The organism is Streptomyces sp. WG7 (genome assembly GCF_049975785.1).
GTDB lineage: Bacteria > Actinomycetota > Actinomycetes > Streptomycetales > Streptomycetaceae > Streptomyces.
Window position 1 is genome coordinate 172,012 of the sequence record NZ_JBNGGE010000007.1, and the last position, 56,282, is coordinate 228,293.

Sequence of the window (56,282 nt, forward strand, 5' to 3'; positions counted from 1 at the left end):
GATGACGATGAGGGTGTCGACCTCTTCGCGGAGTTCGGCGATGCCGTCCTCGGCCTGGTTGGCGCGGCGCCGCCCCTCGAAGGTGAACGGGCGGGTGACCACGCCGATGGTGAGGGCGCCCAGCGAGCGGGCGATGTTGGCCACGACGGGCGCGCCGCCGGTGCCGGTGCCGCCGCCTTCACCGGCCGTCACGAAGACCATGTCGGCCCCCTTGAGGACCTCCTCGATCTCCTCGCGGTGGTCCTCGGCGGCCTTGCGGCCGACGGCCGGGTTGGCTCCGGCGCCGAGTCCGCGGGTGAGTTCGCGGCCGACGTCGAGCTTGACGTCGGCGTCGCTCATCAACAGAGCTTGCGCGTCGGTGTTGATGGCGATGAACTCGACGCCCTTGAGACCGACCTCGATCATCCGGTTGATGGCATTGACACCACCGCCGCCGACACCGATGACTTTGATGACTGCGAGGTAGTTCTGCGGTGCTGCCACGTCGAAGGCCTCTCGCCTCGAGTTACGTGTCGTCGATGCGCCGGAGCACTGCTGCCCCCGCGACCCGACGACTGATGCCGAATGGGACGGTCCGTAGCGCCGACCCGAACCCTAACGCTGAAGTTTAGGGTTACCAGTGTGTCCGTTCCTTGGAGTCTTCTGAACAGGACACTAAGTCGACAAGTGGCGCACGTTCAACGAACACGCCGAACCTCCCGTTTTTCTTTTCACCCTATGTGATCAGCCGTAGCGCTGCCCAACCAGGGTGCTGGCCTGCGTGTATACCCGTCAACTCCCTGATGACGCCGGGGCGGTGGGCGCGCTCACGTCGAAGTGCCGCGCGTCGGGCGTCGCTTTCATCAGCGCGGTGAGCACACGCGCCTTCCGCACACCCTGCTCACCGCTCCCCCACGCCACCGTCCGGCCGCCGCTCAACTCCAGCGAGATGTCGTCGTAGGAACGGACCTTGACGACCCGTGCGTCCTTCGCGACCGCGTCCGGAAGGCGGCCGGCCACCCGCACCGCTTCACGCACCAGACGGTCCTCGTCGAAGCGGCGCAGACTCGCCGCCGCCGTTCCGGAACGGGCGGGCTCCAATTTCAGCGTGGGAACGCCTTTCGGCGCCCGGGAAACCGTGGCGAAACGGACGCCTTCGTCGTCCACTTCCACGAACTTTCGGCCCTTTTGGACAATCAGGACCGGGGTACGCTCCGTCACTTCGAGCTCGATTCCGTGCGGCCAGGAACGCTCCACGCCGACCTCGTCGATACGGGGCAATTCCCGTCGCAGCCGTGCCTCGAGCTCGCCGGTGTCGACGGAGATCAGCGGGTCGCCGACGGGCACGTCGGCGGCCTCACGCACCTGCGCGGGTGTCAGGACACGGGTCCCCGAGACCGACACGCTGTCCACGCGCGTCCAGTTCGAGCCGTAGAGCAGCCAGACGGTCCCGCCCGCGACGAACACGAGGGCGACCGCCAAGATGATGATCGTACGAAGACGGGGTGGGCCGAACCGCCGCGCACGGGGCGGGCCGGACGGTTTCCGCTGGCGTACACCGCGCTCGGCGGCGGTCGGTCCGGCCACGCTCCCTGCCCTCCGTCATTCCTGACTAGCGGTGCGCACGGGCGGCGATCGCCTCGTACACCATGCCGACGAGCAGGTCGTCGGCGTCCCGGCGGCCGAACTCGGCGGCGGCACGGGACATCTCGTACAGCCGGTGCGGGTCGGAAAGCACGGGCAGGACGTTGTGCTGCAGCCACTCGGGCGTCAGTTCCGCGTCGTCCACCAGCAGTCCACCGCCCGCCTTGACCACCGGCTGGGCGTTGAGCCGCTGTTCGCCGTTGCCGATGGGCAGCGGAACGTAGGCGGCCGGGAGCCCGACGGCGGAGAGTTCGGCGACGGTCATCGCGCCCGCACGGCACAGCATCATGTCGGCCGCGGCGTACGCGAGGTCCATCCGGTCCAGGTAACTTACCGGGATGTACGGGGGCATCCCCGGCATCTGGTGTACCTGCGGCAGTTCGTTCTTCGGGCCGACCGCGTGCAGGATCTGGATGCCCGCCTGCTGGAGCCAGGGGGCGACCTGCTGGATCACCTCGTTGAGCCGCCGGGCCCCCTGCGAGCCGCCGGTGACCAGCAGCGTCGGCAGATTGGGGTCGAGCCCGAACGCCGCCCGGGCCTCGGGGCGCACGGCGGCCCGGTCGAGGGTGGCGATGGAGCGGCGCAGCGGGATGCCGATGTAGCGGGAGTTGCGCAGCTTGCTGTCGGGGGTGGAGACGGCGACCTGCGCGGCGTACCGCGAACCGATCTTGTTGGCCAGACCCGGGCGGGCGTTGGCCTCGTGGATGACGATCGGCACACCGAGCCGCTTGGCCGCGAGGTAGCCGGGCAGGGCGACGTAGCCGCCGAAGCCGACCACGGCGTCCGCCTTGGTGCGCTCCAGGATCTGCTCGGCCGCCTTGATGGTGCCGCGCAGCCGGCCCGGGACGGTGATCAGTTCGGGGGTGGGCTTGCGCGGCAGCGGGACGGCCGGGATCAGCGCCAGCTCGTACCCGCGCTCGGGTACGAGGCGGGTCTCGAGGCCGCGTTCCGTGCCCAGGGCCGTGATCCCCACGGTCGGATCCTGCCTGCGCAGGGCGTCCGCGAGGGCGAGCGCGGGCTCGATGTGGCCCGCGGTTCCTCCGCCGGCGAGTACGACATGCACCGAAATTCACCGCTCTCCGGACGAGCGCGCCGCTGAGGCACGCCGTCGCATCGTGTTCCAACTCCGGGGGCTCCGCTTGGAGCCGGTACCCCCGGCCCCCCGCTTTCTACCAAAGCGAGGTTGCCGCAGCGCAAGCGCCGCCCGCGCACCGGGCTCGTCGCGCGCGAAGGCGATCAGCAGTCCGATGGCGAACATGGTCGGCAGCAGGGCGGAACCCCCGTAGGAGAACAGCGGGAGGGGGACACCGGCGATCGGCAGCAGCCCGAGGACCGCACCGATGTTGATCACGGCCTGGGCCGTGATCCAGGTGGTCACGCCTCCCGCGGCATACCTCACGAAGGGGTCCTCCGTGCGTCCGGCCACGCGGATACCCGCATAGCCTAGAGCCGCGAAGAGGGCGAGCACCGACAGCGTCCCCGCCAGGCCCAGTTCCTCACCGGTGACGGCGAAGATGAAGTCGGTGTGGGCCTCGGGGAGTTGGCCCCATTTCTCCACACTGGCGCCGAGCCCGGAACCGAACAGTCCGCCCGAGGCGAGGGCGTAGATGCCGTGCACGGCCTGCCAGCAGGAGTCGTTCGGACCGGGGTCGGCGGCGAACAGGCAGCCGAGCCGGGCCATGCGGTTGGGGCTGGTCTTGATGAGGATGAAGCCGAGCAGCACGGCGATCGAGAGCACACCGGCGAACAGCCGCGTGGGCGCGCCCGCGAGCCAGAGCAGGCCGAACAGGATCGCCGTCAGGATGATCGCCGTACCCATGTCGCCGCCGAGCATGATCAGCCCGAGCAGCATGAACGCGGCCGGCACGAGCGGCACCAGCATGTGCTTCCACTGCGTCAGCAGCCTCTTGTCCTGCTTGCGGGCCAGCAGGTCCGCGCCCCACAGCACCAGGGCCAGCTTGCCGAACTCGCTGGGCTGGATCTGGAAGGAGCCGCCCAGCGAGATCCAGTTCTGGTTGCCGTTGACCGCCATCCCTATCCCCGGCACCTGCACGAGGATCATCAGGAAGACGGCACCGGCGAGGATCGGGTACGCCAGCGCCCGGTGCAGTTTCACCGGCATCTTCATGGCGGCCACCAGCAGCCCGGCGCCGATCAGCGCGGCCAGGGCCTGCTTGCGGAAGAAGTACGACCCCGGCAGCGACAGCTGGAGCGCGGTGATCTGGGAGGCCGAGTAGACCATCACCAGGCCGAGCACGGTGATCAGCGCACTGCCGCCGGAGATCAGGTAGTACGCGGTCAGCGGCCGGTCCCAGGCGCGGCGGACGCGTTGGTAGAGGCGGAGCGCGGGGTTCTCGTGCCGCGGGCCCGGCGCGGCGGGTCGCTTGACGGTCCGCTGTACGGGCGGACGTCCGGTACGGCTCTGGGGACTACCCGGCATGCGGGCCTCCGCTGTACGTCGGCATGGACCGGCCCACACGTCCTCCCGAAGTCGCCCGGCGCAGGAGGTGCCGGGTCAGGCGCCGAGTTCGCGAACGGCCTCCGCGAACGCGTCGCCGCGCTTGTTGTAGTTGGTGAACATGTCCATGGAGGCGCAGGCCGGGGCCAGCAGGACCGTGTCGCCGGGCCGGGCGAGCCGCTGGGCCTCCTGAACGGCCTGGAGCATCGCCCCAGTGTCGGTCCGGTCGAGGTCGACCACGGGTACCTCGGGGGCGTGTCGCGCGAGGGCTTCGCGGATCAGGGCGCGGTCGGCACCGATCAGCACCGCCCCGCGCAGCCGCTCGGCCGCCCCGGTGACCAGCTCGTCGAAGGTCGCGCCCTTGGCGAGCCCGCCGGCGATCCAGACGATCGAGTCGTACGCCGCCAAGGAGGCCTCGGTGGCGTGGGTGTTGGTGGCCTTGGAGTCGTCCACGTACGCCACGCCGTCGACGTCGGCCACGTGCGCGATGCGGTGGGCGTCGGGCGTGAAGGCCCGCAGTCCGTCCCGTACGGCGGCGGCGGGCACGCCGTAGGCACGGGCGAGGGCCGCCGCGGCGAGGGCGTTGGCGATGTTGTGCGGGGCCGGCGGGTCGATGTCGGAGACCTCGGCGAGTTCCTGGGCGTTCTTCTGCCGGTTCTCGACGAAGGCGCGGTCGACCAGGATGCCCTCCACGACGCCGAGTTGGGAGGGGCCGGGGGTGCCCAGCGTGAAGCCGATGGCCCGGCAGCCCTCCTCGACGTCGGCCTCGCGGACCAGGTCCTCGGTGGACGGCTTGCCGGTGGCGTCCGCGTTGTAGACGCAGGCGACCTGATTGCCCTCGTAGACACGGCCCTTGTCGGCGGCGTAGGCCTCCATGGAGCCGTGCCAGTCGAGGTGGTCGGGGGCGAGGTTGAGCACGGCGGCCGAGTGGGCGCGCAGGGAGGGCGCCCAGTGGAGCTGGTAGCTGGACAGCTCCACGGCCAGGACGTCGTGGTCCTCTTCGCCGGTGACCGCGTCCAGCAGCGAGACGCCGATGTTGCCGACGGCCGCGGTGCGCAGGCCCGCGGCCTTCAGGATCGACGCCAGCATCTGGACGGTGGTGGTCTTGCCGTTGGTGCCGGTGACGGCCAGCCACGGCGCGGCGTCGGGGCCGCGCAGGCGCCAGGCCAGTTCGACGTCGCCCCAGACGGGGACGCCGGCTTCGCGCGCCGCCGTGAACAGCGGCTTGTCCGGCTTCCAGCCGGGCGCGGTGACGATCAGCTCGGTGCCCTCGGGCAGGGTCGCACCGTCACCGAGGCGCACGGTGACGCCGAGCGCCTCCAGCTCGGCCGCCTGCGCCCGCGCGCGCTCGTCGTCGCCGTCGTTGACGACGGTGACGCGCGCGCCCAGGCCGTGCAGGACCCTGGCCGCCGGGACTCCGGAGACGCCGAGTCCGGCGACGGTGACGTGCTTGCCCTGGAAGTCGAAAGACACCGAGGAGGAGGTCACTTGTCCGCTGCCCATCCCGCGTAGAAGAGGCCCAGTCCGACGATCACGCAGATGCCCTGGATGATCCAGAAGCGGACCACGACAAGGACCTCGGACCAGCCTTTGAGTTCGAAGTGGTGCTGGAGTGGCGCCATTCTGAAGACGCGCTTGCCGGTGAGGCGGAAGGAGCCGACCTGGATGACCACCGACATGGTGATCAGCACGAACAGGCCGCCCAGGATGGCCATCAGCAGTTCGGTGCGCGAGCAGATCGCCAGACCCGCGAGCACACCGCCGAGCGCGAGCGAACCGGTGTCGCCCATGAAGATCTTGGCCGGTGAGGTGTTCCACCACAGGAAGCCGAGGCAGGAACCCATCAGCGCGGAGGCGACCACGGCCAGGTCGAGGGGGTCTCTCACCTCGTAGCAGGCGCCCGGGTTGGTCAGGGTCAGCGCGTTGGCGCAGGACTCCTGGAACTGCCAGACGCCGATGAAGGTGTAGGCGCCGAAGACCAGGACGGAGGCGCCGGTGGCCAGGCCGTCCAGGCCGTCGGTCAGGTTCACGCCGTTCGACATCGCGAGGATCATGAACAGCGCCCAGACGACGAACAGCACCGGGCCGATCGACCAGCCGAAGTCGGTGATGAACGACAGCTTCGTGGACGCCGGGGTGTTGCCGCGGTTGTCCGCGAACTGCAGCGAGAGCACGGCGAAGGCGATGCCGACGATCAGCTGGCCGGCCATCTTCGCCTTGGCCCGCAGGCCCAGCGAACGCCGCTTGACGATCTTGATGTAGTCGTCGAGGAAGCCGACCAGGCCCATGCCCACCATCAGGCCGAGCACCAGCAGGCCCGAGAAGGTCGGCGCGGTGTCGACGCCGGGCTCTTCCAGGTAGCCGGTGATCACCTTGGCGAGGAAGTACGCGGCGACCGTCGCGAAGATGAAGGCGATACCACCCATGGTCGGCGTACCGCGCTTGCTTGCATGCTCGCGCGGGCCGTCGTCGCGGATGTACTGGCCGTAGCCCTTGCGGGCCAGGAGCTTGATCAGCAGCGGCGTGCCGACCAGCGTCAGGAACAGGCCAATGACTCCTGCGAACAGGATCTGCTTCATCATCGGGCGGCAACCTCACCCTCGGCGCCGGTCTCCAGCAGCGCCGCGGCGACGCTCTCCAGACCCACCGAACGGGACGCCTTCACGAGCACGACGTCCCCTGGGCGCAACTCGCTGCGCAACAGGTCGACCGCCGCCTGTGCGTCGGACACGTGCACCGACTCCTCACCCCACGAACCCTCGTTATATGCGCCCAGTTGCAGCCATCGGGCTTCCCTGCCCCCGACCGCGACGAGCTTGCTGACGTTGAGCCGGACGGCGAGCCGCCCGACCGCGTCGTGCTCGGCGAGCGCCTCGTCCCCGAGCTCGGCCATCCGACCGAGCACCGCCCACGTACGGCGTCCCTTGCCCATCGCCGCGAGCGCGCGCAGGGCGGCTCGCATGGACTCGGGGTTCGCGTTGTAGGCGTCGTTGACGACCGTCACGCCGTCCGGGCGCTCGGTGACCTCCATCCGCCAGCGGGAGAGGGAGCCCGCCTCGGAGAGCGCGGTGGCGATCTCGTCTGCGGACATGCCCAACTCGTGGGCGACGGCGGCCGCGGCGAGCGCGTTCGACACGTGGTGCTCACCGTACAGGCGCATGGTCACATCGCTTGCACCGGAGGGTGTGTGAAGCCTGAAGGCGGGCTGTCCGCTGTCCGTGAGTCGCACATTCTCGGCGCGTACGTCCGCTTCGTCGGACTCTCCGAAAAGGATCACCTTCGCCTTCGTTCGGGAGGCCATGGCCCGTACGAGGGGATCGTCCGCGTTGAGGATCGCGGTGCCGCCCTCCTCGGCCGGCGGCAACGCCTCGACGAGCTCGCCCTTGGCCTGGGCGATCTGCTCCCGGCCGCCGAACTCGCCGATGTGCGCGGAGCCGACGTTGAGGACGAGTCCGACCTTCGGCGGGGTCAGTTCGGCGAGGTAGCGGATGTGGCCGATGCCGCGGGCGCCCATCTCCAGGACGAGGAACCTCGTCTCCTCGGTGGCGGTGAGCGCGGTGAGCGGCAGCCCGACCTCGTTGTTCATGGAGCCCGGCGTGAACACCGTCGGTGCCTTGCGGCGCAGCACCTGGGCGATGAGGTCCTTGGTGCTGGTCTTGCCGGCGGACCCGGTGAGGGCGACGAGGGTGGCTCCGAGGCGCCGCACGACGTGCCGGGCGAGGGCGCCGAGGGCGGTCTGGACGTCGTCCACGACGATCGCGGGCACGCCGACGGGGCGGGAGCCGAGGACGGCCACCGCGCCCGCCCCGACGACCGCGGAAGCGAAGTCGTGGCCGTCCACCCGCTCGCCGACGAAGGCGACGAAGAGGCAGCCGGGCCCCGCTTCCCGGGAGTCCCGGACGACCGGACCGGTGACCTGCGCGGACGCGTCCGGTATGTCATGCATCTGCCCGCCGACGACTTCTGCGATCTCGGCGAGAGAGAGGGCGATCACAAGTTCATCCCCTGGATCATCTGGATCATTCGGGATCTCATCCCTGGGTCTTCTGAATGGCTTCGCGAAGCACCTGGCGGTCGTCGAAGGGACGGACCACCCCGGCGATGTCCTGGCCCTGCTCGTGCCCCTTGCCCGCCACCAGCACGGTGTCGCCGGGCTCGGCCCGGGCGACGGCGGCGGCGATCGCGGCGGCCCGGTCCTCGAAGACCTGCACCTCGCCGCGCTCGTACGCGGGTACGGACGCCGCGCCCTGGAGCATGGTGGCCAGGATCGCGAGGGGGTCCTCGGAGCGGGGGTTGTCGGAGGTCAGTACGGCGGTGTCGGCGAACCGGGCCACGGCGGCGCCCATCGGCTCCCGCTTGGTGGTGTCCCGGTCGCCGCCGCAGCCGAGCACGGCGTGCAGCTTGCCCTCGGTGACCTTGCGCAGCGCCTTCAGGACGGATTCGACGGCGTCCGTCTTGTGTGCGTAGTCGACCACCGCGAAGTAGGGCTGTCCCTCGTCCACGCGCTCCAGGCGGCCGGGCACGCCCGGCACCGCGGCGATGCCGTCGGCGGCGGCCTGCGGGTCGAGGCCGGCGGCGGCGAGGGCGACGATCGCGGCGAGGGTGTTCGCCACGTTGAACGGACCGGCCAGCGGCGACTTGGCGGCGATCCGCTCGCCCTTCGGGCCGAGCACGGTGAACGTCGAGTCCAGCGGGCCGACCTCGACCCGGTCGGCGCGCCAGTCGGCGTCCGGGTGGCCCTCGGCGGAGTAGGTGACGACCGGGACGGCGGCCTCGTTCGCGAGGCGGCGCCCGTACTCGTCGTCGACGTTGACCACGCCGAGCCTGCTGCGTTCCGGCGTGAAGAGCTGCGCCTTGGCCTGGAAGTAGTCCTCCATGCCCGAGTGGAACTCCATGTGCTCCGGGCTGAGGTTGGTGAAGACCGCGATGTCGAAGACGCAGGCGTCGACCCGGCCGAGCACCAGGGCGTGGCTGGAGACCTCCATGGCGACCGCCTCGGTGCCGCGCTCGCGCATCACCGCGAACAGGGCCTGGAGGTCGGTGGCCTCGGGCGTGGTGCGCTCGGACTTGATGCGCTCGTCGCCGATGCGCATCTCGACCGTGCCGATGAGCCCGGTGGACTTCGCCGTGCGCAGGCCGCCCTCGACGAGGTAGGCGGTGGTGGTCTTGCCGGAGGTACCGGTGATGCCGATCTGGAGGAGGTCGCGGCCGGGGTGGCCGTAGATCGTGGCCGCCAGCTCGCCCATCCGCGCGCGCGGGTCGTCGACGACGAGCGCCGGCAGGCCGGCGGCGGCGACGCGCTCCGCGCCGGCCGGGTCGGTCAGCACGGCGACGGCGCCGAGGCCGGCGGCCTGGGTGACGAAGTCGGCGCCGTGGGCGCGGGCTCCGGGAAGGGCGGCGTACAGGTCACCGGGGCGGACGGCGCGCGAGTCGTGGGTGACACCCGTGACCCGGGCGGTGCTGTCCGGCGCGGTGACACCCAGCTGACCGGCGAGTTCCGCGAGGGGTGTGGCGGAGATCCGCGCCGGCCGGGGCGGTCCCGGGTAGGTCACGGGGTGGCCCTTCTGGGTGGTTCGGGACTGATCAGCGTGTGGCACGGCGGTGAGCGTACCGGGCGTACCCGCTTCCGGGCGAAGTGAGGGGCGGGGGCTGCTCTGGTTCCCGGGATCGGGGGTGATCGTTGTCACGGGTGGTTCCTGGTGGCTCGGTACTGAATCGGCGCTGGCTCGGTACTGGCTCGGTGCTGGTCGGGGTTCGTCGTGCGGGTCAGGGCTTGAAGGTGACCGGGAGGTTCGCGGGGGCGGCCCCGGTCGGCGGGACCTGCAGGGTCTTCAAGGTGAACTCCATGACCTGCTTGTAGATGGGGCCGCAGATCTGGCCGCCGAAGTAGCTGCCCTCGGTGGCGTTCTGGATGGCGCAGTAGACGGTGACGCGGGGCTTGTCGGCGGGGGCGAACCCGGCGAACGACGAGGTGTAGCCGTGGTACTTGCCGGTGGCCGGATCCACCCGGTTGGCCGTGCCCGTCTTGCCCGCGACGCGGTAGCCGGGGATGCGGGCCTTGGTGCCCGTGCCCTCCTCGTCGTCGACGACGGACTCCAGCATCTGCGAGAGGGTCTTCGCCGTCTTCTCACTGATCACACGGGTCTTCTTGGGCTCGGGGGACGGGGTGAAGCGTCCGTCGTCCCCCTTGGTACCGCGTACCAGGGTGGGCTCGACGCGGACGCCGCCGTTGGCGATGGTCGAGTACACGGAGGCCGCCTGCAGCGCGTTCACGGAGACGCCCTGGCCGAAAGGAATCGTGTACTGCTGCGACGTCGACCACTGGTCGGGCGGCGCCAGAATGCCCTTGGTCTCGCCGGGGAAGCCGAGCCCGCTGTAGCCGCCGATGCCGAACTTGCGCAGGTAGGAGTAGAGCACCTTGTTGGCCTCCTCCTGCGTCCTGCCCAGCTCGCCGGTGGCCATGATGGTGCCGATGTTGCTGGACTTGGCGAGCACGCCGTTGAGTGTGAGGTACCAGGTGGGGTGGTCGACGTCGTCCTTGAACAGCCGGTCGCCGCGCTTGAGCCGGTTCGGGATGGTGAGGTGGGTCATCGGCGTGGCGGCGTTCTCCTCCAGTACGGCGGCCATCGACATCACCTTGGCGGTGGAGCCGGGCTCGAAGGCGTCCTGGAGGGCGGCGTTGCCCAGCGCGTCCGGGTCGGCGTGGGCGAGGTCGCCCGGGTCGAAGCCGGGCGAGTTGGCCATGGCGAGGATCTCGCCGGTGGCCGTGTCCTGGACGATGACGTAGCCGCCGTCCGCCTGGGACTTCTTCACCTGCTCGCTGATGGCGTGCTGAGCGGCCCACTGGATGTCGCGGTCGATGGTGAGCTCGACGTCGCTGCCGGGCACGGCCGGCGTCTCGGTGGAGCCGACGGTGGGCACCTGGCGTCCGCCGGACTGCGCGTAGCGGATCTCGCCGTCCTTGCCGGCCAGCGTGTCGTTCAGCTTCCGTTCCAGGCCGCCGCCGCCCTTGCCGTCCGCGCCGACCCAGCCGATGATGCCGGCGGCGAGGTCGCCGCCGGGGTACACGCGCTTGCTGCTGGGGTCGGCGAAGACGCCCGCGAGGACGTTGACCACGGACTCGTCCGTCTCCGTCTTCTTCGTCAGCGCGGTCTTCAGGTCCTTGATCTGGTTCCACACCTGCGGGGTCTGCCGGCGGGCGAGACGGACGTAGCGCAGTCCCTCGTTCTCGGGGCGGAGCCGGTCGACCAGTTCCTCCTGGTCCTCACCGAGGATCGGCGCGAGGAGCGCCGCCGCCTGCTCGGGACCGTCGCCGATCTCCAGCTGCTCCCGGGTGAACATCGTGGGGTCGGCGGTGATGTCGTAGGCGTCCACGGTGGTCGCGAGGGCCACGCCGTTGCGGTCGGTGATCCCGCCGCGCTCGGCGGGCAGGGTGTGGACGACGTAGCGGTTCTGCTCGGCCTTGGCGGCGTACGTGCCGGCGTCGACGGCCTGCACCTGGAGCAGCCGTACGACGAAGGCGCAGAGCACCAGGGTCAGCACGAGGCCGATCAGGCGCAGGCGCGGGCGCGGGCTGCCCAGCCGGAGGGCGCGGGGCGGGGCCGCCGGGGGCGCGGACGGCCTGCGGGTGGGCCGGGCGCCGGGGCCGGGCTGCCGTCCGCCCGGGCGGACGGGCCGCGCGGGTCCGGGCACTCGACGGCGCGGCGGTTCCCTGTCGGACACTTCCGTCACCTGCCGGGAGTCGGGTTCGGGGCGGGGGTGGCCGCGGTGGTGGGGGGCGCGGTGGTACGCGGTGCCGTGAGCGCCTCGGGGGCGATGACCAGCGGGGTGGCCGCGGCGGACGCGGGGCTCGGCGAACCCTTGACCGTGCCGTCGGGAGCGAGGAAGGCGGGATCGCCGCCGGGCACCATGCCCAGCTCACGGGCGCGGCGCTGGAGGGCGCGGGGGGCGGAGTAGGCGTCGATGTCCCGCTGCAACGACTGCTCCTCGTCGGTGAGCTCCTTCGTCTCCTGCTTCAGGTCCTCCAGCTGGAACGAGCCCTCGCTCATCGCGGAGTTCAGCACCAGGAGCCCGATCAGTCCGCCGCCGAGGAGGACGACCACCAGGAGGACGAACGGGGCCCGGGCCGCCTGGCCGCGTCCGCCGACGGGCGGGAGGAGCCGGGCCAGCCGGGCCGCCCTCCCCCTCAGTTCGGGTTTCCTGCTCACACGCCCTCCCCCGGCCGGGGCGGGCCGTCCGTCCCCGCGCCTGCCCTGCCTCACTCGCTCACTCGCTTCACTCGATGGACTCCCTGATGCGCTGGGCTCCGCGCAGCCGTGCCGGTGCCGCCCGCCGGTTCTCGGCGATCTCCTCCTCGGTGGGAAGTTCGGCACCGCGCGTGAGCAGCTTGAGCCGGGGCGCGTAGCGTTCGGGGACGACCGGCAGTCCGGGCGGCGCGGTGTTGGCCGCGCCCGCGGCGAACACCTGCTTGACCAGCCGGTCCTCCAGGGAGTGGTACGACAGCACCGCGATCCGGCCGCCCACGGCGAGCGCCTCGACGGCCGCCGGGATCGCCCGTTCCAGGACGGACAGTTCGCCGTTGACCTCGATGCGCAGGGCCTGGAAGGTGCGCTTGGCCGGATTGCCGCCGGTGCGCTTGGCGGCCTGCGGCAGCGCCGCGCGGATCAGCTCCACGAGCCGTGCGCTGTTGCTGAACGGCTCCTTCTCGCGTTCGCGGACGATCGCGGACACGATCCGTTTGGCCTGCTTCTCCTCGCCGTACGCCCGCAGGATGCGGACGAGTTCGCCCGGCGGGTAGGTGTTGAGGACCTCGGCGGCGCTCATGCCGGTCGTCTGGTCCATCCGCATGTCGAGCGGGGCGTCCTGGGCGTAGGCGAAGCCGCGGTCCGCCTCGTCGAGCTGCATGGAGGAGACACCGAGGTCGAACAGCACACCCTGGACGCGCGGGACGCCGAGCCGGTCCAGTACGTCGGGCAGCTCGTCGTACACGGCGTGCACGAGGGTGGCGCGCTCGCCGTAGGGCGCGAGCCGCTCGCCGGACAGGCGCAGGGCCTCCTTGTCCCGGTCGAGGGCGACGAGCCGGGCCTCGGGGAAGCGCTCGAGGAGGGCCTCGCTGTGCCCGCCGAGTCCCAGCGTGCAGTCGACGACCACGGCCCCCGGTTCCGTCAGGGCGGGTGCCAGCAGGTCCAGACACCGCTGGAGCATCACCGGGACGTGTCGACTCTGGCTCAAGTGGGGCGGCCTCTCAGGTCCGGCGCGGCGTCACGCACCGCCGGGTCCCCTCCCGCTCGTGAAGGGGAGGCCTGCCGGCGCCGGAAGCGTCGGCCGGCCGGGAGCGGGAGGAGGCCGAGCCGTACGTACGCGCCGCGCACGTGGGGAGATCTGGCGGGACGTCGCCCAGGTCTCCGGGGAATTCAGTCCAGCGGTGAGAGCCTCGCCTCCCGCTTCGCGTCACTTTAGTCCACCCTGTCGCCCGGTCAATCAACCGGCCTGCGCGTCGCGGCCGCCGGCGTCCGCAAACCGGTCCGGCGCGGCTTTTCACTCGTACGGACGCGTTCGCACCACCCTGTGGGTTGGCTCACACCCAGCCTCGATGACGTTCTTTGTCCCGCTTCGCAGCGGGCCGCGGTGGAAGTCGGCCAGTAACGTCATGGATATGACGACTTCTGCATCGGTACCCACCGGCTCCGAATCCGCGAAGGCCGGCGCCCGCACCGTCACCGACCGGCTCGTCGAGGCGAACGAGCGCTACGCCGCCGCGTTCACCGACCCCGGGATGGACGCCCGTCCCGTCCAGCGCGTCGCCGTCGTGGCCTGCATGGACGCGCGCCTCGACCTGCACGCCGCGCTCGGCCTGAAGCTCGGTGACTGCCACACCATCCGCAACGCGGGCGGTGTCGTCACCGACGACGTGATCCGCTCGCTCACCATCAGCCAGCGGGCGCTCGGCACCCGCAGCGTGGTCCTCATCCACCACACCGGGTGCGGCATGGAGTCCCTCACCGAGGAGTTCCGGCACGACCTGGAGCTGGAGGTCGGCCAGCGCCCGGCGTGGGCGGTGGAGGCCTTCCGGGACGCCGACCAGGACGTGCGGCAGTCGATCGAGCGGGTGCGCACCTCGCCGTTCCTGCTGCACACCGAGGACGTGCGCGGCTTCGTCTTCGACGTGAAGACGGGTCTGCTGCGGGAGATCACTCCCGCCTGATCCGGTCGCCCGCCCCGATGACTCCCACCGCGCAAGCGCCGCAAAGGCCGCAAGGCCCGACATACCGCGGCCAGTTGTCCACAGGCGAGTGACACGAATCGGTAACGGCAGCAAGAATGCGTGAAGTGGTGTCGCGCGGAACTTTTTCCGCGCGCTGTCCGTGATTCGGGGTGGGCCGGTCCGCGATCCGGGGGCCGGTCCGGCAAGTTGGGGTACTCCGGCTTCTCAGGAAGCGCGGGGAAAGGCCGAGGAGGGCCGGTGACGACCTATGACGATCGAGCGAGCCTCACTGATCTGACCGCTGTGGTGGAGCGGGTGCGCGGTTCGGTGGAGGGCGTGATCGAGGGCAAGCCCGAGGTCGTACGGCTCTCGCTGACCGTGCTGCTCGCCGAGGGCCACCTGTTGATCGAGGACGTCCCGGGCGTCGGCAAGACCATGCTGGCCAAGGCGCTGGCTCGGTCCGTCGACTGTTCCGTGCGCCGGATCCAGTTCACGCCGGACCTGCTGCCCTCGGACATCACCGGGGTGTCCATCTGGGACCAGCAGCGCCGTGACTTCGAGTTCAAACCGGGCGCGATCTTCGCGCAGGTGGTGATCGGCGACGAGATCAACCGCGCCTCGCCGAAGACGCAGTCGGCGCTGCTGGAGTCGATGGAGGAGCGCCAGGTCACCATCGACGGCCAGACCTACGAGCTGCCCAGCCCCTTCATGGTGGTGGCGACGCAGAACCCGGTCGAGATGGAGGGCACCTACCCGCTGCCGGAGGCGCAGCGCGACCGCTTCATGGCGCGGGTCTCCATCGGCTATCCCAGCCCGGACGCCGAGCTGCAGATGCTCGACGTGCACGGCGGGGTGAACCCGCTGGACGACCTGCAGCCGGTGGCGCACGCGCACGACATCCTGAAGCTGATCGAGGCGGTCCGGGGCGTCCACGTCGCCGACCCGGTGCGGCGGTACGCCGTCGACCTGGTCGCCGCCACGCGTACCCACCCGGACCTCAGACTCGGCGCCTCGCCGCGCGCCACGCTGCATCTGCTGCGCGCGGCGAAGGCGTCCGCCGCCCTGAGCGGCCGGGAGTACGCGCTGCCGGACGACGTGCAGGCCCTCGCGGTCGCCGTCCTGGCCCACCGCCTGCTGCCCACCGCCCAGGCCCAGCTCAACCGCCGCACCGCCGAGCAGGTCGTCCAGGAGATCCTGCAGCGCACCCCGGTGCCCGCGGCGGCGCAGCAGCCGGCGGGCTTCGGCGTGGGCCACGGCTCGTCGGCGTACGACCGGCAACCGCCGCGGAGGCTGTGATGGACACCGGGGGGGCGGGCCGGTCCCAGGACGACCGGGGCGAGGGCGGCGGCATCCGCACCGCCCTGGCCGGTCTGACCACCCGCGGGCGCTCCTTCCTGGCCGCCGGTATCGCCGCCGCGATCTGTGCCTACGTCCTCGGCCAGAGCGACCTGCTGCGCGTCGGACTGCTGCTGGGTGTGCTGCCGCTGCTGTGCGCGACCGTGCTCTACCGCACCCGGTACCGGGTCGCGGGCAGCCGCCGGCTCTCCCCCGGGCGGGTGCCCGCGGGCAGCGAGGCCCGGGTGCATCTGCGGATCGACAACGTCTCGCGGCTGCCCACGGGCCTGCTGATGCTCCAGGACCGGGTGCCCTACGTGCTCGGACCGCGCCCCCGCTTCGTGCTCGACCGGGTGGAGCCGGGCGGTCGTCGCGAGGTGTCCTACCGGGTCCGCTCCGACCTGCGCGGCCGCTATCCGCTGGGCCCGCTCCAACTGCGCCTGACCGACCCTTTCGGGCTGTGCGAGCTGACCCGGTCCTTCTCGACGTACGACACCCTGACCGTGATCCCGCGCGTGGAGGCGTTGCCGCCGGTGCGGCTGAGCGGGGAGGCGAAGGGGTACGGGGAGGGCCTGCAGCGCTCGCTGGCGCTGGCGGGCGACGACGACGTGATCCCGCGCGGGTACCGCTACGGGGACGACCTGCGCCGCGTGCACTGGCGCTCCACCGCGCGGTACGGCGAGCTGATGGTGCGCCGCGAGGAGCAGCCGCAGCGCGCCCGCTGCACGGTGCTGCTGGACACCCGGGGCGGGGCCTTCGAGGGCGCGGGCCCCGACTCGGCCTTCGAGTGGGCGGTGTCGGGCGCGGCGTCCGTGCTGGTGCACATGCTGGAGCGGGGCTTCTCGGTCCGGCTGCTCACCGACACCGGGAACTCGGTGCCCGGCGAGGGCGCCGACGGCTTCGCGGGTGCGAGCCAGGGCGCGGCCGACGCGGCCGGGCTGATGATGGACACCCTCGCGGTGATCGACCACTCCGAGGGCACGGGCCTGTCCCGGGCGTACGACGTGCTGCGCGGCGGGAACGAGGGGCTGCTGGTGGCGTTCTTCGGCGACCTGGACGAGGAGCAGGCCGCGGTGGCCGCCAAGATGCGGCAGCGCAGCGGCGGCGCCGTCGCCTTCGTCCTGGACTCCGCGGCCTGGGCGCGGGAGCCGGCCGACGCGACCGGTCCGTCGGACAGGGGCGCGGAGCGGCTCCGGATGCTGCGCGATGCGGGCTGGACGGCTGTGAACGTGCCGCGGGGCGCCCCCCTGGAGGAGCTCTGGCGCCTGGCGGACCATGAACGCGCCGGCCTCGCGACGGCGGGCGGCGGGGAGGGCACGCGATGAACGCACCGGCACGACCGGCGCCGAGCGCCTCGGCGGCCGCACCCGAACGACACGAGCGACCGGCGGGCCGCGGGCACGCCGGTTCCACGACGGCCACCGGCCGGGAGGGCACGCGATGAGTGGGCGGGCGCGGCTGGCTCTGTGTGCGTGGGCGGCCACGCTGATGGCGGCGTGCGCGCTGCTGCCCCTGGTCGACCCGGCCACCTGGATCCTGCAGGCCGCGCTCCTGCTGGCGGTCCAGTCCGGGGTGGGCGCGGCGGCCCGCCGGGTCCCGCTGGCCCGGCCGCTGACCATCGCCGCGCAGGCCCTGGTCACGCTGGTGCTCCTGACCCTGGTCTTCGCCCGGCAGCAGGCGCTCGCCGGGCTGATCCCCGGCCCACAGGCCGTTCAGCGCTTCGCCGACCTGCTGCAACAGGGCGGCGACGACATCGCCCGGTACGCGATCCCGGCGCCGCTGGAGTCCGACGGCATCCGGCTGATGCTGGTCGGCGGTGTCCTGGTGATCGGGCTGCTGGTGGACACCCTCGCGGTGACCTTCCGCAGCGCCGCCCCCGCCGGACTGCCGCTGCTCGCGCTGTACTCGGTGGCCGCGGGGCTGTCCGAGGGCGGCACCGACTGGCTGTGGTTCCTCGTCGCGGCGGCCGGCTACCTGATGCTGCTCCTGGCCGAGGGACGTGACCGGCTCTCGCAGTGGGGCCGGGTCTTCGGCGGCACGCCACGCACCCCGGGCGGGGAGCAGAGCGGCGCGGTCGCCCCGGTCCGTACCGGGCGGCGCATCGGCGCGTTCGCACTGGGCGTCGCCCTGGTGGTACCGCTGGCCCTGCCCGCGATGGACGGCGGGCTGCTGGACAGCGCCAGGACAGGCGCCGGTTCCGGGACCGGGGGTGGCGGCACGATCTCCGCGGTGAACCCGCTGGTCTCCCTGCGCGACAGTCTCAACGTCGACGAGAACCGGCAGGTCCTCTCCGTCGAGACCGACGCGAACGACCTGTCGAACCTGTACCTGCGCATCGTGTCGCTGGACGACTTCGACGGCACCACCTGGAAGCCGTCCAAGCGGGACATCACCGCCGTGCCGGACGGCACGTTCCCCACGCCGGTCGGCCTCGGTCCCGGCATCGAGCGCACGGAGACCCGGACCGCCATCAGGGCCGCGGACTGGTACGCCCAGGACTGGCTGCCCATGCCGTACCCGCCGAGCGGCGTACGGGTGGCGGGCAACTGGCGCTACGAACCGGTCGGCATGACCCTGGTCGGCGACCACGGCCAGAACACCCGCGGTGTGGCGTACGAGGTACGGAGCCTGAACGTGCAGCCGACGGCGGACCAGCTCGCCGCCGCCCCGCAGCCGCCCTCGGCGCTGAGGCGGGAGTACACCGAGCTGCCGGACTCGCTGCCCGACGTGGTCTCCCGAACCGCCCGCCAGGTCACCGCCGGCGCGGCGAACCCCTACGAGCAGGCGGTCAAGCTCCAGGAGTACTTCGCGGTCAACGGCGGTTTCGAGTACGACACCAAGGTCAAGGTCGGCAGCGGCTCGCAGGCGATCGCCCGTTTCCTCGCGGACAAGCAGGGCTTCTGCGTGCACTTCTCCTTCGCCATGGCGGCGATGGCCCGTTCCCTGGACATCCCGGCCAGGGTCGCGGTCGGCTTCGCGCCGGGTTCCCCCCAGGCGGACGGCACGGTGTCGGTGGGGCTGCGGGACGCCCACGCCTGGCCCGAGGTGTACTTCGAGGGCGTGGGCTGGACCCGCTTCGAGCCGACGCCGACGCGTGGGTCGACCCCGTCGTACACGCTGACGGAGACGCCCGGCAGCTCGGTGCCCGACCCCGAGCTGCCGTCCCGGAACCCGGAGACGGAGCCCTCGGCGGCGCCCTCGGCGAGCGAGAGCTGCACGGCCCAGGACAAGAAGCTGGACGCCTGCGCCAGCGAGTCCGCGGCGGCCGCACCGGTCGCGGGCGGGAGCGGACCGAAGTGGTACGTGGTGCCGGCCTGGGTCCTGGGAGGGCTCGCGGTGCTGCTGGTCCCGCTCGCACCGATGCTGTGGCGGCTGCGCACCCGGTCGGTACGGCTGGGGGCGCACGGCCGCACCGAGGCGGACGCGGGGCCGCACACCCTCGCTGTCTGGCAGGAGCTGACCGACACGGCATGGGACTTCGGAATCCTGCCGGAGGAGTCGCAGACCCCGCGCAAGGCGGCGGCCCGGATCGTCCGGCTCGGGCAGCTCGATCCGACGGCCGCGGCGGCGGTACACCGGGTGGCGGATGCGGTGGAACAGGTTCTGTACGCGCCCCGGCCCCGCCCGGCGGCGGGCCTCACGGAGGACGTCCACCGGGCGAGCGCCGGTCTGCGTGCCACGGCCGGCCGGGGCACGCGGCTGCGTGCACGGTTCGCCCCGCGTTCGACCGTGCGGGTGTCCTGGGCGGTGTCGGCCAGGTGGGCGGAGCTGAAACACCGTGCCGCGGCGGCCCGGCCGACGTTCCGGAAGGCATCGGGGCAGCAGGGCTGAGCGGGGCCCAGCGGGACACGGCCACGCGGGCCCGTCCTGCGGGGGCACGGCCACGCGGGCCCGTCCTGCGGGGACACGGGCCACGCGGGGCGGGGCCCGGAGGACAGGGCGCCGGGCCGGGGCCCGGAGCCACAGCCGCCCGGGCCCCGGACACCGAGCAGCCGCTCGGCACCGGATTCAGAGCCACAGCCACTCGTGACCCGGGCTTGAGACACAGCGGCCGTACGGGGCCCGGACACGAAGAGACAGGGCGCGCGCGGCGTCGCGGGTGCGGAGGGCAGAGGCGCGGGGCCGGGGCGCGGAGGGCGAGTCGGGCGGGCCGGGGCGCACAGGACAGCAGGTCAGGCGGGCCGGGGCCGCGCGGGAGCGCCGGGCGTCCTCCGGTCCGGTACCCACCGTGCCTGCCCCACCCCGGTGACCACTGGCTCCAGCCCGGATCTCCGGACTCCGGGCACGCATGGGCACGCGTGAGGGGGTGACCACCCGGACGGTGGTCACCCCCTCACGCGGATGTCCTGATGAGCGGCCCCGGAAGCTACTGGCCGCCCTGCTGCTCATCCCGGCGGCGCTGCCAGCGCTCGTCGATGCGGTCCATCATGGAGCGTTTCTGCCGCCCCTGGCGGCGCGCCTGTGGTCCCGCACCGGCGGCGGGCTGCTCGCCCGGCTTCGGTGCCTTGCGCCAGCCGGTCACGGCGAGGACCGCGCAGCCCAGCATGACGAGGAAGCCCACCACGCTGAGCCAGACCTGCTGGGCGACCATACCGGCCATGAGGAGCGCAATACCTACGAGGAAGCCCGCGACCGCCTGGTAGACCCGTCGCCGGGTGTACGTACGCAGCCCGCTTCCCTCGAGCGCTGTCGCGAACTTGGGATCTTCGGCGTACAGCGCTCGCTCCATCTGCTCGAGCATGCGCTGCTCGTGCTCCGAGAGCGGCACGGAGTCCTCCTCATCGTGCAGTCGCCGGGGCGACCCGGGGGGGTCCCTTCAGGATAGGCAGGGAATCGCCCCCGTGAAACCCGCCCCTCTACGCCAATTGGCCAACCGGTTTCCGTCATGGCCGTGCCGGCTGCTGAAGTTCCCATTCCCCAGCGGCCGACCCGTCATGCCGGGCGGTCTCCCTCGATCATACGGCGACTGGCCCCCGTTCGGGGGGCCTGTGGCGTACTCCATCTGCAGTCGCGCCCCTGATCAGCGCCATACCCCACCGGGCGGCTCAGGTCTCCTGGGCCCCTCGCGTCTCACCGAGCACGTGAAGCTGTGTGGCCACGGAGTGGAACGCGGCGAGTTCGGCCGCCGCGGCCTCCAGCTTCAGCAGCGCCTCCATGGCACCGGGCTCCGTGTCCACCAGCACTCCCGGGACGAGGTCGGCGAAGACCCGCACGCCGTGGACGGCGCCGATCCGGAGCCCCGCGGCCTCGACCAGTCCGGTGAGCTGCTCGGCGGTGAACCGGCGCGGCACGGGGTCACCCGTGCCCCAGCGGCCGTCCGGGTCACCGAGCGCCTGCCGGGCCTCCGTGAAGTGGCCGGCGAGGGCACGCGCCAGCACGGCCCCGCCGAGGCCCGCGGCGAGCAGGCTGAGGACGCCCTCGGCGCGCAGGGCGGCCACCACGTTGCGGATGCCCTCCGCGGGGTCGTCCACGTACTCCAGGACGCCGTGGCACAGCACGACGTCGTAGCCGCCGCGCTCGACCACGTCGAAGAGGCCGTGGGCGTCTCCCTGGACGCCCCGGACGCGGTCGGCGACGTCGGCCTCGGCGGCGCGGCGTTCCAGGGCGAACAGTGCGTTGGGGCTCGGGTCGACGACGGTGACGCGGTGGCCGAGGCGGGCCACGGGCACCGCGAAGTTGCCGCTGCCGCCGCCGGTGTCCAGGACGTCCAGCGCCTGGCGGCCCGTGGCCTTGACCCGACGGTCGAGGGCGTCCTGGAGGACGTCCCAGACCACAGCGGTACGCAGGGCGGCGCGGGAACGAGACGGGTCGGAGCGCGGCGACGCCGTTTGCGGGCTGTGGGGGGAGACGGGCGGGCGCATCGGCTCCGACACGGCAGTTGACTCCTCGGCGCGGCACCGCCTCGGGCAGGGGCGGAGCGAACGGGCTGCCGCCCCGGCCCGGGTGCGGGAAGGGGCAGGCTTCAGGCGCCTCCCACCCTATTGCCTCCGGTGAGGCGACCGGCCATCGCGCACCACCGGCCCCGGAGGTGCCCTGTGCTCCCGCTGCCCGAGGTGCTCATCCCGCGTCCGGCAGGTGCTGACCGGTCCGGCCGTCCCCCGGCGGGTCACCGCCCGGCCGGTCACGGCCGGGGCGGTCACGGCCGGGGCGGTCACGGCCGTGATGGTCGAAACCGGGGCGGTCGAAACCGGGACGGCCCGCACCCGAGCGGTCGAAGCGGCCCCGCCCGGAACCGGATCGGTCGGCGTCCGGGTATCCGGAGTCGGGACGGGCGTCCCTCGGACGGGCAGGGCCCGACCCGGCGGAACCCGGTCCGTCGAAGCCCGACCCGACGGAACCCGGTCCGTCGAAGCCCGACCCGACGGAACCCGGCCCAGCGGTGTCCAGGCGGTCCGTGGCCGGCTGGCCCGAGTCGGGCCGGGGCTGGGGCAGGACCGGCTGGAGGGCCAGCATCCGCTCCACGAGGCGCAGGAACACCGCCACGTCGCGTATCAGGTCGTCGGCGTCCCGCCGATTGGCCGCGCCCCGGATGCCCGCCTCGGCCCGCGCCCGGCGCGGGGCGCCCGAGGCGAACAGCGCGCTCCAGTCGGAGAGCTCGGGCGCGATCTCGGGGAGCACCTCCCAGGCGCTGCGGATGCGGGCCCGGGCCCGCGGGGTGGTCTCGGGGCGGCCTCGTGCGGCGAGCACCGCGGCCGCTGCGCGCAGGGCGGCGAGATGGGCCGTCGCGTACCGCTCGTTCGGTGTTTCGAGGACGGCGGCCTCTTCCAGTCCGGACCGGGCCTGGGCGAGCAGGTCGAGGGCGGCGGGCGGGGCGCTTGTCCGGCGGAGCACGGGGTGCACGTCGCTCGCCGGGCCGGTCAGTGAGGGTGCAGGGCCGGCTGCGCGGCGCCACCGGGCGGCGGCTGCGGACGAGTGGGCCATGACGATCCTCCTGTCGTCTCCGTGACGGCACGCCCTGGCAAGAGGTGCCGTATGTGCATCGTGAGGTATGCCACTGACAATCCGTCCCGACCTGGGCTTTCACCTCGATCAAAGGTTCGGTTCGCGATGCGTGCCGACCAGGCCGACGCGGAGCCCGGCACGCCGGTCCCGGCCGAGGTGCGGGCCGGGGTGCGGCCCGCGGTGCCCGCCCCGGCCGTCCCCGGAACTCGAGCCCTCGACCCCCGCGGGCCCTGCGGTGACGTCCGCGGGGAGGGGGCTGTGACAATCAGGACCATGGAAAGCAGCAGCGCCGTCTCGCAGGGCAGCAGCCGTCGCGAGGCCACCCGGCAGAAGCTCTACGAGGCGGCCGTCACCCTCATCGCCGAGCAGGGCTTCTCCGCCACCACCGTGGACGAGATCGCCGAACGCGCCGGGGTCGCGAAGGGCACGGTCTACTACAACTTCGCCAGCAAGTCCGTCCTCTTCGAGGAGTTGCTGCGCCATGGTGTAGGGCTCCTCACCGCATCGCTGCGGGAGGCGGCGGAGCGGACGGCGCGGGAGGGCCGCGGCCGGGTCGACGCCCTGGACGAGATGATCCGCGCGGGGCTGGTCTTCATCGACCGCTACCCGGCCTTCACCCAGCTGTACGTGGCCGAGCTGTGGCGTACCAACCGGGCCTGGCAGTCCACGCTGCTGGTGGTCCGGCAGGAGGCCGTGGCGGTGGTGGAGGGCGTACTGCGCGAGGGGGTGGCAAGCGGTGAGTTCAGCGAGGAGATCGACGTACCGCTGACCGCCGCGGCCCTGGTCGGCATGGTCCTGGTGGCGGCGCTGGACTGGAAGTCGTTCCAGGCGGAGCGCTCCCTCGACGACGTGCACGCGGCCCTGTCCCGCCTGCTCCAGGGGCGTGTGAGCGGCCGCCCCTGAAGCGATCGCGCACGGGCCGCCGGCCGCGCACGAAGAGCGCCGGCCCGTGGTGGCCGCGTCCCCCGCGGGCCACCGTCGGACCGGCGCCTTCTCCTGCTCCCCCGTACGTCCCCCCGTTGGAACCCCCGTTCTCGGTCGGTCCCCCGGGCTCCCCCGTGCCTCGCTCCCGCCGACCGCGGCCGGCGGAAGGAGCGGATCGCGGGCCCGGCTCCGATCCGGCGCCCCGTGTCGCCGGTTTGGAGCCGTGCCCCTCTCCGTGTCTCCACTCTCTCGTTCCCGCAGGTCGCACCCCATCCGCGTGCGTACTCATCTACCGGGCTAGGTACGGATACTCAGTCGTGCGCGCCCCGGCTCAGGGCGGCGCGTCACCGGCCGGTCACGCGCGCGCCCGTCCCGGTACTCAGCCGCGGCCCGCCGTCGGCCGTTCCCGCAGGTGCACGGCCCGGCCCCTGGACCCGGACTGTCGGTGGCGGCGGATAAAGTCCCTGGCATGGCACGGATTGCGGTGATCGGCGCCGGGATGGGCGCGATGGCGGCCGCCGCCCGGCTGGCCGTCGCGGGCCACCGGGTGGCGGTGTACGAGCGGACTCGGACGTACGGCGGCGCCCTGGGCCGCTTCGAGCGGGACGGCTTCTCCTTCGACACCGGACCCGGTCTGCTCCCGCTGCCCGCGGTCTGGCGCGACCTGTTCGTCAAGACCGGCAAGGAGCCGCTGGAGGCGTGTGTCGAGCTGGTGCAGGTCGACCCGTCGTCCCGGCACGTCTTCGCGGACGGTACGGAGGTGTCACTGCCGAACGCCTCGCGGGCGGGGGTCGTAGCCTCCCTGGACCGGGCGCTCGGCCCGGCCGCCGGGCAGCGCTGGGGCGACTTCCTGGTGCGGGCCCGTGAGACCTGGGACCGGACGCGCCGCCCGCTCCTCGAGGAGCCGCTGTGGCCGAACTGGGAGGTGCTGGCCGAGCGCGAGCCCTATCCGGCGGTGCCGCACAAGCGGCTGCTGCGCACCCGCCGGGCCGGCACGCTCGCCGAGGTCGGTGCCTGGGAGCTGCGGGACGCCCGGCTCGCCGCCCTCCTGGAGAGCCACGCGCTCGGGTACGGCCTGGACCCCCGGACCGCTCCGGCGAACACCGCGGTGCTGCCGTACATGGAGTACGCGTTCGGTATGTGGTACGTGCGTGGCGGCGGTCTGCGGGAGCTGGCGCGGGCGGTGTACGAGCGGTGCCTGGCCCGCCGGGTCGAGTTCCACTTCGGTGCCGAGGTCGCGGGAATCGCCGAGAAGGACGGCCGGGTGGCGGGCGTGGAGCTGGCCGGAGGCGGCGTCGCGGAGGCGGAGTTCGTGGTGGCCGGTGTGGCGCCCGGTGTGCTGGACCGCCTCTGCGGGGGCCCGGCGGTACGGGGCGACGGCGAGGTGCCGCCGCAGCGGGGCGGGGCGAGCCGGCTGACGGTGCTGCTGACGCTGCGGGGCGGCCGTCCCGAGGGCACGGCGCACCGGACGGTGGTGCACGCGGAGGACCGGGAGACCGAGCTGGACAGCCTGTTCGGCGCCACGCCCGGTATGGCCGCGCGGCCGACCGTCACGGTTCTGCGCCCCGACGACCCGGGACTGGTCCCGGACGCGGACCACGAGGCGGTCACACTCACCGCCGTGGTGCCCGCCCTGGGCGCCGGGCCGGACTGGACCGCGGCAGATGCGTCCGCCCGCCACGCCGAGTACCTGGTCGGCGTCGCCGAGCGTGCGATACCGGATCTGCGCGACCGTCTTCTGTGGCACGAGGTACGCACCCCGGCCGATGTCGCCGCGGGGACCGGTGTGGCGGACGGCGCGGTTCCGGTGCCGGCCCTGGCGGGGGCCGGCGGGCGCCTGCTGCACGCGGCGAACGGCACGCGCACCGGCGGGCTGTTCACGGTCGGCGGCTGGTCGCACCCGGGCGGGGGTCTGCCGCACGCGGGCATGTCGGGCGCGCTGGTCGCCGGACTCGTCGTGGAGGGACCGGAGTTCCGGGGTTCTCAGTGACCGGCAGGGGGCCGGTGAGCGGCAGGGCGCCGGTGAGCGGTCGGGGACCGGTGGCCTGTCCCCGGACGCGCCGTCAGAAGCGGTACTGCTCGTCGTAGCCCTGGCCCTGGCCCTGGCTCTGACCCTGTGTCTGGCCGTTGCCCTGGTACGGATACGTCTGCTCCTGCGGGAGTTCGCCGCCGTGGGGTTCGTCGGTGCTGCGCTGCTGCGGCACCCACACCCCGCCGGCCGGTGTCTCGCCGCCGTAACCGCCGGGCGTGCCGGTGGCGTACTGGTCCTGCCCGTAGTCCTGCCGGCCGTACTGCTGCCCGGCGGCCGGGTCGTAGGAGCCGGTGTCGTACGACGTCCCGCCGTAGGTGTGGGTGCCGATGTACGGGTCGGAGTAGGCGGCGTACTGCTGCTGGCCGCCGGTGTCGTAGCCGTACCCCTGCTGCTGTCCGTAACCCGAGTAGTCGTAGGCGTAGGACTGGTCGGTGCCCTGCGCGGCCGCGGCCTGGGCCTGGGCCTGCTGGTCGTGGCCGTAGCCGGCGTCGGCGTACACACCGTAGGAGCCGGTGTCGTCCGGCATGGGCTGCGGCTCGTAGACGGCGGTGGTCTCCGCGGCCGCGGGGTCGGCGGGGCGGGCCGGGGTGAAGACGTCGTCGCGGTCGTAGTCGTCGGGGCCGTACGAGAGGCCGTCCTGACCGGGCGCGTGGTCCCGCGTACGGCCGTCGTAGCCGTCGTGACCGTCGTGGTCGTCCGGGCCGCCCTCGGCCGCTTCGAGGCCGGAGACCTCCAACGTCGGTTCCTGGCTGCCCCGTTGGGGGCGGCTGCGCCTGCCGGTGAGGCCCGTCGGGGCGTTGACCGCCCAGCCGGCCTCGAAGCCGCGGCGGAACGACAGCGTGACGTAGGTCTGGCCGACCGCGAAGGCGGCCGCGCCCAGCCCGATGACGATGACGGACGGGATCAGGACACCGATCACGACACCGAGGAAGCCGCCGAACGCGAGCAGCCGCCAGCGCAGCCGCGCCTTGTACTGCAGCAGCACCTCACCGAGCAGCCACAGCGCGACGCCGCCGAACGCGATGTAGAGGACCGTCCAGCCCATGTACGCCCCTCTCCCAGTGGCCGCTACGCAGTGTGTCGTAAGTATGTGCGACCGGTCTAGGCCCGCGGTGGGTGGTGCAGGCCCAGGTTCTCGTAGATTTCCAGGGTCGCCGTGGAGTTGTTCAGCGTGATGAAGTGCAGTCCGGGCACACCCTCGGCCAGTAGCCGCGCGCAGAACTCCGTGGCGAACTCGATGCCAATGGAGCGTACAGCGGTCGGATCGTCCTTGGCTGTGAGGATCCGCTCTTTCAGCTCGGCCGGGAACGAGGCGTTGCTGAGCTTTGGCAACCTCTCCAGCATCTTCACACTGGTCACCGGCATGACCTCGGGAATGACCGGGGTCTCGCAGCCGGCCGCGGCGACCCGGTCGCGCAGGCGCAGGTAGGACTCGGGCTGGAAGAACATCTGCGTGATCGCGTAGTCGGCGCCCGCCCGGCACTTGTCGACGAAGTGCCTCACGTCCGTGTCCCAGTCGGCGGAGCGCGGGTGCATCTCGGGGAACGCCGCGACACCGACGCAGAAGTCGCCCGACTCCTTGATGAGCCGGACCAGTTCGGCCGCGTAGGTCAGGCCCTGCGGGTGCGGGACCCAGTCGGCCGTGGGGTCGCCGGGCGGATCGCCGCGCACGGCCAGCATGTTGCGGATCCCGGCGTCGGCGTACTGGCCGATGATGTTGCGCAGTTCGGCGACGGAGTGGTCGACGGCGGTGAGGTGGGCCACGGGGGTCAGCGTGGTGTCGGCGACGATCTGCTGGGTCTCCTTGACCGTCCCCGCGCGCGTGGATCCGCCGGCGCCGTAGGTCACGGAGACGAAGTCCGGCGCGACCGCCTCCACCCGCCTCAGCGCGCTCCACAGGTTCTTCTCGCCCTTGGCCGTCTTCGGCGCGGAGAACTCGAACGAGTACGTCGTCTTGCCGGACGCGAGCATGTCGCGCACGGTGCGTGCGCGATCAGTCCTGGTGGATGCGGTTCCGAGGGCCATACGGGCAGGTTAGCCAGGGGGCGGCGGTCACCCAACCGGATGCAGGGCATTTGTCCGTATTGTCGATTTGTTGTCCACCCCTTGGACATACTCGCCGGACACATGCCTCCGGCTCCCCCGGCCACGCCGACCCACCGACCGCCGGCCGCCGGCCACGCCGACGCGAGCCCTACGCCTGCCGCAGTCGCTTCGCGAACTCGGCGGCCGCCGCGCCCGGATCGTCCGCCGCGGTGATCGCGCGGACGACGACGACGCGCCGGGCGCCGGCCTCCAGCACCTCGTCGAGGTTGCCGAGGTCGATGCCGCCGATGGCGAACCAGGGGCGCTCGGTGCCGAGGGACGCCGTGTGACGGACCAGGCCGAGTCCGGGTGCGTGGCGGCCGGGCTTGGTGGGGGTCGGCCAGCACGGGCCGGTGCAGAAGTAGTCCACGCCGTCCTGGACGGCGGCAGCGGCGGCCTCGGACTCGGCGTGCGTGGAACGGCCGACGAGGACGTCGTCGCCGAGGATCGCCCGGGCGGCGGGCACCGGAAGGTCGCCCTGCCCGAGGTGCAGCACGTCGGCGCGGGCCGCGTGGGCGACGTCCGCCCGGTCGTTCACCGCGAGGAGCTTGCCGTGGCGGGCGCAGGCGTCGGCGAAGACCTCGAGGTGTTCCAGCTCCTCCCCGGCCTCCATGCCCTTGTCGCGCAGCTGCACGATGTCGACGCCGCCGGCCAGCACCGCGTCCAGGAACTCGGGCAGGTCGCCCTGGTCGCGGCGGGCGTCCGTGCACAGGTAGAGCCTGGCGTCGGCGAGCCGGGCGCGGGCGGTGGCGTCGGTGTCGGGCATGCGGGTTCCCCCAGGTCGGCAGGTCGGTGGCGTGGGCCACGTGGGCCGCACGGCTCTGGCACACGGGCCGCGGTGGCGACGCGGCCCGTGCGGAGAACAGGTGCTCGGGCAGCACGCGGCCCGGGCGCGAACGGATGCACGGCAGCACACGGCCCGTGCGTTGAACGGATACTCGGGCAGCACACGGCCCGTGCGTCGAACGGTACTGCGGGCGGCACGCGGCCCGTGGGGCACGGGGCGTGCCGGGCCACGGCCCCGGCGTGCGGGCCGCGTGCCGGCACGCCGGGCAGCGGGTGTCAGGTCAGACGGCGAGCGCCTGGGCGCGGCGCTTCACCTCCGTGCCGCGGTTCTCGCTCAGCGCCTGCGCGGGGGTGCCGGGCAGGGTCTCGTCGGGCGTGAAGAGCCACTCCAGCATCTCCTCGGCCGTGAAACCGTCGTCCCGCAGCAGCGTCAGGGTCCCGACCAGGCCCTTGACGACCTTGTCCTCGTCGATGAAGGCCGCGGGGATGTGCAGCGCGCGGTTCTCACCGCGGCGTACGGCGATGAGCTGGCCTTCCTTGATCAGCTGGCGTACGCGGGTCACCTCGACACCGAGCATCTCGGCGATGTCGGGGACGGTGAGCCAGGCAGGCACGAGAGCATCGATCTTTGCGTCAATCTCGGTCACAGCTCCAGCCTGCCATCTGGCACTGACAGTCGGAAACCGGACCCGTCCGACCCCGGCCGGCGAACCGGGCCGACGCCCCGGACCGACGCCTCGGACCGGCGAACCGGGCCGGCGAACCGGACCGGGAGCGCGGACGGCGGGAGAACCCGGACGGGCGGCCTACGCCGTCGCCGCCTTGAGCGGCCTCGCCGGATCGGCCAGCAGCCGCGGGTCCATCGTCGTGCCCGCCTGGATCAGGCGTTTGCCCTGGGCGAGGTCCCGGGGGCGGCCCACCGCCAGCAGGGCGACCAGGCGGTCCTCGCGCAGCCAGCAGACCGTCCAGGCGGGCCCCGAGGGGTCCCCGCGCCACAGGGTGCGGTCGGCGGCCGTGTGGTGACCGGCGTACTGGACGAAGCGGCCGAACTGCTCGGACCAGAAGTACGGCACCGGGTCGTAGGCCGCCGGGGGCTCGTCGGTGGCGGCGCCGACGATGTTGGCGGCGACCGTGCGCGGGCCCTGGAGGGCGTTGTCCCAGTGGTGCACGAGCAGCCGCTCGCCGTAGCGGCGGGAGGGGAAGGAGGCGCAGTCGCCGACCGCGTAGACGTCCGGCGCCGAAGTGCGCAGACGGTCGTCGGCCAGAACCTCCCCGTGCGCGCCGAGGCCGATCCCGGAGCCGGCGAGCCACGTGGTGGCGGGCCGGGCGCCGATGCCGACGACGACCGCGCCCGCGGGCAGCCGTGAGCCGTCGTCGAGGACCACCTGGCCGGGCTCCCCGGGGGCACCGGGCTCGACGCGCTCCACGCGCGCGTGCGTGCGCAGTACGGCGCCCGCACCGGCGTACCAGTCCGCCATCCTCGCGGCGACCTCGTCGGGCAGCACACCGGCGAGGGGCCGGTCGGCGGCCTCCACGACGGTCACCGCGCAGCCCGCCTCACGCGCGGCGGTGGCGAACTCGGCGCCGATCCAGCCCGCGCCGACGACCACGATGTCGTGCTGCCGGGCGAGCACCGGGCGCAGCCGTTCGGCGTCGTCCAGGGTGCGCAGCAGGTGCACGCCGGGCACGCCCTCCGCGCCGGGGAGCCGGATCGGTTCGGCGCCGGTCGCGAGGACGAGGACGTCGTACGGCACGGGCCCCGCGGAGGTGTCGAGGACGTGCGCTCCGGGGCGGACGCCCAGGGCCTCGCAGCCGAGCCGCAGGGTGATGCCGAGCGCCTCGAAGTCGACGTCGAAGGCGGAGCCCTCGGCCGTGCCGAGCAGGACGGCCTTGGACAACGGGGGGCGGTCGTACGGCTGGTGCGGCTCCGCGCCGATCAGCGTCACGGCGCCGGTGAAGCCCTGCTCCCGCAGGGCGACGGCGGTCTGCACCCCCGCCATGCCCGCGCCCACGACGACCACGCGGCGCTCCGCGTCCGCTCCCCGTTCCCGGGTCTGCTCCTGCGTCTGCTCGCTCACCTGATCACCTTAGACACCCGGCGGCTCGCCGGTCAGTGCCCGTGCGCGGTGACCTGCTCCACAACGCTCGTCCCGCTGCCCCGCTGCGACTCCCACTCCCAGGTCTCCTCCAGGCGCACCCGCCCGTCCGGCAGCTCGACGACGGTCGACACGCAGTGGCCCGACGACGTGCTGCCGTCGGTCTTGAGCTGCACGTAACGGAAGTCGAGACGGTCGCCCTCCCTGCTTCCCACCAGGCGGCCGCGGACGACGTCGCCGCCCGCGTACTCGGCCCATACGGCGCCGTCCTCCTCGTGATACGTGAAGCGGGTACGCGTGCCCACCTGGCCGGGCGCCTGGTCGGCGACGGGGGCGAGGACGAGACCGTCGAGTGAACGTGCCATGGGAGGAGGCTCCCTTACGAGTGCGGTGCGCTGCGGGCTAGGGTGGCCAACGTAAAGCACTCGCGGGAGCCCGGACGCACCGGGCTGAGAGGGAGGCTGGCGGCCTCCGACCGTACGAACCTGATCCGGGTCATGCCGGCGAAGGGAGGGGCTGGACGCCCATGTCGTCTCCGCCACACACGTCTCCGCCACACACGTCGTCACGCACCCCCGACGTCCTCGTCGTCGGGGGCGGGATCATCGGCCTGGTCACGGCCTGGCGGGCCGCGCAGCGCGGGCTCGTCACGGCGCTCGTGGACCCGGAACCGGGCGGTGGGGCCGCCCAGGTGGCGGCCGGGATGCTGGCCGCCGTCACGGAACTGCACTACGGCGAGCAGACGCTGCTCGCCCTGAACCTCGCCTCCGCCCGCCGGTACCCGGACTTCGCGGCGGAGCTGGCCGACCTCACCGGCCACGACCTCGGTTACCGCAGGTGCGGCACCCTCGCCGTCGCCCTGGACGCCGACGACCGCGCCCACCTGCGGGAACTGCACGCGCTCCAGCAGCGCTCGGGCCTGGAGTCCGAGTGGCTGCCGGGGCGCGAGTGCCGGCGTCTGGAGCCGATGCTCGCGCCCGGTGTGCGCGGCGGGCTCCGGGTGGACGGCGACCATCAGATCGACCCCCGGCGCCTCGCCGGCGCGCTCGTGGCCGCCTGCGAACGCGCGGGCGTCGTCTTCCACCGGGTGTGGGCCGACCGGCTCACCGTCGGACGCGGCGGCGCACGCGCCACGGGCGTCGTCACGGCGGACGGCACCGCGCTGGAGGCCGGGCGGGTGGTGCTGGCCGGGGGCAGCATGAGCGGGCGGCTCACGGGCGTACCGGACGACGTGCTGCCGCCGGTGCGGCCGGTGAAGGGGCAGGTGCTGCGGCTGACGATGCCGCGGACGCACGGGCCGCTGCTGAACCGGACGGTGCGCGCCGTGGTGCGCGGCAACCACGTCTACCTGGTGCCCCGGGAGAGCGGCGAGCTGGTCGTCGGCGCCACCAGTGAGGAACTGGGCTGGGACACGACGGTCACCGCGGGCGGCGTGTACGAGCTGCTGCGCGACGCCCACGAGCTGGTACCCGGCATCACCGAGCTGCCCCTGGCGGAGACCCGGGCGGGTCTGCGCCCCGGCTCCCCGGACAACGCCCCGCTGCTCGGCCCGACCGCCCTGGACGGCCTGCTGCTGGCCACCGGCCACCACCGCAACGGTGTCCTGCTCACCCCGGTCACCGGCGACGTCATGGCGGACGTCCTGACCACCGGGGAGCTGCCGGCCGAGGCCCGCCCCTTCACCCCCCGGCGCTTCGGCGCCGCCCCCGCACTCCCGGAACTCTCGGAGCAGCCCGCATGAACATCTCCGTCAACGGCGAGCCGCGCGAGGTGGCTCCCGGCACCGCCCTGGACACCCTGGTGGGGACGCTCACCGCGGCGCCGTCCGGGGTGGCCGCCGCCCTCAACGAAACCGTCGTCCCGCGCGCGCGGTGGTCCGCCACCTCGCTGGCCGACGGCGACCGCGTCGAAGTCCTCACCGCCGTCCAAGGAGGCTGACCATGGCCGACGATCCGTTTGTCCTCGGCGGTACGGCCTACGGGTCCCGCCTGATCATGGGCACCGGCGGGGCGCCCAGCCTCGACGTCCTGGAGCGGGCGCTGGTGGCGTCCGGGACGGAGCTGACGACCGTCGCGATGCGGCGGGTGAACGCCTCGGTGCACGGGTCCGTGCTGTCGGTGCTGGAGAAGCTCGGCATCCGGGTGCTGCCGAACACGGCCGGCTGCTTCACCGCCGGGGAGGCCGTCCTCACCGCCCGGCTCGCGCGCGAGGCCCTCGGCACGGACCTGGTCAAGCTGGAGGTCATCGCCGACGAGCGCACCCTGCTGCCCGACCCGATCGAGCTCCTGGACGCGGCGGAGACGCTGGTCGACGACGGGTTCACGGTGCTGCCGTACACGAACGACGACCCGGTCCTCGCACGCAAGCTGGAGGACGTCGGGTGCGCCGCGATCATGCCGCTCGGCTCGCCGATCGGGTCGGGGCTCGGCATCCGCAACCCGCACAACTTCGAGCTGATCGTGGAGCACGCGCGCGTGCCGGTGATTCTGGACGCGGGGGCCGGTACGGCGTCGGACGTGGCGCTCGCGATGGAGCTGGGGTGCGCGGGTGTGATGCTCGCCTCGGCGGTGACGCGGGCGCAGGAGCCGGTGCTGATGGCGGAGGGGATGCGGTGCGCGGTGGAGGCCGGGCGGTTGGCCCGGCGGGCCGGGCGGATCCCGCGGCGGCGTTTCGCGCAGGCGTCGTCTCCCTCGGAGGGCCTGGCCGTCCTGGACCCTGAGCGGCCCGCTTTCCAGTGACCCGGCGCTGACCTGCCGTTTCGTCTCCGTCCGGCGCACCACCCGTTTCCCGTCGCGCAAGGGCGGGGGGTTCCGGCCTCGGGGTCCGTCGCCGTCCGGGGCCTGCCGTGCGCGGGCATGGGCCCGGCTCCGCGTCGGGCACGTCACAGATGGGCTGCAGTACCGCCCCCGCTGCTCGGCGGCGGCGCCGGGTGTCCGTGGTGACTCGTAGACTCGCCTGCGTGGACACGACCCTTCAGGACCCTCTCGTCGGGCAGGTGCTCGACGGCCGGTACCGCGTCGAGGCGCGGATCGCGGTGGGCGGGATGGCCACGGTCTACCGGGCCGTGGACACCCGCCTGGACCGCGTGCTCGCGCTGAAGGTGATGCACCCGACGCTCGCGGCCGACGCCACCTTCGTGGAGCGGTTCATCCGCGAGGCGAAGTCGGTGGCCCGCCTCGACCACCCCAACGTCGTACAGGTATTCGACCAAGGGGCCGAGGGAGCGTACGTCTACCTGGCCATGGAGTACATCGCCGGCTGCACCCTGCGCGACGTGCTGCGCGAGCGCGGGGCGCTGCGGCCGCGGGCCGCGCTGGACATCCTGGAGCCGGTGCTGGCCGCGCTGGGCGCCGCGCACCGGGCCGGGTTCGTGCACCGGGACATGAAGCCGGAGAACGTGCTGATAGGGGACGACGGCCGGGTCAAGGTCGCCGACTTCGGACTGGTCCGGGCCGTCGACACGGTCACCAGCACCACCGGAGCCGTCCTCGGCACCGTCTCCTACCTGGCGCCCGAGCAGATCGAGCACGGCGCCGCCGATCCGAGGGTCGACGTGTACGCGTGCGGCGTGGTGCTGCACGAGATGCTGACCGGCGCCAAGCCTCACGAGGGGGATTCCCCCGCCCAGGTGCTCTACAAGCATCTGCACGAGGACGTGCCGCCGCCGTCGGCCGCCGTGCCGGGGATGGCCTACGAGCTGGACGAGCTGGTCGCCTCGGCGACCGCCCGCAACCCGGAGATCCGTCCGCACGACGCCGTGGCCCTGCTCTCGCAGACCCGCCAGGCCCGCGGGGCGCTGAGCGGGGACCAGCTGGACGCGGTGCCGCCGCAGGCGCTCACCGGGGAGCACGACAACGCCGAGGACCGCACGAGCGTGATCCCCCGCGCGCTGACCCTGCCCCGGCCGCTCCCCGTCAACGAGGACGAGGGCGACGGCACGGACGGCGCGTTCCCCGCGGACGGGGTGAACCGCACCAGTCGGCTGGCGGCTCCCGAGCCGGCCCCGCCCCGGCGCCGGCGGCCGCAGCTGCGGCGCGGCCCGATGGCGGTCGTCGTGGCCGTCCTGCTGGTGCTCGGCGTCGGCACGGGTGTCTGGTACATCAACTCCGGCCAGTTCACCAAGGTGCCCGCGCTGCTGTCCAAGACCGAGGCGCAGGCCCGGGACCGGCTGGACGAGGCGGGCCTGGACGTGGGCAAGGTCGAGCACGCCTACAGCGACACCGTGGAGCGCGGCAAGGTCATCAGCTCCGATCCCGGGGTGGGCGCCCGCATCCGCAAGAACGACTCGGTGTCGTTCACGGTCTCCGACGGCCCCGACACCGTGAAGCTGCCGGACGTCGAGGGCTACAAGCTGGACCGGGCGCGGACCGTGCTGAAGGACGAGGGGCTGGAGCCGGGCATGGTGACCCGGGCGTTCAGCGAGGAGGTGCCGAAGGGCTTCGTGATCTCCACGAAGCCGAGGACGGGCACCACGGTGCGCGCCGGCTCCGCGGTCGCCCTGGTCGTCAGCAAGGGCAGCCCGATCGACGTCCCGGACGTCACCGGCGACGACCTGGCCGACGCGAGGGCCGAGCTGACCGAGGCCGGGCTGAAGGTGAAGGTCGCCGACGAGCAGGTGAACTCCGAGCACGACAAGGGCCGGGTCGCCCGTCAGACGCCGGGTTCCGGCAGTCGGGCCGCCGAGGGCGACACGGTGACCCTCACGGTCTCCAAGGGCCCCGAGATGATCGAGGTCCCGGACGTGGTCGGCGACAGCGTGGGCGACGCCAAGCGGACGCTGAAGGACGCGGGCTTCGACGTCGAGGAGGACCGCGGTCTGCTCGGACTGTTCGGCGACACCGTGAAGGAGCAGTCCGTGGAGGGCGGGGACACGGCGCCCAAGGGCTCCACCATCAAGATCACCATCAGGTGACGGCTCTCACGGTCCGGACGGGCGGGAGCGCGTGACACCCTGAATGGGTGAACAGTCAACAGTCCGCCCCCTCCCCCGCCTCCGGCCTCCCCCGCAACCCCGTCGGCGGCCACGTCCCCGTGGCCGGCGGCCTGCACTCCGTGGGCCTGTCCTACGCCCGTGAGCTGAAGGCGGAGGCCGTGCAGGTCTTCGTCGCCAACCCGCGCGGCTGGGCCACCCCGGCGGGCAACCCGAAGCAGGACGAGGCGTTCCGGGAGGCCTGCGCGGCCGGGTCGATCCCGGCCTATGTGCACGCGCCCTACCTGATCAACTTCGGTTCGCACACCGAGGCGACGGTGGAGCGGTCGGTGGACTCGCTGCGGCACTCGCTGCGGCGCGGGCGGGCGATCGGGGCGCTCGGCGTGGTCGTGCACACCGGCAGCGCGACCGGCGGACGGGACCGGGCGGTGGCGCTGAAGCAGGTACGGGAGTACATGCTTCCGCTGCTCGACGAGCTCACCCACGACGACGACCCGCACCTGCTCCTGGAGTCGACCGCCGGACAGGGCGCCTCCCTGTGCTCGCGGACCTGGGACTTCGGGCCGTACTTCGAGGCGCTGGACGCCCACCCGAGGCTCGGGGTGTGCCTGGACACGTGCCACATCTTCGCGGCGGGGCACGACCTGACCGGCCCGTCGGGCATGCACCAGACCCTGGACCTGCTGGTGGACACGGTCGGCGAGGGCCGGCTCAGGCTGATCCACGCCAACGACTCCAAGGACGTGGCGGGGGCGCACAAGGACCGGCACGAGAACATCGGCTCCGGCCACATCGGCGAGGACCCGTTCCGGGCGCTGATGACCCACCCCGCGACCGAGGGCGTGCCGCTGGTCATCGAGACCCCGGGCGGCAAGGAGGGGCACGCGGCGGACGTGGAGCGGCTGAAGAAGCTGCGCGACGGCTGATCCCCCGCGAACGCCGGTCAGAGCTCGGGGCCGTCCCCGGGCTCCTCCTGGTAGGAGTAGCGCTGCTCCTGCCACGGATCGCCGATGTTGTGGTAACCGCGCTCCTCCCAGAAGCCGCGGCGGTCGGCGGTCATGTACTCGATGCCGCGGACCCACTTGGGGCCCTTCCAGGCGTACAGGTGCGGGACGACCAGCCGGAGCGGGAAGCCGTGCTCGGCGGTGAGCAGCTCGCCGTCCTTGTGGGTGGCGAAGAGGGTGCGTTCGGCGGCGAAGTCGGACAGCCGCAGGTTGGAGCTGAAGCCGTACTCGGCCCACACCATCACATGGGTGACGGCGGGCGCCGGCGGGGCGAGCTCCAGGATCGCGGCGGCCGGAACGCCGCCCCACTCGGAGCCGAGCATGCTGAACTTGGTGACGCAGTGCAGGTCGGCGACGACCGTGGTGTACGGGAGGGCCGTGAACTCCTCGTGCGTCCAGCCCTGCTTCTCACCGTCGGCGGTGGCGCCGAAGACCCGGAACTCCCAGCGCTCCGGGCGGAACTTGGGGACGGGCCCGTAGTGCGTGACCGGCCAGCCGCGCTGCAGTCGCTGCCCCGGTGGGAGCTCGAACCGCGATGCTCCTTCCGCACCGCCTTCTCCCGATTCGCTTCCCGCCGGCTGACCCATGCCTCCATCCTGACAGACCTGGACCGATGCCCCCGACCCGCCCTCCGCACATTCGGGCAAACAGGAACAGATTCCACTAAGCCTGTACTTACTTACTAAGTCGAGACTTACTGGACGATCTTCGGTGCCGGTGCAATCATGCGGCGCAACACGCCAGTTCCCGTTCGAAGGAGCGTCAAGCGATGCAGGGCGACCCCGAGGTCATCGAGTTCCTCAATGAGCAGCTGACCGCCGAGCTCACGGCGATCAACCAGTACTTCCTGCACGCGAAGCTGCAGGACCACAAGGGCTGGACCAAGCTCGCGAAGTACACGCGCGCGGAGTCCTTCGACGAGATGCGTCACGCCGAGGTGCTCACCGACCGCATCCTGCTCCTGGACGGCCTGCCGAACTACCAGCGGCTCTTCCACGTGCGGGTCGGCCAGAGCGTGACCGAGATGTTCCAGGCCGACCGGGAGATCGAGGTCGAGGCGATCGACCGGCTGCGCCGGGGCGTCGAGGTGATGCGGGCCAAGAACGACATCACGTCGGCCAACGTCTTCGAGGCGATCCTCGCCGACGAGGAGCACCACATCGACTACCTGGACACCCAGCTGGAGCTGATCGAGAAGCTGGGCGAGTCGCTCTACCTGTCGACGGTCATCGAGCAGTCCCAGCCGGACGCGTCGGGTCCCGGCTCGCTCTAGCTAGGCCGCGTCCGGGAGCTCCGCCAGGACCGGTCCGCCCTGGTCGGCCAGCTGCCGGCGGGGGCAGGCACCACGGCCGAGCAGCGCCTGGATGCGCCGTACGCAGCCGCCGCAGTCGGTGCCCGCCTTGCAGGCGGAGGCGATCTGCCGGGGCGTGCAGGCGCCGGCTTCCGCGTGGCTCTTCACCTGTTCCTCGGTGACACCGAAGCAGCTGCAGACGAACACGCGGTTCACCTCCCGGGCGGGGTACAAGGTCGTGCCGGACCGGTGAGCGGAGGGCCCGACTCGGTGAGGCAAACCTAACCTTACCCATCGGGCAGGGGCGGCAAAAGCGGAAGGGGCGCGGATCGTGTGTGACCCGCGCCCCATTCCTCGTCCCTGCCGCCCGTCCGCGTCGTCCGACGGGCGGGCCGTCACTGGTCCCGGTACATCTCCGCCACCAGGAACGCCAGGTCGAGCGACTGGCTGCGGTTGAGCCGCGGGTCGCAGGCCGTCTCGTAGCGCTGGTGCAGGTCGTCGACGAAGATCTCGTCGCCGCCGCCCACGCACTCGGTGACGTCGTCACCGGTCAGCTCCACGTGGATGCCGCCCGGGTGGGTGCCCAGCGACTTGTGGACCTCGAAGAAGCCCTTGACCTCGTCGAGCACGTCGTCGAAGCGGCGGGTCTTGTGGCCGGAGGCCGCCTCGTAGGTGTTGCCGTGCATCGGGTCGGTGATCCAGGCGACGGCCGCGCCGGACGCGGTGACCTTCTCGACCAGCTCGGGGAGCCTGTCGCGGATCTTGTCCGCGCCCATGCGGACGATGAAGGTCAGCCGGCCGGGCTCGCGCTCGGGGTCCAGACGCTCGATGTACTGGAGCGCCTCCTCGGCCGTGGTGGTCGGGCCGAGCTTGATGCCGATCGGGTTGCGGATCCGCGAGGCGAACTCGATGTGCGCGTGGTCCATCTGCCGGGTGCGCTCACCGATCCACACCATGTGCCCGGAGACGTCGTACAGCTGCCCGGTGCGCGAGTCGACGCGGGTGAGCGCCGACTCGTAGTCGAGCAGCAGCGCCTCGTGCGAGGAGAAGAACTCGACCGTCTGGAACTCGGCCGGGTCCGTCCCGCAGGCCCGCATGAAGTTCAGCGCGTTGTCGATCTCCCGGGCGAGCTGCTCGTAGCGCTGGCCGGACGGCGAGGACTTCACGAAGTCCTGGTTCCAGGCGTGCACCTGGCGCAGGTCGGCGTAGCCGCCGGTGGTGAAGGCGCGCACCAGGTTCAGCGTGGAGGCCGACGCGTGGTACATGCGCTTGAGCCGCTCGGGGTCCGGGATCCGGGCCTCTTCGGTGAAGTCGAAGCCGTTGACGGAGTCGCCGCGGTACGTCGGCAGCGTCACGCCGTCCCGGGTCTCGGTCGGCTTGGAGCGCGGCTTGGAGTACTGGCCGGCGATCCGGCCCACCTTCACCACCGGCACGGACGCGGCGTAGGTGAGGACGGCGCCCATCTGGAGGAGGGTCTTGAGCTTCGCCCTGATGTGCTCGGCGGACACGGCGTCGAACGACTCGGCGCAGTCACCGCCCTGGAGCAGGAAAGCCTCTCCCCGGGCGACCGCTGCCATGCGCGCGCGCAGCTGGTCGCACTCGCCGGCGAACACCAGCGGGGGATACGTTTCGAGCTCGGCGATCACATCGCGCAGAGCCTCGGCATCCGGGTACTCGGGCTGCTGCGCCGCGGGCAGGTCTCGCCATGTCGCCTGAGCGGCGACGCTTCGGGAATCAGCGTTCACGGTCACGTGCTCAACAGTACGCGGTCGGTTACGGCGTCCATGACCCCGACCAGTCCGTGAGACAGGCGTACTCCGCGGGCGGAACACCCCCCGGCGGACGGCCCCGCCGGTGCCGGGAGCGGTCAGCGCCCCGTGGCGGCGGTGCCGTGAGCTGCGCGCCGCCCCCGCACCGGCGGGAGCACGACAGGATCAGTCAAATGACGCGGTGGGGCCCCGGGACACGGCACTCATGGTGTACCGTCCGTGCCATGTTCGCGCACTCGACCCAGAACTGGTGGTGGACCGCTCCTTCGGCGGCCCACTGACTGCGCGTACGCAAGACTTCGCGAAGGCCGCCCGAGGGGCGGCCTTCGGCGTTTGCGACCGGGGTCCGTTCCTCTCCGACGAACCGAGAAGGATCCGGACCATGACACCGCTCGACGGCCTCCTGGCCGACCCCCGCCCGTTCGCCCTGCTCCGCCGCCGCACCCCGGGCCGCGCCACCGGGGACGGGACCACCGTGGAACTGCTGCTCGGCCCGGTGACCGAGCACGACAGACTCGCCGGCCTGCCCGACGAGGGACTGGCGCTCGTCCCCTTCCGGCAGATCCGCGAGCGCGGCTTCGACGTCCGCGACGACGGCACGCCGCTGCTGGTGCTGACCCCCGAGGAGCGGTACGACATCCCGCTCGCCGACGCCCTCGCCGCCCTCCCCGCGCACGACGTCCGGGTCGACGGCGGCGGCTTCGACGTCGGCGACGACGAGTACGCGCGGATCGTCGGGCGCGTGCTGGACGAGGAGATCGGGGCCGGCGAGGGCGCCAACTTCGTGATCCGGCGGACGTACGAGGGGCGGATCCCCGGGTTCGGGCGGGCCGACGCGCTGGCGCTGTTCCGGCGGCTGCTGGAGTGCGAGCGGGGCGCGTACTGGACGTTCGTCGTGCACACCGGGGACCGGACGCTGGTCGGGGCCAGCCCCGAGGTGCATGTCCGGATGTCCGGGGGCACGGTCGTGATGAACCCGATCAGCGGGACGTACCGCTATCCCGCCGAAGGGCCGACCCCCGAGCACCTGCTCCGCTTCCTCGCCGACGGCAAGGAGATCGAGGAGCTGTCGATGGTGGTCGACGAGGAGCTCAAGATGATGTGCACCGTCGGCGACATGGGCGGGGTGGTCGTCGGGCCGCGGCTCAAGGAGATGTCCCACCTCGCGCACACCGAGTACGAACTGCGCGGCCGTTCCTCGCTGGACGTGCGGGAGGTGCTGAAGGAGACCATGTTCGCGGCGACGGTCACCGGGTCGCCGGTGCAGAACGCCTGCCGGGTCATCGAGCGGCACGAGGTCGGCGGGCGGGGCTACTACGCGGGCGCGCTGGCGCTGCTGGGGCGGGACTCGGGCGGCGCCCAGACCCTCGACTCCCCCATCCTCATCCGCACCGCCGACATCGACGCCGCCGGGCGGCTGCGGGTGCCGGTCGGCGCCACGCTGGTACGGGGCTCCGACCCGGCCGGCGAGGTCGCGGAGACCCACGCCAAGGCGGCCGGGGTGCTGGCCGCTCTGGGCGTACGTCCGTCCCGGCCGCGTACGGAGGCCGGGCGGCCGAAGCTGGCCGACGACCCGCGCGTGCGGGCGGCGCTGGACGGGCGCCGGGCCTCGCTGGCGCCGTTCTGGCTGCGGATGCAGGAGCCGTCAAACGCGCTGGAGGGCCATGCCCTGGTCGTCGACGCGGAGGACACCTTCACGGCGATGCTCGCGCACGTACTGCGTTCGTCGGGGCTCACCGTGAGCGTGCGGCGGTACGACGGGCCGGGGCTGCGGGAGGCGGTGCTCGGGCACGGGGGGCCGGTGGTGCTGGGACCCGGTCCCGGTGATCCGTCCGATCCGGACGACCCGAAGATGCGCCTTCTGCGCGCCCTGACCGCCGAGGTGATCGGGGAGAACCGGCACGGCGTTCTCGGCGTCTGCCTCGGGCACGAGCTGATCGCGGCGGAGCTGGGGCTGGACATCGTCCGCAAGGAGGTGCCCTACCAGGGCGCGCAGACGGAGATCGACCTGTTCGGGCGGCGCGAGACCGTGGGCTTCTACAACAGCTTCACCGCGCGCTGCGACGACGAGACGGCCGGTGAGCTGGCCGCGCGCGGCGTGGAGGTGAGCCGCTCGGCGGGCGGCGAGGTGCACGCGCTGCGCGGCGAGGGCTTCGCGGGGGTGCAGTTCCACCCCGAGTCGGTGCTGACGCTGAACGGGGCGGCGATCGTACGGGAGCTGACCGGTCAGCTGCGCGGTACGAGCACGTTCTCCGAGCGGCGGCCCTCGATGTAGTCGAGGACGTTGCGCACCGTGGCGTCGACGATCTGCCCGACCGCGTCCTCGGTGTAGTACGCCTGGTGCGAGGTGACCAGGACGTTCGGGAAGGTGACGAGGCGGGCCAGGGTGTCGTCGGCGATGGCCTCCAGGGACTTGTCGAGGAAGAACAGGCCCGCCTCCGCCTCGTACACGTCCAGGCCCACACCGGTGAAGCGGCCCGCGCGCAACTCGGTGACCAGGGCGGCGGTGTCGATCAGACCGCCGCGGCTGGAGTTGACCAGGATCGCGTCGTCCCGCATCTCCTTCAGTGCGGCGGCGTCGATCAGGTGCTGGGTCGCGGGCATGAGCGGGAGGTGCAGGGAGACCAGGTCGGAGCGGGCGAGCAGCTCGTCCTTGGGGACGTAGCGCATGCCCAGCTCCATGCACGCGGGGTTCTCGGCGACGTCCCAGCCCAGCAGCCGCATGCCGAAGCCGTGGGCGATCCGGGCGAAGGCCTCGCCGATCTTGCCGGTGCCGAGGACACCGGCGGTGCGGCCGTGCATGTCGCGGCCCATCAGGCCGTGCAGGCGGAAGTCGAAGTCCCGGGTGCGGGTGGAGGCGCGCACGATCCGCCGGTTGACGGCCATGGCGAGGGTCCAGGCGAACTCGGCGACCGAGTACGGGGAGTAGTACGACACCCGGGCGACGGTCATGCCGAGCCGCTCGGCCGTGTCGAGGTCGATGTTGTTGAAGCCGGTGGAGCGCTGGGCCACCATCCGGGTGCCGCCGGCCGCGAGGATCTCCAGGACGGCCGCGCCGAGGTCGGCGTTGACGGACGTGGAGACGATCTCGTGGCCGGCCGCGATGGGGGCGGTGTCCTCGTTGAGGAAGACGTCGAGGCAGCGGACCTGGTCGTGGCCCCGGAAGGCCTGTTCGATCAGGGGCTTCTCGTCGGCCTGGACGCCGAAGGCCAGGATCTCCATGACCGCTCCCGTTCTGCTGGGCTCCGGGGGCCGAATATACGGCGCCGCGGCATCGTGCGCCGGTCAGCGGTCAGCGGTCAGCGGTCAGCCGAAGAACACCCCGGCCTCCTCGTACAGCTTCGGGTCGACCGTCTTCAGCCGGGCCGTGGCGTCCGCGATCGGCACGCGGACGATGTCCGTGCCGCGCAGGGCGACCATGGTGCCGAAGTCGCCGTCGCGGACGCAGTCCACGGCGTGCAGGCCGAACCGGGTGGCGAGCCAGCGGTCGAAGGCGCTGGGCGTGCCCCCGCGCTGGACGTGGCCGAGGACGGTGGTCCGGGCCTCTTTGCCGGTGCGTTTCTCGATCTCCTTCGCCAGCCACTCGCCCACCCCGGACAGCCGGACGTGCCCGAAGGAGTCCAGCGACTGGTCCTTGAGCACCATGTCGCCGTCCCGCGGCATCGCCCCCTCGGCGACGACCACGATCGGCGCGTACGACGCCCGGAACCGGGACGTCACCCAGGCGCACACCTGCTCCGTGTCGAAGCGCTGCTCGGGGATGAGGATGACGTTGGCGCCGCCGGCCAGGCCGGAGTGGAGGGCGATCCAGCCGGCGTGCCGGCCCATGACCTCCACGACCAGCACGCGCATGTGGGACTCGGCGGTGGTGTGCAGCCGGTCGATGGCCTCGGTGGCGATGCCGACGGCCGTGTCGAAGCCGAAGGTGTAGTCGGTGGCGGACAGGTCGTTGTCGATCGTCTTGGGCACACCGACGCACGGCAGGCCGTACTCGTCCCCGAGGCGGGCGGCGACGCCCAGGGTGTCCTCGCCGCCGATGACGACGAGCGCCTCGACACCCCGTTCGGCCAGGTTCTCCTTGATGCGCCGGATGCCGTCCGCGTGCTGCAGCGGATTGGTGCGCGAGGAGCCGAGGATGGTGCCGCCGCGGGGCAGGATGCCGCGGACGGCCGGGATGTCGAGCCGGACGGTGTCGCCCTCCAGCGGACCGCGCCAGCCGTCCCGGAAGCCGGTGAAGTCGTAGCCGTACTCCTGTACGCCCTTGCGGACGACGGCCCGGATGACGGCGTTGAGCCCGGGGCAGTCACCGCCTCCGGTCAGCACTCCGACCTTCATCGCGCAACTCCCTTGCCACAGCGGGTGGTTCAGGCCACTGCCACTGTCCCGCGCGGGTCACGCGTCGTCCAGACCCCGTTCTATCGCGTACCGCACCAGCTCCACCCTGTTGTGCAGCTGGAGCTTGCCCAGGGTGTTCTGGACGTGGTTCTGCACGGTGCGGTGGGAGATGACGAGGCGTTCGGCGATCTGCTTGTAGCTCAGTCCCTTGGCGACCAGGCGCAGCACCTCGGTCTCCCGGTCGGTGAGCCGCGGCGCCCCGGGTTCACCGGTCTCCGCGGCAGGAGCCGGTTCGGAGGCGAGGCGCCGGTACTCGCCGAGGACCAGGCCGGCCAGCCCGGGGGTGAAGACCGGGTCGCCGAGGGCCGTGCGGCGCACCGCGTCCTGCAACTCCTCGGTGGAGGCCGACTTCAGCAGGTATCCGGTCGCCCCGGACTTCACCGCCTCCAGCACGTCGGCGTGTTCCCCGCTCGCGGAGAGCACGAGGACGCGCAGCTTCGGGTCCGCGCCGACGACCTCCTTGCAGACCTGGACGCCGGGCTTGCCGGGCAGGTTGAGGTCGAGCACGAGGACGTCGGGCGCGACGGCCCGCGCGCGGCGCACCGCCTGGTCGCCGTCGCCGGCGGTGGCGACCACGTCGAAGCCGGACTCGGCCAGGTCCCGGGCGACGGCGTCGCGCCACATCGGGTGGTCGTCGACCACCATGACCCTGATCGGTTCGTGTCGTTCGGTCATCGCTCCGCTGCCTTCCCCCGCGCGCTGGTACTGCTGGTCGTCTTCTTCGGTGCCTTCAGTTCGACCTCGGTGCCCTGGCCGGGCACCGAGATCAGCTCGGCCGTGCCGCCGAGGTCGCGCAGCCGGCCCCGGATCGACAGGGCCACGCCGAGCCGCCCCTCGCCCTCCGCCTCGCTGAGCCGCCCCTCCGGGATGCCGGGCCCTTCGTCGCGGACGGTGACGATCACCTCGTCCGGCTCGTCCTCGACCAGGATCCACGCGCGCGCCTGCTCACCGACGTGCTTGCGCACGTTGTCCAGGGCGGCCCCCACGGCGGCCGCGAGCTCCCGGGCCGCCAGCGGGGTCAGCAGGACCGGCGCGCCGGGCTCGGCGAGGTTCACGAGGGAGCCCGCGTACGGGGCCAGCAGGGCGCGCAGGTCCACGGGACGATCCGGATCATCCCCCTCCGGTTCCTCCACGGCCCGTACGACCGCGCCCTCGGCGGTGTCCTCCGACACGCGGGAGACGGGCACCAGGCCGCCGGAGACCAGCGTGCGCAGCGCCACCTCCTGCTCACCGGCCATCCGGCCCAGCTCGGCCGCCTCGCCGCCGATGACGGCGCCGCGCCGCTGCACCATCGCCAGCACCTGGAGCACGCTGTCGTGGATGTCCCGGGCGAGCCGCTCCCGTTCCCTGGTCGCCGCCTCGATCTCCAGGGCGCGGGCGAGGGTGCGCTCGGAGGCGCGGGCCACCTCGACGACGTAGCCGATGGCGATGGAGGCGACCCAGACGAGGACGACGTTGTGCACGGTGTCGCGGGCCGGGCTGCCGCGCTCGACCAGGTTGGCGACGGCGACGAGCGTGGAGGCGACGGCCGCCCAGCGCCAGCCGCCCTTGATGGCGAAGGCCAGGACGGAGCCCGCCGTCCATATCGACGGCAGGGTCGGGCCCCCGTTCATGACCCGCTCGTGCGCGTCGGCGAACGGCGTGAGCAGGATGCCGGTCAGCGCGATGGTGAGGTCGGCGGTGAGGAACCGCTTGGTGCAGCTCGCCGCACTCGCGACCTTGGGCAGGGTGGCCAGGGTCCAGACGAAGAGGACGGCGTAGTAGGCGACGGCGAGCCAGGGGCGGGCGAAGCCGGAGTGGGCGGTGACGAAGAAGCCGATCGCGTACAGCATGGTGAGCACCCGGTAGCCGGCGAGCGCGCGCCACAGCGGCTGCTCGACCGACATCCTCATGACTCTCTCGCGCCTGGCCATGCCCCCCCCCGTCCCCGGCCCGTACGTCTTCCGTCCCGTCCGGCCGCTACCGGTCGCCGGACCGGTCCTGCTCGGCCGCCTCCTTCTCCTTGGCGGCCTGTTCCCTCTCCGCCTGCGCGAGCGCGGCCTTCGCCGCCTTGCCCGCCTCCTTCTCGGCCTTCGCCTCGTCCGCGAGCTGCCGCTTCATGGCGGTCGCGTACATGTCGACGTACTCCTGGCCGGAGAGCTTCATGATCTCGTACATGACCTCGTCGGTCACCGCGCGGAGCACGAAGCGGTCGTGCTCCATGCCCTGGTAGCGGGTGAAGTCGAGGGGCTTGCCGATACGGATGCCGGGCCGCATCAGCTTCGGCACCACCTTGCCGGGCGGCTGGATCTTCTCGGTGTCGATCATGGCGACCGGGATGACGGGCGCGCCGGTGGCGAGCGCCACGCGCGCGAGGCCGCCCGGCTTGCCGCGGTAGAGGCGGCCGTCCGGGGAGCGCGTGCCCTCGGGGTAGATGCCGAACAGCTCGCCGCGCTCCAGGACCTCTATGCCGCTCTTGATGGCGGCCTCTCCCGCGCCGCGTGCCCCGGACCGGTCCACGGGCAGCTGGCCGACGCCCTTGAAGAAGGCGGCGGTCAGCCGGCCCTTGACCCCGGGGGTGTTGAAGTACTCGGCCTTGGCGATGAAGGTCACCTTGCGGTCGAGGACGGCGGGCAGGAAGAACGAGTCGGAGAACGACAGGTGGTTGCTCGCCAGAATGGCGGGGCCGTCGGCCGGGACGTGCTCCAGGCCTTCCACCCAGGGCCGGAAGGCGAGCTTCAGCGAACCTCCGACGGTGACCTTCATCGCGCCGTACAACAAGCGAGTGCCTCCTGTGTCTGTGGATCAGACCCTATCCCGGGGCACCGTCAATGGCCCCGACGGCCCTGGTCGGTGTCAGTGCGGTCGCGTACGGTGAAGTACCCGCAAGTACCGCACCCGCAAGCACTACCTCCGCGTGTACCGCGCCCGCGTGTACCCCACCCGACGTGCCGGCCGTGCCGGCCCCCTGACGACAGGAGACCGAGACGTGCCGGTCCTGCCCGGAGCCGAGCCGTTCCGCCACGAGGGCGGTGAGGTCGGCGTCCTCCTCTGCCACGGGTTCACCGGTTCCCCGCAGTCGCTGCGCCCCTGGGCCCGGTACCTCGCCGCCCGCGGCCTGACCGTCGCGCTGCCGCTGCTGCCCGGGCACGGCACGCGCTGGCAGGACATGCAGGTCACCGGCTGGCAGGACTGGTACGCGGAGGTGGACCGCGAGCTGCGCGCCCTGCGGGAGCGCTGCGGGCGCGTCTTCGTGGCCGGCCTGTCCATGGGCGGCGCGCTGGCACTGCGGCTCGCGGCGAAGCACGGCGACGCCGTGTCGGGCGTCGTGGTCGTCAACCCGGCGAACCGGATGCACGGCGTCGCCCAGCACGCCCTTCCGGTCCTGCGCCACCTGCTGCCGGCGACGAAGGGCATCGCCAGTGACATCGCCAAGCCGCTCAGCACGGAGCTGGGGTACGACAGGGTGCCGCTGCAGGCGGCGCACTCGCTGCGCGCGTTCTTCCGTCTCGCCGACGGCGACCTGCCGCAGGTGACCCAGCCGCTGCTGCTGCTGCGCAGCCCGCAGGACCACGTGGTGCCGCCCGCGGACTCGGCCCGCATCCTCGGCCGGGTGTCGTCGACGGACGTGACGGAGGTGCTGCTGGAACAGAGCTACCACGTGGCGACGTTGGACCACGACGCGGACCGGATCTTCGCGGAGAGCGTCGCGTTCATCGGCCGGCTCGCGCCCGGTTCCGTCGGGGAGCCGGAGCCCGGTCTCGGCAAGGAAGGGACGGCCGCAGGTGGCTGAGCACGACTCCGACCGCGAGGACCGCGAGGAGCGGGACCTGGAGCGGGAGCGGGAGCACCGCGAGGGACGGGAGCGCGCGGCGGACCGCGGGCCCGAGGAGCAGGGCGTACCCCTCGACGAGGACGCCGCCTGGGCCGCGATCGTCGCCGGGTACGGGGACGAGCCGCCGGACCCGCCGGGCGCGAAGCCGTTCAAGTCGGTGGAGGATCTGGCGCTCCTGGAGCCGGAGACCAACGACGACGAGCCCGAGGCGGACCGGCCGGCCTCGGCCCGGCCGCTGGGGGGCTCCGTGGCGTTCGCCCCCGGTGTCGGTCCCCGCGACCACACCCTGGCCGAGCCGTCGGACGACGATCCGGGCGAGGACGGCGAGGGGCACTTCGTACCGCCCGAGCCTCCGCCGCTGCCCGAGGCCGACACCACCGCGAAGTTCGCCTGGCTGGGCGTGCTCGGCGGCCCGGTGCTGCTTCTGCTGGCGGTGCTGCTCGGCTGGGACATGAGCTGGTGGCTGGCGACCGCGAGCGTCGGCGGCTTCCTCGGCGGCTTCGCCACCCTGGTCATGCGGATGCGGACGGGTGACGAGGACGACGACGATCCGGGGCGGGGCGCGGTGGTCTAGGGGGTGTCGACCCGCGGGGCCGTCAGGCGGACCGGTCCGTGGACGACGCGGGTACGCGGAGCGCGGTCAGGACCGGGAGGTGGTCCGTGGCCGCCCTCAGGTCGTCCTCGGCTACCCCGGGCAGACCCAGCGGCACCCCGCAGCCCAGTACCTCGATGCCCTCCGTGACGAAGACCGCGTCGATGCGCCGGTCGGGGGCGGCCGCGGAGAAGGTGTACTCGCCGCCCCAGGGTGCGGCGGTCCAGCAGTCCCGCAGACCGTCGCCGAGCCGCCGGAAGGTGCGGCCGCCGGGGCGCTCGTTCAGGTCGCCGCCCGCCACCGCGTGCGTCACGCCGAGGCCGGCGAGCCGGTCGAGGAGCAGGCCCGCCTGCTCGTACCGCTCGTCCTGCCACAGCGAGAGATGACAGCTCAGTACGCCCAGGCGGGCCCCGCCGATGCGGACCACGGCGGTCGCGAGGCCGCGGCGGTGCCGGCCGGGGGTGAGCGGGAGCAGCACGTCCTCCGTGCGTTCGACGGTGGCGCGCAGGGAGCACAGCAGCGCGGGCCCGGCGGCGGTGCCGCCGCCGGACAGCAGTACCAGCCCGGATGCCGCCGCGAGCCGGGTGAGCTTCTTGCGCCAGCGGAAGAACCGGGGCGCCTCCTGCACGAGCACCAGGTCGGGGGCGCACGCGGCGATCACACGGGCGAGGGCGTCGGTGTCGTCCCGCATCGAGCGGATGTTGTAGCTGAGGACCCGGATGACGGCGGAACCGTCGGGCTCGGTGCGGGAGTTGGGGAGCGGTCGCAGCGACGTTGCCATGGGGGTCAATCTACGCTGTGACCGGGGTCGGGGCGCCCGGCAGCCCGGGACGCGAGACCGGGCACGGCCGGCGGGTTGCGGGTGGCTTCGCGCCGCGGGGCGGAGCCGTGCGTCGGCTCCGCCCCGCGCCCCTGAGAGCGTGCACCGGCCGGCTGCTACATGATCGGGTCGGGTTCCCGCGCCAGGTCGGCCGCGCCGACCAGGCCGGCCTTGTTGCCGAGCTGGGCGGCGATCACGTCGGCGACCGGACGCCAGTTGCCGCCGACCAGCCACCGCTTGTACGACTTGCGGATCGGGTCGAGCACCAGGTCGCCCTCGTCGGAGAGGCCGCCGCCGACGATGAAGGCGGACGGGTCGAAGAGGGAGGCCAGGTCGGCGAGGCCGGCGCCGGCCCAGCGGGCCAGCTCGCGGTAGGAGTCGACGGCGACCGGGCAGCCCTGGCGGGCGGCGACGGAGATGTGCTTGCCCTCGATGCCGTCGGGTGTGCCGTCACCGAGCGCGAGGAGCACCTCGGCGCGCTCGGGGGTGGCGTTGGCGCGCTGCTTGGCGTAGCGCACGAGGGCGCGGCCGGAGGCGTACTGCTCCCAGCAGCCCTGCGACCCGCAGCCGCACAGCAGGCCGTCCGGCACCATGCGGATGTGGCCGAACTCGGCGGCCACGCCGAAGTGGCCGCGGCGCAGCTTGTTGCCGATGATGATGCCGCCGCCGAGGCCGGTGCCGAGGGTGATGCAGATGACGTTGCGGTGGCCCTTGCCGCCACCGAACTTGTACTCGCCCCAGGCCGCGGCGTTCGCGTCGTTCTCCACGACTACGGGGAGACCGACGCGGGCCTGGACCTTCTCCTTGAGCGGTTCCTGGCGCCAGTCGATGTTGGGCGCGAAGTAGACCGTGGACCGCTGCCGGTTGACGTATCCGGCGGCGCCGATGCCGACGCCGACGATCTCGTGTCCCGCGCGCGCGCCTTCCACCGCGGAGGCGATGGCGTCCACGATGCCCTCGGGCGTGCCCGGGGTCGGCACCTTGTGGGTCGAGAGGATGTTGCCTTCCTCGTCGACCACGCCGGCCGCGATCTTCGTGCCGCCGATGTCGACGCCGATGGTGAGTCCCATGAATCCCTCAGTTCGGTCGAGCCCCGCTATGGCCAACCGTACCCGAGGGGAGTGTCAGTCCAAGTCGATGCGCCGGCCCGGGCCGGTGCCCTCGTCGCCGTCGTCGCGCCCGGTGCCGCTTCCGTCGTCGCCCGGTCCGTCCAGGTCGCGGGGGTCGCGGGGCTCCCGGGGGGTGTCGCGTCCGGAGGGCCCGGCGGTCCAGCGGCGCTCCTGGTTCTGGACGGCGGAGCGGTAGGCGGCGAGGAGTTCGCCGCCGGCGGCCGCGAGGTGGTCGAAGACGTCCGGGTTGCGCTCGATGACCGGTTCGACGGCGGCCTTGGCCTGCTGGACGACCTGCCGGACCACCTGCTGGGCGGCCGGCCCGGCGACCTGGCCGAGCAGGGGGGACTGGAGGCCGGACAGCTTGTCCGCGACGGTGTCGACGAGCCGGCGCAGTTCCTCGGCGGCCGAGCCGGGCGGCGGCCCGTACTCGGCCCGGCGGCGGGCCTTCTCCGCCTCCAGGTCCTCGGCGCACGCCGTCGCCCAGGCGTCGGCGTCGCCGGCCCGTACCTCGTCGACCGCGTCGACCGTGTCGGCCTCGTCGGGGCGGGGGGCCTCGGACGGGGGGAGCTCTTCGCTCATGACGGACTCCTGACTACGGTTCGTCCTTACGACGTTACCCGAAGGGGCGCGGCGCGTTCAGCGGCTCTGCGGCCACAGCCGCGGGTCCGGCCGGAAGCGGACGGCGAGAACGTCCTCCCGCAGCGCGGCCCCGTCGACGGTGCAGCGGCGCAGCGCCGACGGCAGCGGGACGATCCTGCGGAAGGGCCCGGCGGTGAGGACCAGTTCGTCGCCGCGGCGGATCAGGTCGAGTTCGTCGCGTATGGCGCCGGGCAGGGGGATGCGCCAGACCAGCACGCCGTCTTCGGCCAGCCGGTCGGTGACCGGCCACTCGACCGGGCGGACGTCCCCGTTGACGCCCGGCGTGTCGAGCGCGGCGAGGTCGTCCGTGCCGCGCGGGTCACGTCCGAGGTGGGCGGTGGTGCGGACGTCGTACGTGCCCTGCCACTCCTCCAGTGCCTTGCGCTGCTGGGCGAGGGGGCCGGTGAGCCAGCTGTCGGCCGGGGTGTCCTCGGGCAGGACGCGGTTGGCGACCAGCAGGTCGGTGCGCAGGCCGCGCAGGGCGAGGCCGAGGGTGGCGGAGCGGACGGCGTCCACGCCGGCCGGGCCGGGCTCGGCGACCAGCCGCACGACGGTGTTCCGGTCGGCGAGGACGGCCTCGGTGGCGGCGAGTTCCAGGTCCCAGCGGGCGGCGGCCTCGTAGAGCGCCTCGGCGGGCATGGGGACGCCGGCGAGCCGGCCGAGGACGGGGCGCAGGGCGCGGGCGGCCTGCCGCTCGGGCGGGAGCAGGCGGCGCAGGTAGCGGCGCAGTTCCTCGGGCAGGGCGAGCAGGGCGAGGGCCCGGGGCGCGGGCGGCAGGTCGACGACGAGGAGTTCGTGGTGGTCGCGGGGCTCGGCGAGGGCGGCGTCGCGCAGGCCGCGCAGCAGGGCGAGTTCGTCGGCGCCGGGCAGGGGGGTGAGTTCCTCGGGGTCGAGGCGGGTGGCGCCGAGGAGGTCGAGGGCGGAGGCGGCGCGGTCCTGGAGGGCGGCGAGGCCGTCCCGGAAGCCCTGCGCGGGGTCGGGCCGCCAGGCGGTGAGGCGGGGTTCGACGGTGATCGGTGCGGGGCCCGTGCGCACCCCGAGCACGGCGCCGAGGGTGTCGTCGCGGTCGGCGCCGAGGAGCAGGGTGCAGGTGCCCTGCCGGGCGGCGGCGAGCGCGGTGGCGGCGGCGACGGTGGTACGGCCACTGCCGCCGGGGCCGGTGATCAGGATGGTGCGCATGAGGCTGAACGGTACCTGCGTGGGCGGTCGGTGAGCCGCCGGCCGTGTCCCGGGCGCGGTTCCGTGCGGGCGGTGTCCCGGCGTCGCGGGGTCGCCCGGCGCCCCGGGTCCCGCACGGCGGGTACGCGCCCGGCGCCCTGGACCTCGTACGGCGGGTACGCGCCCGGCGCCCTGGACCTCGTACGGCGGGTACGCGCCCGGCGCCCCGGAGACCCCGCACGGCGCGTACGCGCCCGGCCCGTTGGAGCACCGCACGGCGAGTACGCAACCGGCGCTGCGGGGCTGCGTCCGCCGCACCCGGCTTCGTTCGAGCGGGCGGCCGGCCATCACCCCGGGGCCTGGTGCCTGGTGCCTGGCGCCTCCCAGGCGTGCCCCAGGGGGTGTCTCCCTGGCCGCTCAGACCTGGGGGGGCGGAGGCACCGACCGCCGCAGCTGCCGCGGGGCTACTTCTCCCCCGACTCCACCCGCTTCTTCAGCCCCGCCAGCGCCCGGTCGATGATGACCTTCTCGGCCTTGCGCTTGATCATGCCGAGCATCGGGATCTTGACGTCGACCGTGAGCCGGTAGGTGACCTCCGTGCCCGCGCCCGCCGGGCGGAGCAGGTAGGAGCCGTCGAGGGAGCGCAGCATCTGGGACTTCACCAGCGTCCAGGACACCTCGTGCTCGCCGGTCCAGGTGTACCCCAGCGTCTGGTCGTCCTTGATCGCCCCGGCGTCCATGACCAGCCGGACCTGCTCGGCACGCCCCTGCGCGTCGGTCGCGAGGACCTCCGCCTCCTTCACCTCTCCGGTCCAGTCCGGGTAGCGGGCGAAGTCGGCGATCACCGCCATGACGTCGGCCGGTGCCGCCTCGATCGTGATGCTCGAGCTGGTGTGTTCCGCCATCGCCGTGGCTCCTCCGGATGCGGGCCGGTACTGAGGTCGTCGTGCGCCGTCGTGCGCACGTGTGCCGGGTGCAGGCTATCGCGCACGGGCGGGGCGGATGTCACCACCTACCTGCGCAGGTCCGGCCGCCCGGGCTCGTTCCGGTTCACCATTCCAGCACCCACGGCCGCCCCGTCGACGCGAAGTGCCCGACGTTCACGCACTCGGTCGCCCCGATCCGCATCCGTCGCGCCAGCGGCTGGTGCACGTGCCCGAACAGGGCGTAGCGGGGACGGGTGCGGCGGATCGCGTCCAGCAGCGCGCGGCTGCCCCGCTCGAAGCGCCGGGCCACCGTGTCGTAGACAAGTTCCGGCACCTCGGGCGGGATGTGCGTGCACAGCACGTCCACCTCGCCGACGGCCTCGACCTTCGCGGCGTACTCCTCGTCACCGATCTCGTACGGGGTGCGCATCGGGGTGCGCAGGCCGCCGCCGACGAAGCCGAAGACCCGGCCGCCGATCTCCACCCGTTCCCCGTCGAGCACGGTGGTGCCGGGGCCGGCGTACTCGCGCCACAGGGGCGGCATGTCGACGTTGCCGTAGGTGGCGTACGTCGGGGTGGGGAAGGCGGCGAACATCTCGGCGTACTGCTTGCGCACCGCGCCCTCGATCAGCTCCCTGCGGTCCCCGCCGGCGCCCGCCCACAGCCGCGCCTGGAACTCCCGCGCCTCCGCGAAGCGGCGGGCGGTGCGCAGTTCGACGATGCGGTCGGCGTTGGCGGCGCCGAACAGGTCGGGGAAGATGCCGCGCGAGTGGTCGGCGTAGTCGAGGAAGAGGACCAGGTCGCCCAGGCAGACCAGGGCGTCGGCGCCCTCGCCGGCCCTGGCCAGGTCGCGGGCGTTGCCGTGGACGTCGCTGATCACGTGGACGCGGGTCGTCGTGTTACGGGCCGGTGTGGGTGCCATGGCGATCAAGCGTAAGCAGCGCGCACCCGCTGTGAACAGGGGCGGTCGGACCTGCGGTTACTGGCTGGTCGGCTGATGATTCGACTACTGTGCGCAAAGCAAACCCCATCCGTGTGACGCAGCGAACATCTCGCGGGGACCCCCTGTCGGAGAAGCCATACCGGCGGGTAACGTCCGGGCAGTCCAGTCGTGCTCTGGATTTCGACATGTGAATCGACATGTGGTTCAGCATGTGATCAGCGTGTGATCATCCCGAGCACTTGCCCGAGCCTTGGACCGCACCGTCGCATCGCACAACGTCGTGGCGCCGGCGCCTTATGAGGAGCAGCAGTCTTGCGCGAGTTCAGCCTTCCGGCTTTGTACGAGGTCCCCGCGGACGGAAACCTGACCGACATCGTCCGCAGAAACGCCGCGCAGCACCCGGACGTCGCCGTCATCTCCCGCAAGGCGGGAGGCGTGTGGCAGGACGTGACCGCCCGTGACTTCCTCGCCGAGGTGTGCTCCGCCGCCAAGGGCCTCATCGCCTCCGGTGTCCAGCCGGGCGACCGGGTCGGACTGATGTCCCGTACGCGCTACGAGTGGACCCTGCTGGACTTCGCGATCTGGAGCGCGGGCGCGGTCACCGTGCCGGTGTACGAGACCAGCTCGCCCGAGCAGGTGCAGTGGATCCTCGGCGACTCGGGCGCCACGGCGTGCGTCGTGGAGTCCGCCGGGCACGCCGCCGCCGTCGAGTCGGTGCGCGAACAGCTGCCCGCCCTCAAGCACGTCTGGCAGATCGACGCCGGGGCCGTGGAGGAGCTGGGGCGCCTGGGCCAGGACGTCACGGACCGGACCGTCGAGGAGCGGGGCTCGATCGCGAAGGCCGACGACCCGGCGACCATCGTCTACACCTCCGGCACCACCGGCCGCCCCAAGGGCTGCGTGCTCACCCACCGCAGCTTCTTCGCCGAGTGCGGCAACGTCGTCGAGCGGCTGCGTCCGCTGTTCCGCACGGGCGAGTGCTCCGTCCTCCTCTTCCTCCCCCTCGCGCACGTCTTCGGGCGGCTGGTGCAGGTCGCGCCGATGATCGCGCCGATCAAGCTGGGCTGCGTCCCGGACATCAAGAACCTCACCGACGAGCTGGCCGCGTTCCGGCCCACGCTGATCCTCGGCGTGCCGCGCGTCTTCGAGAAGGTGTACAACTCGGCGCGCGCCAAGGCGCAGGCCGACGGCAAGGGCAGGATCTTCGACAAGGCCGCCGACACGGCGATCGCGTACAGCAGGGCCCTGGACGCCCCGTCCGGCCCGTCCCTCGGCCTGCGGATCAAGCACAAGATCTTCGACAAGCTCGTCTACGGCAAGCTCCGCACGGTGCTCGGCGGACGCGGCGAGTACGCCATCTCCGGCGGCGCCCCGCTGGGCGAGCGCCTCGGCCACTTCTTCCGCGGCATCGGCTTCACGGTCCTGGAGGGCTACGGCCTGACCGAGTCCTGCGCGGCCACCGCCTTCAACCCCTGGGACCGGCAGAAGATCGGCACGGTCGGCCAGCCGCTGCCCGGTTCCGTGGTGCGCATCGCGGACGACGGGGAGGTGCTGCTGCACGGGGAGCACCTGTTCAAGGAGTACTGGAACAACCCGGACGCGACGGCCGAGGCGCTGGCCGACGGCTGGTTCCACACCGGTGACATCGGCACCCTGGACGAGGACGGCTTCCTCTCGATCACCGGCCGCAAGAAGGAGATCATCGTCACCGCCGGCGGCAAGAACGTCGCCCCGGCCGTCATCGAGGACCGCATCCGCGCGCACGCGCTGGTCGCGGAGTGCATGGTGGTCGGCGACGGGCGGCCGTTCGTGGGTGCGCTGGTCACCATCGACGAGGAGTTCCTCGGCCGCTGGTGCGCGGATCACGGCAAGCCCGCCGGTTCGACGGCGGCGTCGCTGCGGGAGGACCCGGATCTGCTCGCCGCGGTCCAGTCGGCCGTCGACGACGGCAACTCGGCGGTCTCCAAGGCGGAGTCGGTGCGGAAGTTCCGGGTGCTGTCCGCCCAGTTCACCGAGGACTCGGGGCACCTGACGCCGTCGCTGAAGCTGAAGCGGAACGTGGTGGCGAAGGACTACGCGGACGAGATCGAGGCGATCTACGCGAAGTAGAAGCAGGAGGGCGGGGGCCGTCTCGGGGCGGGTGCCCCACCCACCCCCGTTCGTCAGCGCGGTGAGCGGCCCCTCACCGGCCCTTGAGGGCCTCCAGGAAACCCTCCGCGACGTCCCCGGGAGGCGTGGTCGGGTCGTTCGTCAGCACGACGTGCAGCGCCCACCCGAGGGCCTCCCGGCGAACCTCGGTGCGCTTCCGCCATGCCTTGCCCATGCGGTGTCCGTCCCGCTCGAACGACGCGTCCAGCCGCAGGATCTCCCGCCCGATGATCTCGGGCCCCTGCTCGGTCATACC

Annotated in this window: 51 protein-coding genes, 1 pseudogene and 1 riboswitch (1 of these 53 running past the window's edge); of the genes and pseudogenes, 17 read left to right on the forward strand and 35 right to left on the reverse strand. The window is 72.8% G+C overall.

The features are described from left to right. The 11 genes from ftsZ to rsmH form a co-directional block, all read right to left on the reverse strand. Positions 1 to 483 carry the 5' end (the start) of a cell division protein FtsZ gene (ftsZ, locus tag ACP4J0_RS10630; protein ID WP_426598379.1) on the reverse strand. It extends 720 nt beyond the left edge of the window, so the window shows 483 of its 1,203 coding nt (coding positions 1–483); its start codon is at positions 481 to 483; its stop codon lies beyond the left edge, outside the window. A gap of 288 nt (positions 484 to 771) precedes the next feature. Then, entirely contained in the window at positions 772 to 1,566 is a 795-nt protein-coding gene (gene ftsQ, locus ACP4J0_RS10635) for a cell division protein FtsQ (protein ID WP_426598380.1), read from the reverse strand. A 25-nt stretch (positions 1,567 to 1,591) separates the two neighbouring features. Next, positions 1,592 to 2,686, reverse strand: coding sequence for an undecaprenyldiphospho-muramoylpentapeptide beta-N-acetylglucosaminyltransferase (murG, locus tag ACP4J0_RS10640; RefSeq protein ID WP_426598381.1), 1,095 nt, complete (start codon positions 2,684 to 2,686; stop codon positions 1,592 to 1,594). 6 nt (positions 2,687 to 2,692) lie between these two features. Next, positions 2,693 to 4,063, reverse strand: coding sequence for a putative lipid II flippase FtsW (gene ftsW / locus ACP4J0_RS10645; RefSeq protein ID WP_426598382.1), 1,371 nt, complete (start codon positions 4,061 to 4,063; stop codon positions 2,693 to 2,695). A 75-nt stretch (positions 4,064 to 4,138) separates the two neighbouring features. Then, on the reverse strand, positions 4,139 to 5,584 hold the full coding sequence (gene murD, locus ACP4J0_RS10650; RefSeq protein WP_426598383.1) for a UDP-N-acetylmuramoyl-L-alanine--D-glutamate ligase: 1,446 nt from the start codon (positions 5,582 to 5,584) through the stop codon (positions 4,139 to 4,141). After that, positions 5,566 to 6,660, reverse strand: coding sequence for a phospho-N-acetylmuramoyl-pentapeptide-transferase (gene mraY, locus ACP4J0_RS10655; protein ID WP_426598460.1), 1,095 nt, complete (start codon positions 6,658 to 6,660; stop codon positions 5,566 to 5,568). The genes murD and mraY overlap by 19 nt, the downstream gene beginning before the upstream one ends. After that, positions 6,660 to 8,075, reverse strand: coding sequence for a UDP-N-acetylmuramoyl-tripeptide--D-alanyl-D-alanine ligase (locus ACP4J0_RS10660; RefSeq protein ID WP_426598384.1), 1,416 nt, complete (start codon positions 8,073 to 8,075; stop codon positions 6,660 to 6,662). The genes mraY and ACP4J0_RS10660 overlap by 1 nt, the downstream gene beginning before the upstream one ends. Before the next feature lie 37 nt (positions 8,076 to 8,112). Further along, positions 8,113 to 9,633, reverse strand: coding sequence for a UDP-N-acetylmuramoyl-L-alanyl-D-glutamate--2,6-diaminopimelate ligase (locus tag ACP4J0_RS10665; RefSeq protein WP_426598461.1), 1,521 nt, complete (start codon positions 9,631 to 9,633; stop codon positions 8,113 to 8,115). Positions 9,634 to 9,847: 214 nt separating this feature from the next. Further along, on the reverse strand, positions 9,848 to 11,812 hold the full coding sequence (locus tag ACP4J0_RS10670) for a peptidoglycan D,D-transpeptidase FtsI family protein (protein WP_426598385.1): 1,965 nt from the start codon (positions 11,810 to 11,812) through the stop codon (positions 9,848 to 9,850). After that, positions 11,809 to 12,288: a septum formation initiator family protein gene (locus ACP4J0_RS10675; RefSeq protein ID WP_426598386.1), complete on the reverse strand. Its 480-nt coding sequence runs from the start codon at positions 12,286 to 12,288 to the stop codon at positions 11,809 to 11,811. The genes ACP4J0_RS10670 and ACP4J0_RS10675 overlap by 4 nt, the downstream gene beginning before the upstream one ends. 67 nt (positions 12,289 to 12,355) lie before the next feature. Continuing rightward, positions 12,356 to 13,312, reverse strand: coding sequence for a 16S rRNA (cytosine(1402)-N(4))-methyltransferase RsmH (gene rsmH, locus ACP4J0_RS10680; RefSeq protein ID WP_426598387.1), 957 nt, complete (start codon positions 13,310 to 13,312; stop codon positions 12,356 to 12,358). Positions 13,313 to 13,736: 424 nt separating this feature from the next. On the opposite strand from rsmH, the gene ACP4J0_RS10685 reads away from it, so the two are divergent. The 4 genes from ACP4J0_RS10685 to ACP4J0_RS10700 all read left to right on the forward strand — a co-directional run bounded on the left by ACP4J0_RS10685 (position 13,737) and on the right by ACP4J0_RS10700 (position 19,451). Next, positions 13,737 to 14,285: a beta-class carbonic anhydrase gene (locus ACP4J0_RS10685; protein WP_426598388.1), complete on the forward strand. Its 549-nt coding sequence runs from the start codon at positions 13,737 to 13,739 to the stop codon at positions 14,283 to 14,285. A gap of 258 nt (positions 14,286 to 14,543) precedes the next feature. Continuing rightward, positions 14,544 to 15,581 carry an AAA family ATPase gene (locus ACP4J0_RS10690; protein ID WP_426598389.1) on the forward strand — a complete coding sequence of 346 codons (1,038 nt, stop codon included), beginning with the start codon at positions 14,544 to 14,546 and terminating at the stop codon, positions 15,579 to 15,581. After that, positions 15,581 to 16,945, forward strand: a complete 1,365-nt coding sequence (locus ACP4J0_RS10695) for a DUF58 domain-containing protein (protein ID WP_426598390.1) — start codon at positions 15,581 to 15,583, stop codon at positions 16,943 to 16,945. Before ACP4J0_RS10690 ends, ACP4J0_RS10695 begins: the two co-directional genes overlap by 1 nt. Before the next feature lie 115 nt (positions 16,946 to 17,060). Continuing rightward, positions 17,061 to 19,451, forward strand: coding sequence for a transglutaminase TgpA family protein (locus ACP4J0_RS10700; RefSeq protein WP_426598391.1), 2,391 nt, complete (start codon positions 17,061 to 17,063; stop codon positions 19,449 to 19,451). A gap of 535 nt (positions 19,452 to 19,986) precedes the next feature. On the opposite strand, the gene ACP4J0_RS10705 is transcribed toward ACP4J0_RS10700, so the two are convergent. The 3 genes and pseudogenes from ACP4J0_RS10705 to ACP4J0_RS10715 form a co-directional block, all read right to left on the reverse strand. Continuing rightward, positions 19,987 to 20,388, reverse strand: a complete 402-nt coding sequence (locus tag ACP4J0_RS10705) for a spore wall synthesis complex protein (RefSeq protein ID WP_019327988.1) — start codon at positions 20,386 to 20,388, stop codon at positions 19,987 to 19,989. 277 nt (positions 20,389 to 20,665) lie between these two features. Next, positions 20,666 to 21,493: a methyltransferase gene (locus ACP4J0_RS10710; protein ID WP_426598392.1), complete on the reverse strand. Its 828-nt coding sequence runs from the start codon at positions 21,491 to 21,493 to the stop codon at positions 20,666 to 20,668. Positions 21,494 to 22,019: 526 nt separating this feature from the next. After that, positions 22,020 to 22,541 (reverse strand): annotated as a pseudogene (locus ACP4J0_RS10715) (SAV_6107 family HEPN domain-containing protein); the annotation flags it as partial. A gap of 294 nt (positions 22,542 to 22,835) precedes the next feature. Here ACP4J0_RS10715 and ACP4J0_RS10720 point away from each other — a divergent pair. Together ACP4J0_RS10720 and ACP4J0_RS10725 are read left to right on the forward strand one after the other, a co-directional pair. Next, positions 22,836 to 23,465, forward strand: coding sequence for a TetR/AcrR family transcriptional regulator (locus ACP4J0_RS10720; protein ID WP_426598393.1), 630 nt, complete (start codon positions 22,836 to 22,838; stop codon positions 23,463 to 23,465). 490 nt (positions 23,466 to 23,955) lie between these two features. Then, entirely contained in the window at positions 23,956 to 25,476 is a 1,521-nt protein-coding gene (locus ACP4J0_RS10725; protein ID WP_426598394.1) for a phytoene desaturase family protein, read from the forward strand. Positions 25,477 to 25,549: 73 nt separating this feature from the next. Here the strand turns inward: ACP4J0_RS10725 and ACP4J0_RS10730 are convergent, their stop codons facing one another. From ACP4J0_RS10730 to ACP4J0_RS10755, 6 genes are all read right to left on the reverse strand, one after another. Next, the gene (locus ACP4J0_RS10730; RefSeq protein WP_426598395.1) at positions 25,550 to 26,563 is read right to left on the reverse strand and encodes a hypothetical protein; all 1,014 of its coding nucleotides are present in this window, start codon (positions 26,561 to 26,563) and stop codon (positions 25,550 to 25,552) included. A gap of 56 nt (positions 26,564 to 26,619) precedes the next feature. Beyond that, the gene (gene metF, locus ACP4J0_RS10735) at positions 26,620 to 27,543 is read right to left on the reverse strand and encodes a methylenetetrahydrofolate reductase [NAD(P)H] (protein ID WP_426598396.1); all 924 of its coding nucleotides are present in this window, start codon (positions 27,541 to 27,543) and stop codon (positions 26,620 to 26,622) included. 169 nt (positions 27,544 to 27,712) lie between these two features. Next, positions 27,713 to 28,369 carry a thiamine phosphate synthase gene (thiE, locus tag ACP4J0_RS10740; protein ID WP_426598397.1) on the reverse strand — a complete coding sequence of 219 codons (657 nt, stop codon included), beginning with the start codon at positions 28,367 to 28,369 and terminating at the stop codon, positions 27,713 to 27,715. Positions 28,370 to 28,670: 301 nt separating this feature from the next. Then, complete coding sequence (locus ACP4J0_RS10745; RefSeq protein WP_055416498.1) at positions 28,671 to 29,036, reverse strand: Rv2175c family DNA-binding protein; 366 nt, start codon at positions 29,034 to 29,036, stop codon at positions 28,671 to 28,673. 159 nt (positions 29,037 to 29,195) lie between these two features. Continuing rightward, positions 29,196 to 30,410 carry an NAD(P)/FAD-dependent oxidoreductase gene (locus tag ACP4J0_RS10750; RefSeq protein ID WP_426598462.1) on the reverse strand — a complete coding sequence of 405 codons (1,215 nt, stop codon included), beginning with the start codon at positions 30,408 to 30,410 and terminating at the stop codon, positions 29,196 to 29,198. Between the two features lie 89 nt (positions 30,411 to 30,499). Beyond that, the gene (locus ACP4J0_RS10755) at positions 30,500 to 30,850 is read right to left on the reverse strand and encodes a hypothetical protein (protein ID WP_426598398.1); all 351 of its coding nucleotides are present in this window, start codon (positions 30,848 to 30,850) and stop codon (positions 30,500 to 30,502) included. 52 nt (positions 30,851 to 30,902) lie between these two features. Next, positions 30,903 to 31,014, forward strand: a riboswitch (TPP riboswitch). Here ACP4J0_RS10755 and thiO point away from each other — a divergent pair. From thiO to ACP4J0_RS10780, 5 genes are all read left to right on the forward strand, one after another. Then, the gene (thiO, locus tag ACP4J0_RS10760) at positions 31,012 to 32,226 is read left to right on the forward strand and encodes a glycine oxidase ThiO (RefSeq protein WP_426598399.1); all 1,215 of its coding nucleotides are present in this window, start codon (positions 31,012 to 31,014) and stop codon (positions 32,224 to 32,226) included. (Overlaps the previous riboswitch by 3 nt.) After that, positions 32,223 to 32,423: a sulfur carrier protein ThiS gene (thiS, locus tag ACP4J0_RS10765; protein WP_426598400.1), complete on the forward strand. Its 201-nt coding sequence runs from the start codon at positions 32,223 to 32,225 to the stop codon at positions 32,421 to 32,423. The genes thiO and thiS overlap by 4 nt, the downstream gene beginning before the upstream one ends. Before the next feature lie 2 nt (positions 32,424 to 32,425). Next, positions 32,426 to 33,223, forward strand: coding sequence for a thiazole synthase (locus ACP4J0_RS10770; protein WP_426598401.1), 798 nt, complete (start codon positions 32,426 to 32,428; stop codon positions 33,221 to 33,223). A 221-nt stretch (positions 33,224 to 33,444) separates the two neighbouring features. Continuing rightward, complete coding sequence (gene pknB / locus ACP4J0_RS10775; protein WP_426598402.1) at positions 33,445 to 35,397, forward strand: Stk1 family PASTA domain-containing Ser/Thr kinase; 1,953 nt, start codon at positions 33,445 to 33,447, stop codon at positions 35,395 to 35,397. Positions 35,398 to 35,444: 47 nt separating this feature from the next. Further along, a complete protein-coding gene (locus ACP4J0_RS10780) occupies positions 35,445 to 36,341 on the forward strand; it encodes a deoxyribonuclease IV (RefSeq protein WP_426598403.1) in 897 nt (298 codons plus the stop codon). Positions 36,342 to 36,358: 17 nt separating this feature from the next. Here the strand turns inward: ACP4J0_RS10780 and ACP4J0_RS10785 are convergent, their stop codons facing one another. Continuing rightward, the gene (locus ACP4J0_RS10785; RefSeq protein WP_426598404.1) at positions 36,359 to 37,006 is read right to left on the reverse strand and encodes a sulfite oxidase-like oxidoreductase; all 648 of its coding nucleotides are present in this window, start codon (positions 37,004 to 37,006) and stop codon (positions 36,359 to 36,361) included. Between the two features lie 182 nt (positions 37,007 to 37,188). On the opposite strand from ACP4J0_RS10785, the gene bfr reads away from it, so the two are divergent. Next, a complete protein-coding gene (gene bfr, locus ACP4J0_RS10790; RefSeq protein WP_019327969.1) occupies positions 37,189 to 37,692 on the forward strand; it encodes a bacterioferritin in 504 nt (167 codons plus the stop codon). On the opposite strand, the gene ACP4J0_RS10795 is transcribed toward bfr, so the two are convergent. Then, positions 37,693 to 37,926: a (2Fe-2S)-binding protein gene (locus ACP4J0_RS10795; protein WP_426598405.1), complete on the reverse strand. Its 234-nt coding sequence runs from the start codon at positions 37,924 to 37,926 to the stop codon at positions 37,693 to 37,695. 179 nt (positions 37,927 to 38,105) lie between these two features. Continuing rightward, positions 38,106 to 39,461, reverse strand: a complete 1,356-nt coding sequence (locus ACP4J0_RS10800; RefSeq protein ID WP_426598406.1) for a class II 3-deoxy-7-phosphoheptulonate synthase — start codon at positions 39,459 to 39,461, stop codon at positions 38,106 to 38,108. A 242-nt stretch (positions 39,462 to 39,703) separates the two neighbouring features. On the opposite strand from ACP4J0_RS10800, the gene ACP4J0_RS10805 reads away from it, so the two are divergent. Both ACP4J0_RS10805 and ACP4J0_RS10810 read left to right on the forward strand, forming a co-directional pair. Beyond that, positions 39,704 to 39,760 carry a trp operon leader peptide gene (locus ACP4J0_RS10805; RefSeq protein WP_350718967.1) on the forward strand — a complete coding sequence of 19 codons (57 nt, stop codon included), beginning with the start codon at positions 39,704 to 39,706 and terminating at the stop codon, positions 39,758 to 39,760. 101 nt (positions 39,761 to 39,861) lie between these two features. Beyond that, entirely contained in the window at positions 39,862 to 41,754 is a 1,893-nt protein-coding gene (locus ACP4J0_RS10810; protein WP_426598407.1) for an anthranilate synthase family protein, read from the forward strand. On the opposite strand, the gene ACP4J0_RS10815 is transcribed toward ACP4J0_RS10810, so the two are convergent. The 5 genes from ACP4J0_RS10815 to ACP4J0_RS10835 form a co-directional block, all read right to left on the reverse strand. Beyond that, positions 41,706 to 42,701: a 2-hydroxyacid dehydrogenase gene (locus ACP4J0_RS10815; RefSeq protein WP_426598408.1), complete on the reverse strand. Its 996-nt coding sequence runs from the start codon at positions 42,699 to 42,701 to the stop codon at positions 41,706 to 41,708. The two genes, ACP4J0_RS10810 and ACP4J0_RS10815, sit on opposite strands and share 49 nt — an antisense overlap. Positions 42,702 to 42,785: 84 nt before the next feature. Further along, complete coding sequence (locus ACP4J0_RS10820) at positions 42,786 to 43,814, reverse strand: 6-phosphofructokinase (RefSeq protein WP_426598409.1); 1,029 nt, start codon at positions 43,812 to 43,814, stop codon at positions 42,786 to 42,788. A gap of 57 nt (positions 43,815 to 43,871) precedes the next feature. After that, positions 43,872 to 44,549, reverse strand: coding sequence for a response regulator (locus ACP4J0_RS10825; protein WP_426598410.1), 678 nt, complete (start codon positions 44,547 to 44,549; stop codon positions 43,872 to 43,874). Beyond that, positions 44,546 to 45,787, reverse strand: coding sequence for a MacS family sensor histidine kinase (gene macS / locus ACP4J0_RS10830; protein WP_426598411.1), 1,242 nt, complete (start codon positions 45,785 to 45,787; stop codon positions 44,546 to 44,548). Before macS ends, ACP4J0_RS10825 begins: the two co-directional genes overlap by 4 nt. Before the next feature lie 46 nt (positions 45,788 to 45,833). Beyond that, positions 45,834 to 46,619, reverse strand: coding sequence for a lysophospholipid acyltransferase family protein (locus tag ACP4J0_RS10835; protein ID WP_426598463.1), 786 nt, complete (start codon positions 46,617 to 46,619; stop codon positions 45,834 to 45,836). Between the two features lie 223 nt (positions 46,620 to 46,842). Here ACP4J0_RS10835 and ACP4J0_RS10840 point away from each other — a divergent pair, with 223 nt between their 5' ends. Both ACP4J0_RS10840 and ACP4J0_RS10845 read left to right on the forward strand, forming a co-directional pair. After that, positions 46,843 to 47,646 (forward strand): alpha/beta hydrolase, encoded by an 804-nt coding sequence (locus ACP4J0_RS10840; protein ID WP_426598412.1) that lies wholly within the window; start codon positions 46,843 to 46,845, stop codon positions 47,644 to 47,646. Beyond that, a complete protein-coding gene (locus ACP4J0_RS10845) occupies positions 47,639 to 48,262 on the forward strand; it encodes a hypothetical protein (protein WP_426598413.1) in 624 nt (207 codons plus the stop codon). Before ACP4J0_RS10840 ends, ACP4J0_RS10845 begins: the two co-directional genes overlap by 8 nt. Before the next feature lie 22 nt (positions 48,263 to 48,284). On the opposite strand, the gene ACP4J0_RS10850 is transcribed toward ACP4J0_RS10845, so the two are convergent. The 6 genes from ACP4J0_RS10850 to ACP4J0_RS10875 form a co-directional block, all read right to left on the reverse strand. Further along, a complete protein-coding gene (locus tag ACP4J0_RS10850; RefSeq protein ID WP_426598414.1) occupies positions 48,285 to 49,061 on the reverse strand; it encodes an endonuclease/exonuclease/phosphatase family protein in 777 nt (258 codons plus the stop codon). A gap of 155 nt (positions 49,062 to 49,216) precedes the next feature. After that, positions 49,217 to 50,170, reverse strand: a complete 954-nt coding sequence (locus ACP4J0_RS10855) for an ROK family glucokinase (protein WP_426598415.1) — start codon at positions 50,168 to 50,170, stop codon at positions 49,217 to 49,219. 54 nt (positions 50,171 to 50,224) lie between these two features. Beyond that, positions 50,225 to 50,791 (reverse strand): DUF5304 domain-containing protein, encoded by a 567-nt coding sequence (locus tag ACP4J0_RS10860; RefSeq protein ID WP_426598416.1) that lies wholly within the window; start codon positions 50,789 to 50,791, stop codon positions 50,225 to 50,227. Positions 50,792 to 50,848: 57 nt separating this feature from the next. Next, positions 50,849 to 52,030, reverse strand: a complete 1,182-nt coding sequence (locus tag ACP4J0_RS10865) for an ArsA family ATPase (RefSeq protein ID WP_426598417.1) — start codon at positions 52,028 to 52,030, stop codon at positions 50,849 to 50,851. 443 nt (positions 52,031 to 52,473) lie between these two features. Further along, positions 52,474 to 52,914: an SRPBCC family protein gene (locus ACP4J0_RS10870; RefSeq protein WP_426526080.1), complete on the reverse strand. Its 441-nt coding sequence runs from the start codon at positions 52,912 to 52,914 to the stop codon at positions 52,474 to 52,476. 145 nt (positions 52,915 to 53,059) lie between these two features. Further along, positions 53,060 to 53,857: a metallophosphoesterase family protein gene (locus ACP4J0_RS10875; RefSeq protein WP_426598418.1), complete on the reverse strand. Its 798-nt coding sequence runs from the start codon at positions 53,855 to 53,857 to the stop codon at positions 53,060 to 53,062. A gap of 333 nt (positions 53,858 to 54,190) precedes the next feature. Between ACP4J0_RS10875 and ACP4J0_RS10880 the strand changes: the two genes are divergently transcribed. Continuing rightward, positions 54,191 to 55,987 carry an AMP-dependent synthetase/ligase gene (locus tag ACP4J0_RS10880; RefSeq protein WP_426598419.1) on the forward strand — a complete coding sequence of 599 codons (1,797 nt, stop codon included), beginning with the start codon at positions 54,191 to 54,193 and terminating at the stop codon, positions 55,985 to 55,987. A gap of 73 nt (positions 55,988 to 56,060) precedes the next feature. Here ACP4J0_RS10880 and ACP4J0_RS10885 read toward each other — a convergent pair whose 3' ends face one another. Further along, positions 56,061 to 56,279, reverse strand: coding sequence for a hypothetical protein (locus ACP4J0_RS10885; RefSeq protein WP_426598420.1), 219 nt, complete (start codon positions 56,277 to 56,279; stop codon positions 56,061 to 56,063). Positions 56,280 to 56,282: the final 3 nt, after the last annotated feature.

What these genes read in the sequence shown, in the direction of transcription:
- ftsW (WP_426598382.1), bottom strand. Translation starts at nt 4,063, where the DNA reads ATGCCGGGTAGTCCCCAGAGCCGTACCGGACGTCCGCCCGTACAGCGG.
- murD (WP_426598383.1), bottom strand. Translation starts at nt 5,584, where the DNA reads ATGGGCAGCGGACAAGTGACCTCCTCCTCGGTGTCTTTCGACTTCCAG.
- mraY (WP_426598460.1), bottom strand. Translation starts at nt 6,660, where the DNA reads ATGAAGCAGATCCTGTTCGCAGGAGTCATTGGCCTGTTCCTGACGCTG.
- ACP4J0_RS10685 (WP_426598388.1), top strand. Translation starts at nt 13,737, where the DNA reads ATGACGACTTCTGCATCGGTACCCACCGGCTCCGAATCCGCGAAGGCC.
- ACP4J0_RS10695 (WP_426598390.1), top strand. Translation starts at nt 15,581, where the DNA reads ATGGACACCGGGGGGGCGGGCCGGTCCCAGGACGACCGGGGCGAGGGC.
- ACP4J0_RS10700 (WP_426598391.1), top strand. Translation starts at nt 17,061, where the DNA reads ATGAGTGGGCGGGCGCGGCTGGCTCTGTGTGCGTGGGCGGCCACGCTG.
- ACP4J0_RS10720 (WP_426598393.1), top strand. Translation starts at nt 22,836, where the DNA reads ATGGAAAGCAGCAGCGCCGTCTCGCAGGGCAGCAGCCGTCGCGAGGCC.
- ACP4J0_RS10725 (WP_426598394.1), top strand. Translation starts at nt 23,956, where the DNA reads ATGGCACGGATTGCGGTGATCGGCGCCGGGATGGGCGCGATGGCGGCC.
- ACP4J0_RS10730 (WP_426598395.1), bottom strand. Translation starts at nt 26,563, where the DNA reads ATGGGCTGGACGGTCCTCTACATCGCGTTCGGCGGCGTCGCGCTGTGG.
- metF (WP_426598396.1), bottom strand. Translation starts at nt 27,543, where the DNA reads ATGGCCCTCGGAACCGCATCCACCAGGACTGATCGCGCACGCACCGTG.
- thiE (WP_426598397.1), bottom strand. Translation starts at nt 28,369, where the DNA reads ATGCCCGACACCGACGCCACCGCCCGCGCCCGGCTCGCCGACGCCAGG.
- ACP4J0_RS10755 (WP_426598398.1), bottom strand. Translation starts at nt 30,850, where the DNA reads ATGGCACGTTCACTCGACGGTCTCGTCCTCGCCCCCGTCGCCGACCAG.
- thiO (WP_426598399.1), top strand. Translation starts at nt 31,012, where the DNA reads ATGTCGTCTCCGCCACACACGTCTCCGCCACACACGTCGTCACGCACC.
- thiS (WP_426598400.1), top strand. Translation starts at nt 32,223, where the DNA reads ATGAACATCTCCGTCAACGGCGAGCCGCGCGAGGTGGCTCCCGGCACC.
- ACP4J0_RS10770 (WP_426598401.1), top strand. Translation starts at nt 32,426, where the DNA reads ATGGCCGACGATCCGTTTGTCCTCGGCGGTACGGCCTACGGGTCCCGC.
- ACP4J0_RS10785 (WP_426598404.1), bottom strand. Translation starts at nt 37,006, where the DNA reads ATGGGTCAGCCGGCGGGAAGCGAATCGGGAGAAGGCGGTGCGGAAGGA.
- bfr (WP_019327969.1), top strand. Translation starts at nt 37,189, where the DNA reads ATGCAGGGCGACCCCGAGGTCATCGAGTTCCTCAATGAGCAGCTGACC.
- ACP4J0_RS10810 (WP_426598407.1), top strand. Translation starts at nt 39,862, where the DNA reads ATGACACCGCTCGACGGCCTCCTGGCCGACCCCCGCCCGTTCGCCCTG.
- ACP4J0_RS10815 (WP_426598408.1), bottom strand. Translation starts at nt 42,701, where the DNA reads ATGGAGATCCTGGCCTTCGGCGTCCAGGCCGACGAGAAGCCCCTGATC.
- ACP4J0_RS10820 (WP_426598409.1), bottom strand. Translation starts at nt 43,814, where the DNA reads ATGAAGGTCGGAGTGCTGACCGGAGGCGGTGACTGCCCCGGGCTCAAC.
- ACP4J0_RS10825 (WP_426598410.1), bottom strand. Translation starts at nt 44,549, where the DNA reads ATGACCGAACGACACGAACCGATCAGGGTCATGGTGGTCGACGACCAC.
- macS (WP_426598411.1), bottom strand. Translation starts at nt 45,787, where the DNA reads ATGGCCAGGCGCGAGAGAGTCATGAGGATGTCGGTCGAGCAGCCGCTG.
- ACP4J0_RS10835 (WP_426598463.1), bottom strand. Translation starts at nt 46,619, where the DNA reads ATGAAGGTCACCGTCGGAGGTTCGCTGAAGCTCGCCTTCCGGCCCTGG.
- ACP4J0_RS10850 (WP_426598414.1), bottom strand. Translation starts at nt 49,061, where the DNA reads ATGGCAACGTCGCTGCGACCGCTCCCCAACTCCCGCACCGAGCCCGAC.
- ACP4J0_RS10855 (WP_426598415.1), bottom strand. Translation starts at nt 50,170, where the DNA reads ATGGGACTCACCATCGGCGTCGACATCGGCGGCACGAAGATCGCGGCC.
- ACP4J0_RS10860 (WP_426598416.1), bottom strand. Translation starts at nt 50,791, where the DNA reads ATGAGCGAAGAGCTCCCCCCGTCCGAGGCCCCCCGCCCCGACGAGGCC.
- ACP4J0_RS10865 (WP_426598417.1), bottom strand. Translation starts at nt 52,030, where the DNA reads ATGCGCACCATCCTGATCACCGGCCCCGGCGGCAGTGGCCGTACCACC.
- ACP4J0_RS10870 (WP_426526080.1), bottom strand. Translation starts at nt 52,914, where the DNA reads ATGGCGGAACACACCAGCTCGAGCATCACGATCGAGGCGGCACCGGCC.
- ACP4J0_RS10875 (WP_426598418.1), bottom strand. Translation starts at nt 53,857, where the DNA reads ATGGCACCCACACCGGCCCGTAACACGACGACCCGCGTCCACGTGATC.
- ACP4J0_RS10885 (WP_426598420.1), bottom strand. Translation starts at nt 56,279, where the DNA reads ATGACCGAGCAGGGGCCCGAGATCATCGGGCGGGAGATCCTGCGGCTG.